Below are 55,202 nucleotides of genomic sequence, written 5' to 3' on the forward strand. Positions count from 1 at the left end.
CGACCTGGAAGTCCACCCGGGGCCGGGGCGGTGGCTCGGGTGCCGTCGGCGCGACGGGCGGCGGCGTCGGCGGATGCTGCCGCCCGTTGACCGGCGGCAGCGGGGGCGCGATCGAGGTGGCGCCGGGTGGTAACCGGCGGGGGTCCGACGAGACCGGCTCAAATCGCATCCGGCACCCCCTGGGGCACCGGCCACGCCAATCGGGCCCGTCGCCGCTCCAGCAGCGCGCCGACCGGCACCTCGAGGCCCCGGGCCGCGCGCAGCAGCGGCCGGGACGCCCGGACGGTGCCGCCCAGGCTGAGCACCTCGGCGGTACGCGGATCGTGCGGCAACCGGGCGATGACCGGTGTGTGCAACGCCTTGCTGACCTCGGTCTTGCCGTGGCCACCCCCGACCAGCAGCAGCCGGAGCGTGCCGGGCTGCACCCGGTGTTCGGCGAAGTCCCGTTCGATGGTCTGGAGCATCGCGCGGGTGCCGGAGAGGTCGGGCAGTTGTGCCCGGCTCACCACCAGCACCACCGACGCGGCACGCAGCAGCGGCCACGGGGTGCCGACCACGTGCAGCCGGCCACAGTCGACAAGCACGTCGTACGGCGGGTCGCCGTGCTCCAGCCCGCCGAAGTAGTCGGCGAACCGCTGCCAGAGCGGGATGACGCTGCCGGCCTGGGCCGGGTCGACGACGCCGGGCAGCAGCAGCCGCTCGCGTCGGGGTGCGTCCAGGTCGACGAGTTGCGACCAGAACGTCGACTCCAGGCTGCCGTCGCGCAGCTCACCGACGGCCAGTTCGCCGATGCCCCGGGGGCCGTCGAGCGCACCGCCGAGGTAGCCGGCGAGCACCGAGCCGCCGGCCGGGTCGCACTCGGCCAGCACCAGCCGTCGATGCCAGCTCAACGCGCAGGCCAACGCGGTGGTGGTCACCCCCGGCGAGCCCTTGGCCGAGACCAGCGCGATGATCGCCATGCTCAGGCCGCCTTGGTCAGCACGACCGCGATCCGATCCTGGGCGGCCAGCGCCACCACCGCCGGTACGTCCCGAACGGCGAGTGCCAGATAGACCACGACCTCGTCCCGGCCCTCGGTGCTGACCGCGTCGGTGACGGTGGCGGTGAACCGGGTGGCGCTCGACGACGAGCCGCCGCTGCTGTTGCCGTCGTTGTTCGGGGTGCTCACCAGCAGGACCTGATCGCCGGGGCGGAGCTTCGGCGCGGGGACCTGGGCCGCGCGCAGCCCGAGGGCGAGCTGCTGCTGCCCGGGGCCGAGCAGCGGGTCGTCGGTGAGCTGGGCCATGGTCAGCAGCGTCCCCGGGGCGAGCGAGACGGCGGCCCGCATCCCGATCACCTCGGCGAGCCGGCCGGACGGCACCGGGTCGAGCCCCTGTCCACCGGCCACCTGCACGGCCACCAGGTCGTCCGCGCCGATCACGCTGCCCACCTCGACGGTCTGCGCCACGGCCAGGTAACTGCCCGTGGCGCGGACCGAGGTGATCGCGAAGGCCGAACCCAGCCCGCCGAGGGCGATCAGCAGGACGGCCAGGCCGAGCAGGCCGGGGCGTACCCGGCGCTGCCGGACCACCCGGGGTGGGGCGACCGGCGCGTCCACCGAAGGGTTGCCGTTGCGGGTCGCCACGCTCATCGGGTCACCACCTGAAGCTCGTTGATCTGGATCTCGACCACACCGGTGGTGCGGGTGACGCCGGGGATGGTGCCGCTCCGGTCGCCGCCTTGCCACGTGACGTTCCAGTGCGTCGTCGCCTGCACCTCGTACGTGTCGGCTATCGGGTAGCCGCTGTGGTAGCCGCAGTCCGGGGACTTCTGGCCGGCGTGCCGACCATCCCGGTCGTACGCGGTGCCCGGGCCGTCGCAGGTGATCTTGACGTCGTTGCCCATGTCCCAGACGACCTCTTTGACCACGGCGCGGATACTGACCGTCAGGCCCCGGTCCGAGGCGGAGGCGGTCAGCGGGCCGAACTGGTTGGGCCCGCGTTCCGCCCACATCCAGACCGGCAGGCCGACCAGGCCGGGCCCGATGCTCTTCCGGGGGGCGACCCTGGCCCGGGGAGCGACGAGGCTGATCGAGGCGAACGCCCGGCGGGCCAACTCCTCCGGGTCCGGCGGGGCCCCGAAGCCGGGTGGCGCCTCCGGCAGTTGGACGGTCACCACCGAGCCGAGGTCACCGCCGTTGCAGGCGCGGGTGTACCACAGGTACCCCTCGTCGGCCTCCGGCTGCGGCTCCGCGAGCTTGTAGTAGCAACCGTCGTTGCTGTTGAACCAGCCCAGATCGTCGTCGTAGCAGGGGATGGTGCGTCCGTTCCACTGGCAGACGCCACTGCCACCGCCCCCGTTGTTACCGCCGTTGTTGCCGCCGCCGCCGTTGTTGCCACCGTTGCCGGGGGTGCCCCGGTCGTCGTCCCAGACGTTGCAGTTCGGCTGGGCGGGCGGGCACTCGGCACCGGGGTCGGCGTGCGCCGGCACCCCCGGCCCGGTGGTCAGCAGCAGGGCCAGGGCGCTGCCGAGCAGCGCGCGGCGGACCAGCCGACCAGGGGACTGCGTAAGCCCGACGGACTTCCGGGTTCGGCGGCTCCTGCCGACTCGCGCGGTCAGCACGGCTGGTCCCGGTGGGCGGCACCGGCGCTGATCAGCCAGCGACCGTCGGGGTAGCGCATCGCGGTGGCGGTGGCCAGGTGCCGGGAGCCCCGGGTCCCGGGCACCGTCTTCTTCCCGTCGGAGCGGTAGACCAGCCGGTAGCCGGTCGCGTCGAGGCAGTCCTGAATCTCCACGGTGGGTGGTGCGGCGTCCAGGTTGACCGAGATCACCGTGGGATCGGAGCGGATCGTGCCGACGCTGACCGCATCGTTGTCGCGGGCCTTGCGCAGACTCAGCCGGACCCGGGTCAGCAGCGGGTCACCGAGGAAACGGGTCAACTCCGGGTGCTGCGGGTCGCTGTGCCGGCTCGCCGTACGGGAGGCGGTGAGATAGCCGGTGTAGGCCGCCAGCGCAGCCTTCTCGGCGGCCTTCTCCTCGGCCACCCGTTGCGCGTCGGTCGGTGTCCCGCGTCGCTCGGACGCTGTCGCGGTGGTCGCTTCCTGAGCGCCACCGCAGGCGGTGGTCGTGCCGACTGCCGCCACCGCGACCAGACCGGCCGTCCAGCGACTGAGCTGCCGTGCTCGCACCTTCGTGCCCTCCTCGGTGCTGATCCGGCGACCGCCGTCGCCGGCGTTTCCCAGGCGTGCGGTAGTGCGACCGGAGGGGCGTTCCCCGGTCCTGCCCGAATCGCAGCCGCATTTACCTGTTTGGATCTCTAGAAATGCACTGCCTGGCTGGTGATGCCCCCGTGGACATGGGTTGCGCCGCGTCCAAGGGGCGAGCATAAGCTGATGCCGGCCGATGCGACAGAGGCAATTCAACCGAACACGCTGAGTCATGGATGGTGGTGGTGTCGGGTGGTTACCGGTAGGTTGCGGGCGTCGGTCGCGACGCGCGGAGCGTCGGCCGGGCGCGGGCGATCGGCCACGCCCTTCCGTCGTTCGTGGAGCGGTCGATCAGCCGTTCGTCATGTGGCGGGAAATGGCATGTGGTCCGATCTGTCCCCGGTCATATCGGACCCGGGTTCGCGCCAATTGCATTCCATGGGAATTGCATCAGTCTCTCCGGCGCGTTTCGGCCGACACTCCGCGAGAGGCGGAGGAGTCCCGGCCCGACATTCGTGCCACCACCCGATCCGAGTGGACACACTACGGTCCGTGGTGGGCTCGACCGGGCAGTCTGCCGCATGAGCCGGCACGACCCGAGCCCACCGGTCCGCGACCGGGCACCGGCCGACCACCGGCCACCGTCGGACGCCTCCACCACCCGCCGGCCGGGCCCGCGCCTCCTGGCCGCGCTGGCGATCACCCCACTGATGCGGTACGCGATCGCGCGCTTCGCCGTACCCGCCGAGGTCGGTAGCCGGGCCGGCTGCGACGCCTGCGGCGCCTCGATCAGCCTTGCCCGGCCGTGGCCTGCGCTCGGGCCGACCGCCCGCTGCGCCGGATGCCGCGTGCGGGTCGGCGCGCCACCGGGCACCGTCGAGCTGGCCGCCGTGGGCGTCCTCGCCCTGCTGCTGCTGACCCGCCCGCCGGTCGCCGAACTGGCTGCCGCCGCGTGGTGGCTCGCCTTCGCGATCCCCCTGGTCTTCGTCGACCTCGCGGTGCACCGGCTGCCGGACCGGCTCACCTGGCCGGCCGCCGCCGGCACCTGGCTGCTGCTCGGCGTCGCCGCGCTGACCGGTGCCGGGGTCGCGCCCTGGTGGCGTGCCACCGCCGCCGGGCTCGGGCTGGCCCTCTTCTTCGCGGCCACCACGCTGCTGCTCGGTGCACGCGGATTCGGCATCGGCGACGCCAAGCTGGCGCTCGGCGCGGGCGCGTTGCTCGGCTGGTACGGCTGGAGCCTGCTCGTGACGGGACTGCTGCTCGCGCTGGTCCTCTCCGGCCTGGTGGCCTTGGTCCTGCTGGTCAGCGGCCGGGCCCGCTGGTCGAGCCACCTGCCGTTCGGGCCGTACCTGGTGCTCGGCACCCTGGGGGCGCTGCTGCTGGTGTGGTGAGTGGGCCGGCTCCTGGTGTGGTGCGGGGGCCGGCGGGGAAATGACGGTCCGCAGGGCTCGTCGTCGCACCCCAGGAGGCGCTGTGCAGAGCACCCCCGACCGGCCGTCATCGGCACCGGACGGCCGGTGGCGGATCGTCCGTACCCAGGACGACCTCGACCGGCTCGGCGAGACCGAATCGATCTTCGCGTTGAGCAACGGCTGGGTCGGCTGGCGCGGGACCCTGGACGAGGGCGACCCCTGCGAGATGCCGGGCAGCTACCTCAACGGGTTCCACGAGCGGCGGGCGCTCGACTACCCCGAGGACGGGTACGCCTTTCCGCAGCTCAGCGACACGCTGGTCAGCGTGCCGAACGCCACTCTCGTCCGGCTCTGGGTCGGCGGTGAACCGCTGGACGTCCGCACCGGCACGCTGCGCTCCCACGAGCAGGTGCTCGACCTGCGGGCCGGGGTGGTGGAGCGGGTCACCGAGTGGACCTCGCCCGCCGGGCACGGGGTGCGGGTCCGCAGCACCCGGCTGGTGTCGCTGCCACGTCGCCGGGTGGCCGCCCTCGACTGGACGGTGGAACCTCTGGACGAGGCGGTCGAACTGCGGATCTGCGCGGACCTGCTGGCCAACGAGCGGGTTCCGGAACGCGACGACGACCCCCGGGCCGCGGCGACCATCCACGACCCGCTGGTCGCCGAGCATCACCACGCCGACGGCACCGACGGCGTCCTGGTGCACCGCACCGAGCACAGTGACCAGCGGATCGCCGTCGCCGTGGCACACCGGTTGTCAGCCCCCGACGAGATCGCCACCAGCACCGACGTCACCGAGGACCGGGTCCGGCTCACCCTCACCGGGACGGTCGCGCCCGGTCGGCGGGTACGCCTCACCAAGTACGCGGCGTACGAGTGGGTGCCGGTCGACGGCACCGACGCCGAGGAACTCGCCGACCAGGTGACCGCCGAGGCGGACGCCGCCCGTGCGGCGGGCTTCGACAGCCTGCTCGCCGACCAGCGGGCCGCCCTCGACACCGCGTGGCAGACCGCCGACGTGGTGCTCGACGGCGACGAGGAACTGCAACAGGCCATCCGGTTCGCCATGTTCCACCTGATCCAGGCGGGCCGGCCGGACGGTGCGTTGAGCATCCCGGCCAAGGGGCTGACCGGCAACGGATACGACGGACACGTGCTCTGGGACACCGAGCAGTACGTGCTGCCGGTGCTGACGTACGTCGCCCCCGGGGTGGCCCGCTCGGCCCTGCTCTGGCGGTACGCGCACCTGCCCCAGGCACGGGAACGCGCGGCGGAGCTGCGGCTGACCGGCGCCACCTTCCCGTGGCGGACCATCGGCGGTGAGGAGTGCTCCGGCTACTGGCCGGCCGGCACCGCCGGGCTGCACGTCAACGCCGACATCGCCGACGCGGTGCTGCGTCACGCCGCTGCCACCGGCGACGAGGAGTTCCGGGCCGGAGCCGGGCTGGAACTGCTGGTGGAGAGCGCCCGGCTGTGGCAGGGTTTCGGACACTTCACCGACGACGGCGGCTTCCACGTCTACGGCGTCACCGGCCCGGACGAGTACGCCGCACTCGTCGACGACAACGCCTTCACCAACCTGATGGCCCGGCGGAACATGCGCGGTGCGGCGGACGCCGTCGAGCGCTATCCGGAGGCGGCCGATCGGCTGGGGGTGGACCCGTCCGAGGTGGCTGCTTGGCGGGCGGCGGCCGACGCGATGGTGCTGCCGTACGACGCCAAGCGCGGGGTGCACCAGCAGGCCGCCGGCTTCACCACCCAACCGGAGTGGAACTTCGACGACACCGGCGACGACGACTATCCGCTGCTGCTGAGCTTCCCCTACCTGGAGCTGTACCGCCGCCAGGTGGTCAAGCAGGCCGACCTGGTGCTGGCGATGCTGCGCTGCCCCGGGGAGTTCACCGCCGAGGAGAAGGCGGCCAACTTCGCCTACTACGAGGCGCGTACGGTCCGGGACTCGTCGCTGTCCGCCGCGCCGCAGGCGGTGCTCGCCGCCGAACTGGGTCACCTCGACCTGGCGTACGACCTGTTCGCCGAGTCGGTGTTGCAGGACCTGTTGGACATCGGCGACAAGACGGGTGACGGATTGCACCTGGCGTCGCTGGGCGGCTCGTGGCTGGCCCTGGTGCAGGGCTTCGGCGGCATGCGCGACGACCGCGAGCTGCTCTCGTTCGACCCCCGGCTGCCGGACCGGATCGACCGGCTCGCGTTCAGCCTCTGCTGGCACGGGCACCGGCTGCTGGTCACCCTCACCGCCGACGAGGCCCGCTACGAGTTGCCCGACGCTCCCGCCGACGCCGCCGTCGAGCTGTGGCACCACGGCGAGCAGGTGCGGGTGGTCGCCGGTTCCCCGGCCCGCCGGCCGATGCCGACGGTGCCCGACTTCGGCGACGAGCCGACCGCACCTCCGGGCCGCCGACCCGCCCGCCGCGCCGCCGCCGACTGACGCGCACCGAGGTAAGGAGGGGTCCCCTGCTATGCACGAGGCGTTAGCAGGGGACCCCTCCTTACCTGCCGGTCATGCGCTGCCGTACGGCGGCCAGCTCGTCGAAGGCGTACGCCCAGTTGTGGCACTTGAAGCTGCGTAGTCCGTCGATCGGCGAGCGGCAGTCGGTGCAGCGGACGCCGGCGATGGCGGCGGGCAGGCCGGTGTTGACGTACCGGCGGTCGCCGAGGATCACGGTGGCGATCATCGCCGGATCGTGGACGCCCTTCAGCGCCGAGGCGACGATGTCGTACCAGGTGATCCGGCGACCGCAGGTGGGACAGTCCGGGTGGTCGCCGCTGACCCAGAGCGGTGCGCCGATGGTGCGCGGCGGCATACCGAGCAGCTTCTCGATCCGCCGGACGTCGGCTTCCGGGGTGGTCCACCGGTGCCGGCCGGGCAGCGACGCGGGTGAGTCGTAGACGGCCTGGAACAACGTGGGGTCGACCTCCACGGTCTCGCGTTCACTGGTCATCGGCGTCCCTTCCGGTCGTCGGCGCCCCCACCGTGGTGGCCGGCGGGCGGCGGGCACAACCGGATCAACGACACGGCGGCCCGGCCGGTCCGCGCATCGGCGCGCCGCCGGCCGGACGTCTGCGGACGATGCGTCGCCTGGCCGCCCGCGCGGTGATGCTGCGCCACCCGTGGGCGCCCGGCCTGCTCGGCTCCCGCCCGACCGTGCCGTCCGGGGTGTACGCCTACTACGACCAGATCATCGCGACGTTGCGCGACGGCGGATTCTCGTACCGCATCGCCCATGCACGCGTTCGGCAGTCTCGCGCGGTCAGAGCGGTAGCAGGCCCTCGGCCAGGCTCCGCTTCACCTGCCACTCGCCCTCCGACCCGGTGGGCCAGGGAAAGCCGCCGCTGCCGAAGACCTGGTTCAGGTAGGCGACGAACGAGGTGGTCGTCTCCCCGACGAACAACCCGTCCACGCACCCGTCGGGCAGTACGAAGCCGTACGGCCCGCCACCGCTGGTGTTCTCCTTGTGCAGCCGGTCCGGCGCGACCGGGAGCACGAACACCCCCGGGTCCTCGTCGGTCGCCTGCTCCTCCTGCCAGTCGGCCCATTCCTCGTCGTAGTAGTCGCGCAGGGACGGTCCGTCCGGGTGGCGGGATCCCTCCAGCTCGATCACCAGCGGGTCGGCCGACGCCGAGGTGGGCCACTCCGGATGCGTGCCGACCAGCCAGACGTCGCCCACCAGCCGCACCCAGGAGCAGAGCGTCATCGGCACCGCGCCGAACCGGTCCCGCAGCCAGCCGGCGTACGCGTCGGCCTGCGCGGTCGGCGGGGCGTACGGGCACGACACCGGCGTCTCCTCGTCGTCGTTCTCGTGGAACCGGTAGCCGTCGGCGGTCAGCCGCGCCACCACGACCTCGACGTTCTGCCGGGCCCGACGGGCCATCTCGTCACAGACCGACTGCGCCTCCTCGACCAGCTCGGGGTGGAGCCGGATCGCGCTGCCCCACTGGTGCAGCTCGTGCCAGACCTGTTCCCGTTGGCCCCTGCGGTAGCGGCTGAGCCACTGCGGCGACGAGTTCATGGCCGCAGCATGGCGTACGCCTGCGACAGTCCGTCGGCTCGGCGCGCCGTGTGGCGGAACTCGCCGTCCACAAGGGACGAAAAGCGGTGCGCCGCCGGGATCGTCGGGCATCCGGCTCCCCCTTTCGGTCAATCAATGTTCACCGTTCGACGAAGGCCGATCATCAATTTGATCGATCACTTCTCGGGTCGCACGCATCGGTTTCCGAATATCTGCCGACCGGTCGGTCCAAAACGGTCTTATCGTCGCTGAGTTCGGCGTTCGGGAATCCGCTTTCCGGCCAGCCGTCCGCAGTGGTTCGTCGCGGCGGGGTGGTCGACGGGCGCGCGGCATCGGTGACGGTGGGCCCGCATCTTGCTTGCTGTGACCCATCTCTCCTGTTAGAGTGATCGCCTCGGGAGCGCTCCCACGAAACACGCCGGTAATCGGATCCACCGCGGGGACACGTAACAGGAATATTTGTGGGCCTAATTAGTGGAATCGAATACAGGGAAGCACGTGGGTGATCAGAAAAGTACGCACGACGGGCTGGCCGACGAGATCTTTCGGGAGCATCACCGGCGTCTGGAGTCGGCCTCGATCGCGCTGACCCGTAATGCGCCGGTCCTCGGTCAGTTGCGGCGCAACGTCCACGCGATCGTCACCGACGTGGCGGAGCAATTCGACCTGCCGGCGTCGGCGTTCGACCCGTCCGCCGACGTCGACGGGATCGACGAAGTGGTCGACCACGCGCTGCTGCCCACCGAGATCGGCGTGGACCGGGCGCTGCGCAACATCCACCCGATCGAGTCGCTACGGGCCGCCGCGCTGCTCTTCGAGGTAGCGCTGCCGATCATCCTGCGCCGGTACGTCGTCACCGATCCGGCCCGGGTCGCGGCCATCGCCCTCGCCCTGCACGACGCCATCTCCCGGCGGGTGTCGCTCTCCTCGCTGGCCTACGTGAACTACCTGATCGAGAAGTTGCAGGCCTCGCGCCGCGAGGAGCGTCGCCGGATCGCCCGCGACCTGCACGACCGGCTCGGTCACTCGATCGGCCTCGCCCTGCAGAACCTCGACCTGTCCCGCCACTACGGCACCCACGACCGGCCCCGGGCCGACGCCAAGGTCGGCGCGGCGATGCACGAGATGAGGGAGGCCCTGCAGACCGTGCAGGAGCTGACCGCCGAACTGCGCCGCTCGTTCGGCGCGGACGGCATCGAGCCGGCCCTGCGCGGTTACCTCTCGGCCAGCGTGCCGGCCACCATCTCGACCGGGCTGACCGTCACCGGCGACGTCAAGGTCATGCCCCGCGAGGTCGGTGAGGAGCTGTACCTCATCCTGCGCGAGGCCGCCCGCAACGCGGTGCGGCACGGCGAGGCCACCGAGCTGCGCATCACGATCGTCGCCACGGAGGACGCGATCAACGCCGAGGTGATCGACGACGGTCGTGGCTTCGACCTGATCGACGCCCAGACCGCCGGTTTCGGGCTCCGGTCCATGGCCGAGCGCGCCGACCTGCTCAACGGCAGGTTCACCATCACCTCCGCACCCGGCAGCGGCACCGTTGTCGCGGTCGAGGTGCCGCTCTACGGCCCGGAAGGATGAACACCCCGGACACCATCCGCGTGGCGGTGGTGGACGACCACAACCTGTTCCGTGAGGGCCTCAAGGAGGTGCTCGGCACGGACCCGACCATCCGGATCGTCGGTGAGGGCGGCAGTGGCCCGGAGGCGGTCGAGCTGGTCGTCGCCCACCAGCCGGACGTGTTGCTGCTGGACGTGGAGATGCCCGGGGCGGGGGTCACGGAGACCATCCGGCAGGTGCTGCACCAGCGCCGGGAGGTGCAGATCATCGTGCTCACCATGCACGACGACGCCGAGTTGGTCCGTGAGGTGCTGGAGGCGGGCGCCAGCGCGTACATGTTGAAGACGATCCTGCGCGACGAGTTGCTGGCGGCGGTCCGGTCGGTGCGCCGCCCGTCGGCGAACGTCCTGCTGGCGGTCTCGCGCGGCACGGTCGAGCAACTGGACCGCCGCCCGCCCGGCTCGGGCGGACCGGGCACGGCGCTGACCCAGCGCGAGCGGGAGGTCCTGGTCCTCGCCGCGAGCGCGCTGAGCAACCAGCAGATCGCCTCCCGGCTGCGTATCACCGAGGCCACCGTGAAGCGGCACCTGACCAACGCGTACGCCAAGCTCAACGCCGTGTCCCGGGTGGACGCCATCCGCAAGGCGGTCGCCCGCCGGATCATCTCCGACGGGCAACGGCTCTCCCGCTGAACGGGCGGGACCGGCGACGGAACCGGCGGGCGGTCGCTCAGCTCGCGAGGCACTGGGCGATCACCGTCAGGTGCACGGCGTACTGGGTGACCATGAAGGCCCGGTAGGGGCGGCGTCGGCGGTTCCGGTCGCCGTGGCTGGTCCGGGTCAGCACGCAGACGCCCAGCACCACCGCACCGGCCAGCAACAGCCCGGCCGGCGGCACCAGGGTCGGCTCGGCGACGGCGACCGCAGCCAGTCCCGCCGCGACGAGCAGCGCGCCGGTCGCGAGCAGCCGGCGTGCGACGCGTTCGGGCAGCACGATCGGCAGGGTGTGTCGACCGGCCAGCCGGTCGCCGGCCACGTCCGGCAGGTCCTTCGTCATCCCCACCAGGCCCATCCAGAACGACAGGGCCACGGCCACCGCCACCGCCCGTGGGTCCGGTACGCCGCCACCGGCCGCGTACCAGCCGGCCAGGTAGGTGACCAGGCCGCCGGCCACCACCACGCCGACGAAGCCGGGCAGGTTGGACTTCTGCGGTCGGGGCGCCGCCGAGTAGAGCCAGCCGAGCGCCAACATGGCCGCCACCAGGACGGCGAAGCCGGGGGAGACCAGCAGGCCGAGGGCCATCGCGAGCAGGCTGAGGGCGGCCGCCGCCCCACCGGCGGAGGCGGCGGACAGCGCACCGGTGGCGAGCGGTCGGCCCGAGCCGTTGTGCCGGTCCTCGGTGCGGTCGCAGAGGCCGTTGAGCAGATACACCTGCCAGGTGGCGCAGAGCCAGGCCAGCGCGCCGATAGTCAGGTCCCGTACCGCGGTCGGATGAAATGGCGGTGCGGCCAGCAGCGCGCCCGTCAGGAAGCGGAGCTGGAAGACGGCCTGCACCACCGGCCGGCTCTCCGAGAATGAGAGGCCGACGACGCGGGACAGTGAACCGCCCGACAGCGGATCCGCAATCGACTGAACAGACATCGGCGCCCCTCGAATAGCGAAAAATTATCGATGCGTCTATTCTCGGTCAGTCGGGTGGTAATTCGGCTCCGCCAACGACGGCAGTTACGTCTACTACTTTGGTCGTAGGTCGTCTGCCCCCTTCGCGCGGTGCGTGCACCACCTCCGTAGCTACCACTACTGCGGCCCATCCCGAATGTTTATGGTGGCCCTGCGACGCTATTTCGACGAGCGGAAGCGAACGGGGGAAATGGTGCAGCAGATGATCTGGCCGGTTATGTCCGCCGAATACCGGCCGGCAGTGCCGGCCGACGCCCTGACGATCGCCGTGGTGGTCGACAACGAGGTGACCCGGCGCGGGGTGGCAGCCGTCGTGCAGCAGGTGCCGGAGGTGCGGTTACGGGCCGGTCCGGACGGGGCGGACGTGGTCATCGCCTCGCCCCGGGCGCTGAGTCGCGCCGACTCGCTGCTGGGGCACGACGACGGGCGGCAGCACAAGCTCCTCGTGCTGCTCGACGAGCCGGACCAGGTGGACATCGTGCGCTGGCTGACGCCGGACGGCTACCTCCTGGCCACGGACCTCACCCCGGAGTCCCTGCACCTGGCGTTGACGCAGGTGGCCGACGGCCAGTTGGTGGTGCCCACCGAGTTGAGCCGGCACCTGCTCAGGTTGGCGACCGGCCGGACGAGACGGGACCGCGTCCGGGCACCGGTGCTCACCGCTCGCGAGCGGGAGACGCTGGCGCTGCTCGCCGAAGGGCTGAGCAACCGGCAGATCGGCCGTCGGCTCGGTGTCTCCGAACACGGCGCCAAAAGGCTGGTGGGCAACATCATGACCAAACTGGACTCACCGAACCGCACGCTCGCGGTGGCGATCGCCCTGCGGGAACGGCTGATCCAGGCCGAACCGGCGTAACCCCGGCCAGGTCCGCACCACCACCCGGTAGTCGGCGGTCCCGGTCAACGCGACCGACGCCAGGTGCCCGTCGCCGAGCGTGAGATCCCGCACCACCCACGGACCGGGCAGACCCGTCCCACCCCGGCACCGCAGGCCGCGACCGTACGGTTGCGATCCGGCGACCCGTACCCGGAGTCCCTGCACCAGCCGCCCACCGCTGGCCTTCACGCAGGCCTCCTTGCGGGTCCAGTAGCGGAGGTACCACCAGTCCTGGGCCGGACCGCGAGCGCGGCCGACCCGGGACGCCTCGCCCGGCGGGTAGAACCGCGTCGCCAGCCGACCCACCGGTGACGGCGTGCCGTCCAGGTCCGGCCGGGCGAGACGCTCCACGTCGACCCCGACCTCCCGGCCGGTGGTGACCGCCAGCAGGGCCAGGTCGGCCGAGTGCGTCAGGTTGACCTTCGTCTCCGGCTGTCCGAGCAGCGCCGGCTTACCGTGCCGCCCCCGGTGCCAGACCACCCCCTCCGGAGGTACGCCGAGATACCCGCCGAGGATCAACCGGCTGGTGGCGTGGGCGTGGACGTAGCGGCGGCGCACCCGGGCGTCGCCGAGCCGGTCGGCCCGGCGACGCTCGTGCGGGTCCAGCAGGTCAGCCGGATCCGGATCACCGGCGAGTGGACGGCCCAGCGGAATCCGCCAGACGTGGACGACGCCGTCGAGCCGCATCACGGTGCTCCGGTGGCCGCCAGGACCCGTTCCTGCGCCGCCACCGTCACCAGCAACTCCTCGATCTCCCGCAGGATCCCGGCGGCGTCGTCGCGGCTGAGCCGGGCGGTGTCGGCCCGTACGGTCAGCTCCAGCCGGTCCGGCCCGTCCTCGATGACCTTGAGGAAGAAGGTCAGCTCGTCCACCTCGTACCCGGTGCCGAAGGTGAGTCGGCCGGTCGCCTGCGCGGCACGCAGCCGCTCGGCGGTCACCTCCTCGATCGGGCCCGTGTCCGGCCCGGCCTGTCGCAGGTCGTTGAAGTAGCAGGACGGGTCGGCGGTGGCGGCCAGCGTGCCGCGCAACGCGCTGATCGCCTGCCGGTCACTGATGCCGCTGCGGTACGCCTTCATGGCCGTACCCCAGCAGCTCTTGACCAGCACGGCGAAGTCCTCGGCGGAGACGTCGATCGTGGCCGGCACGTCCTGCACCAGGTTGCCGACGTAGCCCCGCAGCTCCGCCCGGTGCCGGTTGCCGGCGATCAGGGTCATCGGCACCCGGTCGTGGCCGGTACGCCGGCCGAGGACCTTCGCGGTGGCCGTGAGCAGCACGACGGAGCTGCCCGTGGCGTACCGGGTGGCGATGGCGTCCAGGGCCAGCTTGACCGCGCTGGTGCTGAGCGTCGCGACGGCGTACCGGGGGGACTCCGGCTCCCGAGGGGTGAAGATCGCCGGTGGGGCGGTCGCCAGTTGCTCCCGCCAGTGGGCCAACGATCGTTCCTGGACCCGGCGCCCCGGTTCGCTCTGCTCGAACTCGGCCAACTCGACCGGCTGCATCGCGGGCGGCGGCAGTTCCTCGCCGGCCAGCAGCCGGGCCAGTTCGGCACCGATCACCCGGGTGCCCAGGTAGTCGGTGGCCGCGTGGGACACACAGGTGATCACCACTCGGGGTGCGCCGTCCAGCACACCGACGGCGGGCCGGATCGGCCACTGGGTCGTGTGGTCGAACCGGTGCCCCCGGACCTGTGCCTCCAGGTCGTCGACGAGCGCCCGTGGATCGGGATCCTCGGCGGTGGCCTCGCAGATCTCCACCGGCAGTTCCCCGGCGGCCATCACCTGCTGCATCAGGTCCCCGGCCGGATCGCGGTGGAAGAGGGTGCGCAGCGCCTCGTGCCGGCGGACCAGGGCGCCCAGCGCGGCGAGCACGCCCGGCAGGTCCACCCCCTCGGGCACCGGGGTGAAGACCGTCGAGTTGTAGAAGGAGGTGTCCGGCATCTGCCGGTCGATGTCCACCCAGATGCTGCGCTGTCCCAGGGTGGCGGGGGCGAGTACGCCCCGCTCGCCGTCGATGCGTACCGCCTGCCGGGTCATTCGCGCCATGCCGCCGCCTCCTTCTCGTCCTGGTCGTGGTCGGTGGTCTCCGGGGTCGGGGTGCCCGCTCGTCGGCGGACGAAGAGGACGGTGGCGAACACGGCGGCGATGCCGAACAGGTTGGCGATCGCGATCGTCCAGTACAGCGGCTCCGGCCCACCGGCGGACCGGGCCAGGTAGCCGCCGACCGCCACGATGCCGCCGAAGTAGACGACGTTCAGGGCGATCGCGAGTGGCCCGCCGCCGACCTGCTCCAGCACGGTGAGCGCGGCGAGGACCAGGCCCATCAGCACGAAGGTGGGTGCGACGATGCCGAGGTAGCGGGACGCCTCGGCGGCCACCGCCGGGTCGGCCGCCGTCACCCGGGCCAGCCAGTCCCGGCCGGTCCACACCACCAGCGCGCAGACCACGTAGAACGCGGCGGTCACCTGGAGGCCGGCGCGCAGCACGCCCGGCATCCGGTGGCTCTCCCCGGCGCCCCGGTACTGGTTGGCGACGATCGCGGTGGCCGCGCCGATCGCCACACCGGCGACGATCACCACGCTCTGCACCACGTACGCCACCGCGAAGCCGGACACCACGGTCGCGCCGAAGGCGCTCACCACCCAGGTCAGCGCGAAGTTGCTGGCGAAGATCGCCACGTACGACGCGAAGACCGGCAGACCCACGCCGGCCAGCAGGCCGAACAGGTCGGGTCGCCAGGCCAGCGACGTGCCGGGCTGCCACACGCCGGTACGCCACAGCAGGTAGCCACCGAGCGCGCTGCCGACCACGCCGGACGCGGCGATGGCGATCGGCACCGACCAGAGGCCCAGGCCCAGACCGCCGGGCAGGCCGAGCGCGGCCACGCCGACGATCTCCACGGCGGCGGCGGCGAGGAGTACCGCCGCTCCCTCCCGGGGGCGTCCCGCGCCCCGCAGGGTGGCTCCGCAGAGCACCGACCCGAGCCCGAGCAGCGCGGCCAGGCAGACCCACCGGACGAACCACACGAAGTCGCTCTGCGCCCCCGGGTCGACCCCGAACAACTGACCCATCCCGGGTGCGGCGAGTCCGAGCAGCAGCAGCACCACGACCGACGCCACGGCGCCGATCCGGGCGAACCCGGCCAGCGCCCGGATGCGGCTCCCGGCGTCGTCGCCGCTGAGCGCCGACGCGACCTGGTTCGGTACGGCGAGCCCGGCGTGCAGGGCGATGATCACGAACATGATCGGGGTGAACAGCGAGCGGATGTAGAGCGAGTCGTCGCCCATCCGGCTCATCAGGGCGACCACCACGAGTGGGACCAGGACGCCCACCAGGTCGCCGAGAACCATCGGCGAGGCCTGGCGCAGCACCTGGCGGCGGTACTCAGTCATCGTCGAACCTGCCCTTGGTCAGTGCGTGACAGACGGTGAGCCGCTGCACGTTGCGGGTGCCCTCCATGAACTCGACCCCCCGGGCGTCGCGGGCCAGCTTGTCCAGCCAGGGATGCGCGAACCGGGACCCCGGGCCGAGGATCCGCAACGCCTGCTGGGTGGCCTCCTCGGCGAGCTGGGCGGCCTGCGCCTTCGCGGCCGAGGCGTAGTAGCCGTTGCGGGCGTCCCGGTCCACCTCGTGAGCGGCGCGCAGGATCAGTTGGCGTGTGGTGTGTACCCGATGACCCAGCCGGTCCAGCTCGTCGCGACCCCGTCCGGACTGCGATCGAGCATACTCGATGGCGGCCCGCGCGATCCCCAACGCGATGGCGGCCACCCCGGGGCGCAGCAGGTTGAACGTCCGCAACGCACTCCACATGCCGCGTGCCGAGGCCGGCAGATGGGCGCCGAGGATCCGGCCGGGCGCCACCGGTACGCCGTCGAGGCGGATCGCGCTGATCTGCGCGCCCCGCAGGCCGACGGTGTCCAGCGCCTGGGCGTGGTAGCCGGGAGCCGACGTCTCCACCAGCACCGCGACCACCCCGAGCGGCCCCGAGCCGGTACGCGCGAAGACCGTGCCCACCTCGGCACGGGTGGCGTTGCCGACGTACCGCTTCTCGCCGTGCAGGGTCGCCGACCCGTCCGGCGCCTTGCGGAGCTGCGTGCTCAGCGACATCGCGTCGGAGCCGCGTGCCGGCTCGGTCAGGGCGAAGAACGTCCAGGTGGGACGCGACCGCACCCGCCCGAAATACCACTCCTGCTGGGCCTCGTCGCCGAGCATCCCGACCAGCACGCCGGAGAGCGAGGCACCCGGTGAGGCCAGGAACATCCCCGCGTCGCCGAAGGCGATCTCCTCGGCGGCGACCACCCGCTCCACGGCGGTGCTGCCGTAGTACGTGTACCTGCCGATCCGCATCGGGTCCGGTTGCAGGTGCGCCGGGATCATCGTCTTCCCGACGTAGTCGATCGCGGGCAGGTCCAGGTGCCGATAGACGGTGTCCGGGTCGCGCTCCAGGTCGAAGGCGTACGGCCGCAGCTCCGCCGCCCACTCCCGGGCGTGCTCGCGCAGTACCCGCAGCCGGTCATCCGGCTCGATGATCGCCATGGTCAACTCCGTCGAGGTACGCGTCGGCGAGCAGTTCGGACAGGTGCGCGATCCCGCCCGGCCCGTCGGTCAGGAAGCCGCCGGCACCGAGCAGCCGCAACGACGCGCGGTCGGCGTCGGTGAGCTGGCGGTGCAGGTAGGCGGCGAGGGAGGGGTCCGGGTCGTGCTCCAGTGCGTCGAGGACCGCGGCGACGCCCTGCTGCTCGGTGACGATCTCGGCGAGGCTGCCCTGGACCAGTTGCTGCTGGATCAGCGGCACCCCACCGGTCGTCCGGCCGGTCAGGTACTCCCTGGCCTGGTCGAGCAGCCACTGCGAGACGCCGAGCCGCATCCAGGTCAGGCCGAGCACCCACCCGGCGGGCCGGTCGTCCGTCCCACCGGAGAGGTGCTGCCACCCCGGCGGGCGCAGCCCGTGTCCGCGCGGCCCGTGCACCGTCTCCGGTGCGCCGGTCGCGGTCAGCAACGCCGTCCAGCCCGCCACCAGGCCGTCCCGGCGGGCCACCGTCCGACAGTGGGCCAGCGTGACCACCGCCTGCGCGGTCACCACGTCGGGTCCCAGGCGAGCACGGTGAGGTAGCGCAGCACCGGGTCGTACTCGGCCAGCACGGTCCGGCCGGTGAGCTGCCGGGCGGTGGTCCAGATCCCGGTGCAGAGCGTGCCCCGCCCCACCCGGTGCACCCGCTCGGCCCGCAGCGCGACCTCGGCGGTGACCGGCACGTCGTAGCCGGCCACCAGCGCGAACGGCCGACCGTCGCGGGCCGAGATCTCGTCCAGGACGTCGACCAGCAGCGCCGCTGCCGCCGCCGGGTCGACCTCGGTGCGCTGACCGAGCAGCACGCCGGTCTCGCCGGGCGCGGTCGGTCGGAAGGCGTACGCCACCGCGACGTCCTCGGCCGGCACCCGCTCGGTCGCGTCCACCTCCCAGGGCAGGTTGCGCTGGTCGAGGACGACAAGGGCGGTACGCGCGTCGGCTGCCGCGTCGCGCAGGTGGTCGGCGGCCAGCCGCAGCGCGGTGAACGGCGCGGTGACGCCCTGGTCGCTGACGCAGAACACGGTCGGGCGACCGGGTGCCGCCTCGACCAGGTAGCACCCGGCCGAGGCCCGGGAGTCGATGTCCGGGGTGGCGAACGCGAGGACGATCCGGCGCAGCGTGTCCACGCCCGGGGTCAGCTCGGCCACCACCGTCGACGCCATCGTCGTGTACGAGGTGACCTGGGCCTTGGCGAGGAACTCCGGGTCGTAGGAGCGGCCGTAGGCGCCCACCATGTCGGCGAGGTAGCGGTCCAGGCCGTCGTCCTCGATCGGCCCGTTGCCGCGGAAGGTGCGGGCGGCGGACGCCGCCGGCCGGACCGGCAGCTCCCGAAGGAGGCCGGTCCGGTCGGCGGCGAGCCGTGGTGCGACTGTGGTGAACACGGTCAGCGGCTCACGTGCTCGTTGACGTACTCGGAGAGGGTGGTGACGGTCTCGAAGTGCCGCTGCTCCAGGTCGTCCGGGTCGAACTCGGCACCGAGCTCGTTCTCCAGTTCGAGCAGCAACTCCAGCACGCTGGTCGAGTCGAGCCCGAGGTCGTCGAAGAGCCGGGTGTCCGGGGTGATGGTGGCGACGTCCCGCTTGAGGACGGCGGCGAGTGCGGTGCGGACGCTGGCCACCACGGCCTCGTCCACCACCGGCGCCGGGGGCTGACCCTGCACAATCGTCTCGGTCATGACACGCGAATCCTTTCGTTCGAGGGGTGTCCGTTGCTGGTGACGGTCGACACGAGTCGGGCCGGTGCGGCCAGCTCGTCGTGCGTCGGCTGTCGGCTGAGCAGGTCCTCCGGGTCGTCCCGGTGCCGGACCAGGTAGGCGTGTCCCTCGTGGACCAGCACCTCGGCCGGGTAGCCGTGGCTGAGGAAGTGCACGGGGGAGGCGGTCGGCCCGTACGCCCCGGAGCGCAGCACCCCGATGAGGTCGCCGGGACGGACCGTCGGCAGCGGCACGTTCTTGCCGATGGTGTCGTTGGGCGTACAGAGCGGGCCGGTGACCTGCCACTCCGCCACGGCCGGCTCGGCCGGACGGTTGAGCAGGACCATCGGGTAGTTGCGCTTGACGAAGGAGCCGGTCCCGACGGCCGCCATGTGGTGGTTGGTGCCACCGTCGGCGACGGCGAAGCGCTGGCCCATCGACTCCTTGACGTAGCGGACGCCCACCACGTACACACCGGAGGGCGCGGTCAGGTACCGACCCAGCTCCATGATCACGCGGGTGTCCGGGTGCCGGTCGCGGAACGCCTCCACCACCGGGTTCACCCGCTCGGCCACCAGGGCCGGGTCGAGGTCGGTCTCGCCCTCGAAGTACGCCACGCCCAGCCCGCCGCCGATGTCGACCATCTCCAGCGGGAAGCCGTGCCGCAGCGCCAGCCGCTCGGCGAGCTCCAGGATCCGCGCGGTGTTCTCGGCGATGACCTCTTCGCTGAGGATGCGGGTGCCCAGGTAGGCGTGCACGCCCATCACCCGGATGTGGGGGTACGCGCCCAGGTCGGGCGCGGCGAGGAGCTGCGCCTCGTCGATGCCGAACTGGCGCGGCTTGCCGCCCATGGTCAGCCCGCCGCCCTTGACCGCGAACTCCGGGTTGACCCGGAGCGCGACCGGCGCGACGACGTCGTGCTCGGCGGCCACCTCGTTGAGCAGTTCCAGCTCGCCGAAGGACTCGACGACCACCGCGTACACCTGCTCGCGCAGGCAGGCGGCCAACTCGTCGCGGCTCTTGCCGGGTCCGAGGAAGATGATGTCCCGGGGTGCCACCCCGGCCCGCCGCGCGGTGATCAGCTCGGTCAGCGACGACACCTCCGCGCAGGCGCCGTAGCCGTGCAGCACCGCGCAGACCGACAGGTTGGGATTGGCCTTCAGCGAGAAGAACATGTCCACGGCGGGGTGCAGGCGCTCCCGCAGGCCCTGGTACTGCCGCCGCAGCTGCTCGCCGTCGTAGACGAACATCGGCGTGCCGAATCGCTCGGCCAACTCGGTGATGCCGATGCCCTGCACCTCGTGCTCGGCGGTCATGATCCGGTCCTTTCGGTCAGGCCGGCGACCACGCCGGCCACGTGTTCGTCGAGCTGGCGCACCCGCTCCTCGGTCGGCGCGACGACCAGCGCGTAGAGCCGGCCGTCGAAGTCGCCGTCGCCACCGGCGGCGGCGTTGACCGTGGCGAAGTTGTTCACCAGGACGCCCTCCTCACCGGCCCGGGTGAGCAGGACGTCGCCGAGCGCCCCGTGCAGCCGCTTGAACGGCAGCGGCTCGGGCAGTCGCAGCGGGTACTGCCGGGCCAGCGCCACCCAGCCGGCGGGGACGAAGCGCTCCTGCAACGGGAGCTGGTAGGTGGACATGTTGTTGCGGGCGTTGATCTCGGTGACCGGGAAGAGGCGCTCGTCGTCGCCGACCATCGCGTCGACGCCGACCACTCCGACGTATCCGTCGGCGTGCAGCCGCTCGCCGAGCAGTCGGGCCGCGTCCCGGATCTCCGCCTCCTGGCGGTCGTCGAGCCGGGCCGGGATGCGGTGTCCCTTGTGCACGCCGGACTCGGTGATCGCCTCCTTGACGAAGTCGAACCGGACGTCGCCGTCGCGCCCCACGGTCATCTGGTAGTTGAGGTCGGCCCGCTTGGCCACGAACTCCTCCACCACCAGGGCGACCCGGTCGGAGCCGGTGGTGCGGGCCTTGCGGCTCACCATCCGGTCCATCTGGTCCAGCCGGCGCGGGTCGTCGACCACGACGATCCCCTTGCCGGAGACCCCGTACGCGTCCTTCACCACCACCCGGCGGCCGTCCGAGAGGATCTCCTTGGCCCAGGCGACCGCCGCCGACCACTCGGCGATCGTGACGCAACCCCGACCGGCCGGCTGCCGCAGGCCCACCTCGTCGGCGACCTGCCGGCTGTAGACCTTGCTGTTGACGGCCTTGCAGGTCTGTGCGGAGCTGCCGGCGATCCGGATGCCGGTGCGGGCGGCGATCTCCTCCTCCAGCACCGAGACGCCGTGCACCGACAGGTGCGCGCCCTGCTCCGCCCACTGGGCCATCCGGCGCAGCAGCTCGGAGTCGGCGAGTACGTCCTGGCTGACGGTGTGCTGCGGGTTCTGCGCCGACACGGTGTGGATCTCCGGCAGCTCGACGCCCAGGCCGGTCAGGAAGGCCAGGTAGTCGGGGTCGGGGGCGGCCTTGAGCAGCACCCGGTCACCCGCCCCGGCCAACAGCAGCGCGAACTCGTCCATCCGGTTCACCACCGCGCTGCCGGAGCCGAACGCCATCCGGGGCAGGCCCGGCTCGTCCTCGCCCCACACGTCCTCCACCTCGAAGTTGCCGAGGAAGACGAAACGCGCCTCCGGGTCGCCGGTCACCGCGGTCTTGAGCCGGGGTATGAACGGTGCGGTCATCATGCCTCCTAGTGCTCGAAGACCATGGCGGAGAAGGTCGCGCCGAGCCCGACGGCGACCATCAGGTAGCGGTCGCCCGGCGCGAGCCGCTCCAGTTCCAGGGCCGTCTGGTAGTTGATGAAGGAGTCGGCGCAGAAGCAGTGGCCGGTCGACGCGACGTTGTCCAGCAGCACCCGGTCCACCGGGTAACCGAGCTGCTTGCACAGCCGCACCCAGGAGAGCCGGTTCACGTTGTGCGGCAGGATCAGGTCCACGTCGGAGAGCGCGACACCGGCCTGCGCCACCGCCGCCATGACCACCTCGGCCAGACCGTCCTGATAGATCGCCTCGAACTCGGCGGCCCGCGCGGCGTCCATTCGCAGACCGGCGTTGAACTGCCCGTACGTCCGGGTGGCGTAGCCCAGCAGCCGGTCGTGGTCGCCGCTGAGCCCGACCAGGACGGCGGCCGAGCCCTCGCCCATGAAGGTGGTGTTCGGGATGAGCTGCGCGGTGGGGGTGAACGCCTTCTCCCCGGCGAAGACCAGGGCCAACGCGTCCGGGTCCCCGTCGGCGGCCAGCAGCTCACCGGCGAGGTGCACGGCGAGCAGCCCCGACGCGCAGGCGTGCTGGGTGACCGCGAACGAGACCGCGTGCTCCAGGCCGAGCGCGGTGCGGACCTGGTGCAGCGGGTTCTCCGGGTACGGCGCCACGGTCTGCAACGTGCGGGCCTGGAGCACGTACCGGACCTGGCTCTCGCGTCCGGTCAGCGCGGTCAGCTTGCCGGCCGCGTTGATCATCATCTGGGTCAGGTCGCCGTCCGGGTCGTAGCGCACCTCGGACAGGCCGTAGAAGCGGCGGAACGTCGCCACCTGCTTCGGGTCCATCGCCAGTCGGGCACCGATCTCCTCGATCGGTACGACCGCCGACGGAAGATAGGCGGAGACCGCCTCGATGGACGTCACCGGGCACCCGCGGGTTGTTGTCCGGCGATCAGTTCGGTCAGGTGCGCGGTCAGCTCGTCGATGGTCGGGTGGTCCCAGACCAGGGTCTCGCTGAGCCGCATGTCCAGGTGCGTCTCGATGTCGCCGCAGAGAGCGAGCGCATAGACCGAGTCCAGGCCGTACTCGGCGAGGCGGACGGTGGGGTCGATCTCGTCCTCGGGCCGGCGCAGGTACTCCGCGACGCAGCGGGTCAACCAGGAACGCAGGTCGCCCGCGCCCTCGGCGGTGGATGCCATGTGGGTTTCCTTCCTCGGATGGTTGGCGGTGCGGACTGGCCTCCGGGTCATCCCGGCAGCGGTCGGCGGGACAGGTCGAAGCTGCGTCGCTCCGCGTGCCGGGCGGCCAGTTCCTGATAGAGCGGCTCGCGGTGGTCGCCGGCGCGGTCGTCGCCCGGACGGCCGAGGCTGCGGGCCAGCCGGTCCAGTGCCCCGGTGACCCAGGCCGGGTCGTCGTCCCGGGCCAGCCAGACGTTCAGGCAGGCCGAGGCGGCGAGCACGGTGGCGTACCGGGCGGGCAGGTCGAGCACCTCGACGCGGGCGTCCACGCCCAGGTCGGAGGGGTGCAGCGCGGCCCCCGCCTCGGCGAGGTCGCCGAGTTCGGCCGTGAACTGCCCGGCCAGCCGGCGGAGTCGCTGCTGCTCCGGCTCGTCGCCGGTGAGCCGGTCCACGGCCGCGCCCAGCGATCCGGCCAGGCCGTCCAGCCCGCCGGCGGAGACCCTTAGCCGCGCGAACGGCAGCTCGGGCAGTTCCTCGCCGATCCGGAACAGCGCCGGGTCGGCCGGCTCCGGATGCACCCAGCCGCGCCGCGCCAGCAGCGGCACCTGGGGAAGCATGGTGCCCAGGCAGGCGACACGGGCGGCGTGCCCGAACCCGGCCGGGGCCAGGTCGCGCAGCAGCTTCTGGAAGATCGCGTACCGGCCCTCGCGCAGGTAGAAGTGCGCCCCGAGCACCAGGGAGAGCTGGTGCATCGCGTCCATCAGCCGCTTGCCCACCAGGTACTTCACGGCGGAGGCGTACATGCTGGTCTGGCCGGGCAGCAGGTGCAGCGCGCGGGCCGCGACCAGGCCGAGGCTGTCGCAGATCAGCAGATCCAGGTACGCGTCGACGAGCAGCCGCCGGACCTCGGGCTGGTCGGCGACGCGGTGGCCGTAGAGACGCCGGTCGGCGGCGAAGTCCATGGTCGACCGCAGACCCGAGTCGAGGACACCGGCGAGCATGCTGGGGATCGCGGTGCGGGTGAGCTGGAACGAGCGCAGCGCGGTCTCGATGCCCTGACCGGGCCGACCCACCACCGCCTCGTCGTCCACCGGGCAGTCGGTGAACTCGATGCCGCCCAACTGCACGCCGCGCATGCCCACGCTCGGGTAGCGGGCCAGGTCACGCATCACGCCGTCCGGCAGCGTCTGCTTGTCGACCAGGATCTGCGAGTGGCTGCGGCTGCCCGGCCGCTCGTCGGTGCGGGCCAGCAGCACCAGCCCCCGTGCCCGCGTGACGTTGGTGACCACCTCCTTGCGTCCGGTCAGCCGCCACCCGCCGGTCGTGCCCGGCCGGGCCGCGAACTCGGCGCGGGAGAAGTCGTTGCCGTGCGCCAGTTCGTGGTAGGCCGAGGCGATCTTCTGGTTGGAGAGCAGCGTGTCGGCCACCCATCGGGTCTGCGTCGGTGAGCCGGCGGCCCAGACGTTGACCGACGAGATGAACGAGCTGACGCCGTAGCCGAGCCCCAGCGACGGGTCCCGCCGGAACACCGTCCGCAGCACCTGGATCAGGTCGTCGGCCCCGGCCAGCCGCCCGCCGTGGCGGCGTGGCACGAACTCGGCGTTGAGGCAGTACGCGTCGAGGGCGCGCTCGGCGGCGCCGAACACCTCGTCCTTCTCGTCGGCCACCAGCGCGGCCGTGCCGCCGAGCGGGTTGCCGTCGTCGGACGGGTCGCCGAGCAGGTGTTCCAGCTCGTCCAGCCGGGCGGGGGCCGTCATGACAGCTCCTTGAGGTCGTCGGTGAGCCGGTCGAAGGCGGCGGGGTCGGGCCGGTGACCGCCGATCCGGTCGACGATCAGGGCCAGCGTGGCGGCCAGTTCCGGCCGGGCCGGCTCGGCGGACCACCGGTGCAGCACGGCGGCGGCGGCCAGGCACCACTCGTACCGTCGGGCCAGGTCGAACGCCTCGACGCCGGCCGTCACGCCCTGCGGCGGCAGGGCGGCCATCTCGTCGTGCAGCCGCTCGGCGGAGTCCAGGACGTACGCGGCGAGCCGCACCACGCTCTCCGGCGCCGTCGTGCGGACCTGCTCCACCAGGAAGGGCAGGCTCTGCACCAGGCTGCATCCGGTGCGGGAGAACAGCTCCAGGCGACCCGGGTCGGTGGGTGCGCCGACCTCGACGCCGTGCAGCCCTGCGCCGACCTCGACGCCCCGCAGCCCGGCGACGTCCCGGACCCGTTGCCGCCAGCCGGCCACCAGACGCGGGAACTGGGTGATCAGCGAGTGCCGGTTGACGAAGGTGTTGCCGTCGAAGATGCCCACGATGCGGTGGTCCCGCTCCAGCTTCTGGAACGCGCCGTCGGCGTACACGGTGGTCAGGAACGCGCGGGCGCCGAGCAGCTCGCCGCACCGCGCGATCGCCTCGTCGACCAGGGTCGGCGCCAGCGCCTTCGCCACCGCCGAGTAGACGCTCATCTCGCCGGTCAGCGCGCCGGCCGCCCGCCCGGCGAACAGCACCACCGACTCCGCCACCAGCGCGGCGGCGGAGATCTCCCCGAAGCTGCGCCGCACGTGCGGCAACTCGATCAGCCGACGACCGTAGAGCTCCCGCTCCCGCACGAACCGCAGGGTCAGCTCCCGGGCGTGGTCGACGGCGCCGAGCGAGAGCCCGGCCGCCATCACCCGGGTCAACTGGAGCGCCTTGAGCACGATCTCCAGGCCCGCACCGGGCCGCCCGACCAGCGCCTCGGGCGGCACCACCGCACCGTCGAAGGCGAGGCCGCTGATGTCCGCGCCCCGGATGCCGTGCGTACGCGCCTTCGGCAACGTCCGGTAGCTGCCCGGGGCGAGCCGGTCCTTGTCGACCAGGAACAGGCTGTGGCCGCGTGCCCCGGCGTCGGCCGAGGTGCGGGCGAGCACGCAGACCGTCCCGGCCCGGGTGGCGTTGTTGATCGGCCACTTCTCGCCGTCCAGGCGGTACCCGTCCGGGCACTCGGTGGCGGTCAGCTCGCCGGCCACCAGGTCGCTGCCGTGCCCGCGCTCGGTCAGCGCCCAGGAGACCACCGCACCGGCCCGGATCCGCGCCCCGAGCCGCTCGGCCCGTTCCGGGTCACCGGCCACCCAGACGCAGACCGCGCCCAGGTAGGTCTTGGCGTGCGCGATCGCGGCGGTCAGGTCGTGCCGGGCGATCGTCCGGACCACCTCGACGAGCTGCGTGTGATCGGTCGACGCGCCGCCGAAGCGCGCCGGCACGTACCAGTCGGGAACCCCCAGCTCGTCCAGCAGACGTACGGCGTCGGTGGGGAACGTCTCGGTCCGGTCCAGCTCGGCGACCCGGTCCGGGCGGAACGGCTCGGCCGTGGCCAGGGCGGCGTCCAGCAGGCCCGGCGAGATGGTGGTGACGGCGCTCATCGGGCCACCCCGGCCAGCTCACGATCCCGGTCGGTGGCGTCCAGGTGGGAGCGGACCTCCGGGGTGAGGTCGGCGTACGTGCCGGTGAGCGAGCCCTCCTGGAAGGCGCGACGGACCGCGACCCGCTGGATCTTGCCGCTGGTGGTCCGGGACACCCCGCCCGGGCGGACCAGCAGCACGCTCGCCTCCACGCCGAACTCGCGGGACAACCGGTGCCGCACCGCCGCCGAGATCCGGGCCAGCTCCTCCGGCGTCGCCCGGCCGGCCCGTACCTCGTGCACCAGGACCACCTGCTCCTCGGGCACCGGCACGCTGAACGCGGCTCCGACACCGAGCGCCAGCGCGGGATGCACGGTGCGCGCCTCGGCCTCCAGGTCCTGCGGATACAGGTTGCGGCCCCGGATGATCAGCAGCTCCTTGATCCGCCCGGAGATGTACAGCTCGTCGTCGAGGCGTACCCCGAGGTCGCCGGTGCGCAGGAAACCGCGCTCGCCACAGGCGGTCTCCGCGTCGAAGACGGCGGCCGTGGCCTCGGGGTTCTCCCAGTACCCGCGCGCGACGCTCGGTCCGCGCAGCCAGATCTCGCCCACCTCACCGTCGGGGAGCAGCACGTGGCGCTCCGGGTCGACGATGCGGATGTCCATCTCGGACGTCGCGCCGCAGCCGACCAGGTCACGGGTGGCCTCGTCGGTGTCCGGCCCGACCGGTCGGGCCTGCCCCCGGCTTAGGTGCGCGGCGTCGACCCGGGTGATGCGGGGAAGCCGGTACTGCCCGACGCAGGAGACCGCAAGCGTCGCCTCGGCCAGCCCATAGCCGGGGCCGACCGCCTCCGGCCGCAGGCCGTAGGGCGCGAACCGGTCGCGGAAGCGGGCCAGCGTGCTCGCCTGGACCGGCTCGGCGCCGTTGACCGCGACCCGCCAACGGGACAGGTCCAGGCCGGCGAGCCTCTCCTCGGCGATCCGGTTCAGGCACATCTCGTAGGCGAAGTTGGGTGCCGGGGAGATCTGCACGTCGAAGCGGTCCACCAGGAACAACCAGCTCTGCGGGTGCCGCAGGAACACCGAGGCGGGCATGTGCACGGTGGTGCTGCCGACGTACAGCGGGGAGAGGAAGAGCCCGATCAGGCCGAAGTCGTGGTGCATCGGCAGCCAGCCGCCGTGCCGGGCGTCCGACGGCGCGCCGAGGATGCGCTGGTAGACCCCGGCGTTGTCGGCCAGGTTGCCGTGCGTCACCACGACGCCCCGGGGCTGGCTGGTGGACCCGGAGGTGTACTGGAGGAAGGCGATCCGGTCCGGGTCGTCGGGCAGGGCACGGAACTGTCCGACGTCGGGCAGCGCGGTCGCGTCGGTCACCAGACGCGGCAGGTCGCCCACCCCGGCCGCCTCCGCCCAGGTGGCCACGTCACCGGCCACCCGCTCCTCGGTGAGCAGGGCGGCGGCCCGCGCGTTGCGGACGATCGCGGTGAGCCGCTGGCTGCGGTGCTGCTGCCCGTCCGGCACCGGCACCACGATCGGGATCACGCCGGAGTACAGGCAGCCGAGGACGGCGAGGGCCAACTGCGGGCCCGGCGGATAGAGCAGCATCGCCCGGTCGCCGGCGGCCAGCCGGTCCTGGAACAGCGCGCCGACCCGGCGGGCCGCGTCGTGGATCTGGGCGTACGAGTAGCTGATCGGGGCGTCGTCACGCATCGGGTCGGCCACGTAGGTGAACGCGGTCCGCTCGCCGAACTGCGCGACGTTGACCTCCATCCGGGCACTGAAGCTGGTCACCGTTCACGCTCCTGCTGAGTCGTCTGAATCGAGATCGCTCGGTTGGGGCACAGGTGTGCGGCCTCCCGCACGGCCGGGACCCGGTCCGGCTCCGGCTCGGCCACCAGCAGCACGACCGTCCCGTGGTCGTCCTCGTCGAACACCTCCGGCGCGAGCCGGACGCAGTGCCCGGCGCCGAGACAGCGCTCCGCCGCGACGGTGAGCAGGACCGTCATCGGGTCACCACCGCACCGGCAGCCGGCCGAGCCCGAACACCACGCCCTGCTTGACCGGGACCTGCTCGACCGGTACGGCCAGGTGCAGCCCCGGGATCCGGGTGAACAGCGCCCGCAGCGCGATCAGCAGCTCCAGCCGTCCCAGGTGCTGGCCGACGCACTGGTGGATGCCGAAGCCGAAGGTCAGGTGACCGCGTGCCGCCCGCCGTACGTCCAGCACGTCGGGGTCCGCGAACCGTTCCGCATCCCGGTTGGCCCCGGGGAGCAGCAGCACGATGCCCTCCCCGGCCCGGATCAGCTCGCCGTCCACCTCCAGGTCGGCGGTGGCGACGCGGACCGTGGCACCGGTGAGCGACAGGTACCGCAGCAGCTCCTCGACCGCGTCCGGCCACCGCTCCGGCTCGGCCCGCAACAGGTCGAGCTGGGTACGCTCGGTGAGCAGAGTGAGCACGCTCATGCCCAGCGTGTTGACGGTGATGTCCTGTCCGGCGAGCACGATGGCGATGCCGAGGCCGGTCGCCTCCTCGACGGTCAGCTCGCCCTCGTCGATCCGCTCGACCAGATCCCGCAACTGGCCGTCCCGCAGCGTGTCCCGACCCTCGGTGAGCAGGTGGGTCAGGTAGCCGGTCATCGACCGGACCGGATTGAACCGCTTGTAGGTCACCGTCTGGAAGTGCGCGACGTCCGCCTCCGGCACCCCGAGCAGCCGACCCAGGACCTCCGCGACCAGCGGCTTGGCGAACACGTCGAGCAGGTCCACCGGCGGCGACTCGGCCAGCATCCGGTCCAGGTAGGCGTCGGTGTACCGGACGATCTCCGGTTCCCAGGCGCTGATCCGCTTGTAGGTCAGGCTGGGCAGCACCGCCCGCCGCTGCCGCGAGTGCGCCGGCGGATCGGTCCGCAGCAACGCCTCGATGGTCGCCGAACCGCTCTGCCGCAGCCCCGCCATGCCGGGCACCGGCACCGGCATGGCCGGCTGCCGGACGTCCACACTGGTGTCCGGGCTGGCCAGGATCGCCCGGGTCGCCGCGTACCCGGTGACGACCCAGACCGGACGGCCGTCGAACAGCCGCGCCCGGGTGACCGTCCCGCGCTCCCGCAGCTCCCGGTATTCCTCCGGCGGCTGGTACGGGCACTGACGCTTCAGGGGCAGCTCGGGTAGCTGCGTGATGTCTTCCGTGGCCACGGCTCTGCTCACCGATACCGCCCCTCTCTCCCCCGCTTGTCTCATCGAAGACGAGTCTGCGGAGGTGAGAGAGTTTCGATAAGACACCGCCGGGCGGCGGAAAGAGCGCCCGGCCGGGCATACCCGATCGGGTATGCCCGGCCGGTCAGGGTGGGTCGGCTCGGCCGACCCCGCTACCTAGGGCGCGGGAGCCACTGGTTCAGCGGCGTACGGTCACCGCCTTGCTGGTCGACCTGCCGTCCACGTACCCCGCCTTGCGGGCGATCACCACGACGGTCAGCTTCTTGTTGCGCATCGAGGACTTGAGCTTCAGCGTCTTCCCCGTCGCGCCCTTGATCACTTTGCCGTTGAGCCGCCACTCGTAACGGTAGGAGTCGACCTTCGGCGACCAGGTGCCGACCAGTGCCTTCACCGTCCGGCCCACCTTCGGGGTACCGCTGACCGACGGCTTCTTCGTCGCCTTCGACGCCTTACCCTTGGCGACCACGGCCGATGCGGGTGAGGTGGCCACACCGGACGGATGGCCGGTACGCCTCGCGGTCACCGTGACGGTGAGCCGCTTGCCCACCACCGACGGCGTGACCTTCAGGGACGCACCGGTCGCGCTCTTGATCGCGGTGCCGTTGGCCGACCACTGATAGGCGTACGAGGTGGGGGCCGGGCTCCACGTGCCGGGTGCCGCCTTCACCGTCGAGCCGACCGCGAGGGTGCCCGAGATCGACGGCTTCTTCGTCGCCGTCGGCGGTGCGGGAGCCGGAGGCGGCGGGGGCGGCGGCGGGGCGAGTCGTGGGCCGGCGACGGTCAGGGCGGGACCCACGCCGTCAGCGGGCTGGGCGGTCAACGTCCACGCGAAGGCACCGTCGGCCAGCGGCCTACCGGCGGAGTCCCGGCCGTCCCAGGCCACCCGCAGCAGGCCCCGGACCGACGAGCCGGACAGCGTACGCAGGGCGGTGCCCGCCGCGTCACGGACGACGAACTGCCAGGAGGCGGCGGGCTTCGACAGCCACCACTGACCGGACCAGGCATCGGTCTCGTCGGACACGGTCGAGTCGATCACGCTCAACGCCGATGCCGGGATGCCGGTCGGCACGATGTGGACCTGCTGCCGCCGGTCGGCGTACGCGACCGCGCCGCCGAACCGGTCCACGGTCCAGGCGGTACGCGGTGCGGCACCCGGACCGAGGTCGTCCGCGTCCACCAGCGTCCGGGCCGGGCGCTGGCCGTTCAGGTCGACCAGCCGGAGCCCGCCGTTCACCTGCTCGACCAGGTAGCCGTCGCCGAGCAGCACGTCACGTGCCGGGGCGGGCAGGTGGCGCTTGGCCACCCGGTCCCAGACACCCGAGCCCCGCTCGCTGTACGTGTAGTCCACGCACGCCCAGTACACCCAGCGCCCCACGGCCTGCAGCCGGGTGGCCGAGCATCCGTTGCTGGTGGTGAAACTCTCCAGGACGGTGCCGGTGGGAAGCTGGGTGGCGGTCACCACACCGGAGGCGGCCGAGCCGCTCCACAGCGTCGAACCCCAGACGGCGGCCCCGACGAATGACCGGTTCTGGAGCACGACACCCGCCGCCCCGGGCCGGAACTCGCCGATGTACTGGGTGCTGTACGTGCCACCGTCGATCACCGCGTACCGACCGGAGAGGTCGATGAGCCTCGGGGCGAAGTGCTTCGTCTCGATGCTCGGGCCCGACGCGGCGGACCCGTTCGCGTACAACATCGTCACGTCGCGGTAGGTCGCATTGGCGCGACCGTGATGGCCGGTGCCGTCGGCGAACATCGTGATGCAGCGGGGGTTGTCGGACGTGCCGCAGGAGCCGTCGCGGCCACCGACCAGCGCGTCCCGGGTGGCGCGCTCGACGGCCGGTACGCCCCCGCCGGTCGGCGTGGTCAACCAGGTGCTGCGGTAGGTGCCGAGGAAGTCGCTGGGACTGTAGATGGTGCTGTTGTCGGCCGTGCTGAGGATGCCGCTGCCGAGCGCGAGCCCGTGGATCTGCGCCGGCACCGGCTGCACCGACGTGATCCGGTGCCGGGTGACCGAGCCGTCCGGGGTCGGCGAGATCCGCCAGATCCCCCAGTCCAGGTCGCCCTCCTCGACGTACTCCCGCGCACCCGCCACCAGGGCGGACCCGTCCGGTGCCTGGACGATCTGGTGCGCGGCCGGGTTCATGACCGTGGCCGGGCGTCGCGTTCCGTCGACGCGCTCGGCCCAGAGCCGCTGCCCACGATAGATGTTGTTGCCCGTGGCGATCGGATCGACCGAGAGCAGGCTCGCACCGACCAGCCCGTGCGCGGCCTGGTAGTTGAGGTGGCCCGTGGTGACCGTGTGGGTCGGTGCCGAGAAGTCCTCCCGGTCCAGGACGTCCAGTAGGGAACGCCCGCTGCGCAGCCTCAGGATCGACTCGGTGGCGAGCCGGAAGCCGCTCACCTCCCAAGCGTCGAACGGGTCGAGCCGGTCCGGAAGCCGGGTGAAGACACCGCTGGCGACGTCGATCAGGCCCCACTTGCGCCACTCGTCGACCGGATCGGCGAGCCGGTAGCGAACGATGACGGAACGGGCGTCGGCGTCCTCGACCGCAGCCTCCGTCACACCATCGGGAAAGCCGGAGACCGGCCTCTCGACGCCGTCCCGGAGCAGGTGGTACGCCAGGTCGTCGGTGCGGGTCAGAATGGTGTCACCGAAGGTGCCCTGGTAGGACCGTCCCTCGGGCAACGTCACCGTGCGGCCGTTCGAGGCACCCCGCAGCAGCGTCACCCGTGGCGACGGCTCGGCCGAATAGACGGCCACCGTGTCCGAACCCGCCCCGTACCAACCAGGGTGGAACGAGGGGGCCGACGGCCACCAGCCTCGGAAGTCGTACTGCACCGGTGCGGGCAGCCGCTGGTCGAGCGCGGTGGTCGTGCCGTTTGCGTACACCGTCCACAACAGACGGTCGTCACCCTCCTGTGCCCACAGGAATCCGGTGTCGCCGGCGTTGAGGATCCGGGTGGCGCGCGGGATGGCCCGCGCCTCGGCGGGCAGCACCAACTCCGCAGTCGGCTCGGGGGAGGCGGCGATCGCCGTGCCGGGCACTGCGGCGAGCGTGCCGACGAGGCACATCGTCAAGGTCAGAACAGTCGAGATCCGCGCCGTACGCACGGCCGGCAGTTGCCCGGTCAGGGCCACCGTCTCCTCCTCGGAAACCACAAGAAAAGTGGTGCGGAGAAAGGACACCATCGGATCGGCAGACGTGCTGCCCGGTGTCCCCACGCATCTGAGGGCGGCAGCATAGCAAGAAGCCGATCTTGGTGGTGCCCCGTTGCCGCTGGTTAGCCGGCTCTCCGCGTGGCGCGGGACGGCACGGACGGGCCGAGAGGATGTCGGTCGTCGTGGTTAGGGTGCTGCCGTGGAAGAGAGCCGTCGTAGCCTGCCCGCAGCGCTGGCCGAAGCGCACGCGGGGGAATTCGACTACCGCGACGGAGCCGGCGTCGACTTCGAGCCGTACCCGCAGTTCCTGGACCCGGACGAGACCGCCGACTGGTGGCGCTCCTGGACCGGCAACCCCGAGCTGGACGGGGCCGAGTACCGCGTCTTCGGGCAGGACGGCACCGGTGGCTACGCCGCGTTCTGGCTGGTCCGCGCCGGTGAGCCGATCGAACGACAGCCGGTGGTGTTCCTCGGATCGGAGGGCGAGACCGGGGTCGTGGCGCCGGACCTGGGGAGCTACCTGTGGCTGCTGGCGGACGGATTCGGTCCGTGGGAGGCGGCGCAGTACCCGGAGCACGAGCACGAGCCGCAGCCGGACGCGCGCCTCACCGAGATAGCACAGCGCTTCGCGCCGGATCGCCGTCGATCGGCGGACGAGGTGGTCGCGGCGGCGCGGGCGGAGTTCCCCGACTTCGACACGCAGATCGACGCCCTCTGCCGTTAGCGCGTGTGAACAGGCCATAGTGTCGCTTGACTATGGGAGTAGCGCGGCGTAACGGTCGGTCAACTCTCGCTCGGTCGTGTCGCCCTGCTCAAGGTCCGCGAACGTTTGGCGAAGCGCTGTATCAGGTGATCACCAATCGTCGTGAGCATGGCAGCCTCCCACGAGAACCGACTAAGCCCGAACCAGCCGACCGTCCGACGAGCCACCGCTCCGGACGGTACCCGCATCGAGCCGAGGACGAGGACGCCAAAGCTCTGGCAGGTGCCCCAGCCGGGTCTGTCTCCGCTGTTAGCACCGAGAAACTCTGCGTACCCCAGGAGGGTTGCCCGGTGTCAGTTTGTGGGAACCTCCGCCGACGAGTAGGTGCTTGCCAGGCCCCGGTATCGGGGCTGGTCCTGCATCGCGGCCTGAAACCTCCTACAAAAACTCTGCACCGCTCGGGCACCTGCACTGTCTGACCGCCTCGTTTGCCGTCTCGTCTCCCAGCGGGACCCACCAAGAGGTCGCAACCTACGGCAAATCGTGGTACCACACGTAAGCCGTGAGCAGTCGTATGATTACGTCTGGTCGAACTGGTGATCGAAAGATCACAGATGAGTGTCACACCTGAGGACTGCGGCCAGGGTGCCGATAGGCTGCAGTAGTGATGGGCGAGGAGGGAAGCATGGAGAGCGCGCCCATCCGGGCAGCGGAGTTCTTTGCCGGGATCGGTCTCGTCCGAACCGCCCTTGAGCGGGTGAAAGGCGCTCAGGTGCAAGTGGTGTGGGCAAACGACATTAAGCAGGCCAAGCGCGATGCCTATGCCGCCAACTTTCCAGATGCCGAAGAGCACTTCGTCGTTCGTGATATACGCGAGGTTGAGGCTTCGGACCTGCCAGCGGGGATCGAACTGGCAACGAGCAGCTTCCCGTGCATTGACCTCTCGCTGGCTGGCAATAGGCGTGGCCTGTCTGGTGAGCAGTCGGGGATGTTCTGGGAGTTTACAAAGGTCATGAAGGGTTTGTCGCCCCGGCCGCCGGTGATTCTCCTTGAAAATGTCTATGGGTTTGCTACCAGTCGTGGCGGCGCGGACCTCGCGGCCGCATTGGAAAGCTTATCGAAGCTCGACTATTCACTGGACGTGATTGCGATCGACGCCCGGCACTTCGTGCCGCAGTCTCGACCGAGGATGTTTATTGTCGGCATTCAGAAAAACATGCTGCCGAGTCGAGTAAGGAAAGGACTTCCGGCGGTCACCGACTCGCGTCCCGCCTGGGTACAGGCCATTCACGGCAAGCACCGTCAGGCGTTAGATATGCACTACATGGACCTCCCGCCCTTGCCCGAGGGGCCGCAGGACCTGGATGGCTTCGTTGAGGTGGATGTCGCAGCGAGCCTTTGGTGGGGTGAGGATCGAGTGGACGCTTTCGTCAGGTCTCTTAGCGACGTTCAGAGAGCCCGATTCGAGACTCTTCTCGCGGGGGATGCGACCAGTTATCGAACTGCCTACCGCCGCACTAGGCGGGGGGTGGCGATGTGGGAACTGCGTAAGGACGGCATCGCGGGGTGCCTCCGGACCACCGGAGGTGGATCAAGCAAGCAGGCGCTAGTCCAACTGGGCAAAGGTCAAATATCGATTCGGTGGATGACTCCACGGGAGTACGCCAATCTCATGGGTGCCCATGAGTATAAACTCCTTGCCGGAACGCCGAATCAGCAACTCTTCGGTTTTGGTGACGCTGTCGTGGTTGACGTTATTGAGTGGATTGGCAACAATTACCTTCTGCCGATCCTGCGTCCGACCTGTGTGGAGTGACGCTAGCTCACTTAAAAGAAAAACGATGACAATGCCTCCCACGCCACCACCGTCATCAGCTTCGCGCGCTATGAGGTCAAATAGGAGCGCTAATACAAAGCCTGAGCTAGCCCTCCGGCAAGAACTCTTCCGCCGAGGGCTTCGTTACCGAGTCGGCTATCGAATCTCACTTCTAGAACGCGCGGTCCGGCCAGATATCGTCTTCACGCGACGCAAAGTGGCAGTTTTTGTAGACGGTTGCTTCTGGCACGGATGCCCGATCCATTGCCGGATGCCGTCCGATCCGAGTGGATATTGGCACCAGAAGATTGATCGCAACCGAAAGCGTGACTTGGCAGTTGATGAGATGCTGCGCGCTGCGGGCTGGACCATATTCCGGGTCTGGGAACACGAGCCCGCGAACGAAGCGGCGGGAGCCATCCATGCTGCACTAAATCAAGAGGTAAGCACGTAGGCGTCATCGATCACCTTTGCCAGCGGTGCCCGATGGCGAATCTGTGCGAGGCACACGAGGCGTTAGGCCAGGTCGGATTGCCGACACTCGGCTACGGCCCATAGCTCCTACCTGGGCTTCCGCTGCCAAGATGCGGCTCCGCAGGCTCGCCGTACCGTGCCCGACCCTCACTATCAGCAAGCCTAGCCTTTAGACTCCTGCTCCCGATCATGGTGACAGAAGAGGTAGAGGGGTGCCCAGTGGCTAGTCGTGGCGTCGCGTCATACAACGAGCCGGATCACAACCCGCCGTCGAAGGCCTCGCTGCCGACTGAGTTCGTCCAGGGCTTCAGACGGTTACTGAAGGACGCGATGGGGTCTGTGGACACCGCGAGCGGCAAGGCGCTCGGCAACTGCATCGGCGTCTACGCCTTCTACGATTACGATGCCGAGCCGATCTACGTCGGGCAGACGTGGTTGAAGTTCAGAGATCGCATCGGCCGGCACTTGACCGGCCAGCGAAGCGATACGCTGGCGTATCGGATTCTCGACCCCTTCGAGGTCGCAGAGTTGGAGTTCTGGCCAACCGAGCACTTGGGCAACGACCCCGACAAGCAGGCGAAGCTGAACGCGATCGAGTACTCGGTATATCGCCGAGCGATCGACCAGTCGAAGTACCGGGCAATCTTGAACGAAAAGATCCCCCCGACCTCCGAACTCGTCGAGCTACCGCCCTCGTATCGCTTCAACTTGATCCCCGAAGACCTTCGAGAAGACCGCGAGCACCCGGACGTCCGCATCGCTCGTCGTGCCGAGACCTTGGCTAGGGTGTCGGCCGTTGCTCACGAGCGTGGCGAGGTCTCGCCTGGTCTGCGGCGCGTCATCGTAATCCAAGCCGTCCGTCTCGCTGACCTGGCAGCCGCGCGGCTGGCCTTCGCAGAAGGTCGATCCCGGCCAGCTCCTAACTCAATCGACGTGCACGCGCTAGTCGGGAACGTCCTTCGGGAGTCCACTGCGGGCGACGTCTCCGACGAGTAGCGCCTGTCAGCGCTCCGCTGCCCGATCGATACCGGCGACCAAGCCGCAACAAGCCACGTGAAATCCGCCCGAACCCGGCAGGCGCGACGTGAACTAACAGTGCCAGTTCGGCTTCGTCATGGAAGATCTACACGGTGGTGTCCTCGGCGGCCACCTGCGACGCGCTCAAGCGGCTCGGCAGCGCACTGACCGATGAGGCGGCTACTGCGGCGGGAAGTTTCCACCGACCAAGATCGGAGCTGAGTTGTGCCCTCGTTGTGCCCGATGATCTTTGCTTGACGTTACCGCAGTTCATGGGGGGTGTGTGGTGGGCCGCCAGGGACTCGAACCCTGAACCTATGGATTAAAAGTCCACAGCTCTGCCATTGAGCTAGCGGCCCGCGCGCTCAGGTTACCGGACACTGCGCGGATCGGGCTCGCGGCTGTCGAGCAGCCGTCGATGACTGCCCGGTGGCCGGGTGGTGCCGGGTTGGCAGGATCGGCTCGGGCATCGGTTCGACAGGGGGAGGCGAGCGTGCCGGAAGGCGTACGGGTCGTGGTGCTGGCCGGGGGTGTGGCGGCCACGGGGCTGGTGGCGGGGTTGTTCTTCGCGTACGCCTGCTCGGTCATGCCGGGGTTGGCGGCGACCGACGATCGGACGCTGGTCGGCACCATGCAGTCGATCAACCGGAAGATCGTCAACGGCTGGTTCATCTCGGTGTTCCTGGGTGGGCCGGTGCTGGTGGCGGTGGCGGTCGTCGGGTACTTCGGTGACGGCGGTGCGGTGCTGTGGTGGCTGGTCGCCGCGCTGGTCCTGCATCTGGTGACGCTCGGTGTAACGGCGCGGTGCAACGTGCCGCTCAATGATCAGTTGGACGCCGCCGGGTCGGTCGACGGGATCACCGACCTGGCGGCGATCCGGCGTCGGTTCGAGGTGCCGTGGGTGCGCTGGAACCTGGTTCGGACGGGCAGTTCGGTCGGGGCCTTCGCCAGCATGATCGGCGCGCTGCTGGCCCGGTAGCGGACCCCGCGCACGCGGGACGTCGGCCGGGTGGGGCCGCGACCGCCGGGGCCGCGCACGGGAGCGCCGCCGGTCGGGAGCCAGGTGGACGCGTGGAAAGCGACTGACCGGGTACGGACCGGACATGCGGATCGTGGTGGTGGGCGCGAGCGGCAACATGGGTACGGCACTGCTGCGCCGGTTGTGGCGTGAGCGCGGTGTGGAGATCGTCGGGGTGGCGCGGCGGCTGCCGCACGCGGGGGCCGGTGAGCCGTACGCGGGGGTGCGGTGGCACTCGTGCGACATCGGGCGGGCCGGTGCCGTTGACGAGTTGACCGAGGTGTTCTCCGGGGCGGACGCGGTGGTGCACCTGGCCTGGCAGATCCAGCCCAGCCACGACCAGCAGGTGTTGCGGCGTACCAATGTGGGTGGCAGCCGGAATATCGTGGACGCGGTGCTGCGGGCGGGCGTACCGGCGCTGGTGTACGCGTCGTCGGTGGGGGCGTACGCGCCGGGGCCGAAGAACCTGCCGATCAGCGAGCGGTGGCCGGCGACCGGGGTGGCCGAGTCGTCGTACAGCCGGGACAAGGCGGTGGTGGAGGAGATGCTCGACGGGGTCGAGCGGACCCGTCCGGAGCTTCGGGTGGTACGCCTGCGGCCGGGGTTGATCTTCCAGCGGGAGGCGGGTACGGAGATCAGCCGTTACTTCCTGGGGCCACTGGTGCCGGTGCGGCTGCTCCGGTTCGGGCGGCTGCCGTTGGTGCCGGCCAACCGCCGGCTGCGGATGCAGGCGGTGCACGCCGACGACGTGGCCGACGCGTACGCCCGGGCGATTCTGGGTGACGCGCGCGGCGCCTTCAACGTCGCCGCGGACCCGGTGTTGACGCCGGAGCTGGTGGCCCGGCACTTCCACGGCTGGACGGTGCCGGTGGCCGCCCCGGTGCTGCGGACGGCTGCCGCGCTGACCTGGCGGGCCCGGCTGCAACCGGTCGACGCGGGGTGGGTCGAGCTGGCGTTGAGCGCGCCACTGATGTCCAGCGAGCGCGCCGAGACCGAGCTGGGCTGGCGGCCACGCGTGGACGCGGTCACCGCGCTCAAGGAGTTGGTGGCGGGCATGGCGGAGCGCGCCCACACGGCCAGTCCGCCGCTCTCCGCCGCCCCCGACCTGCCCGGCCGTCCCGCCGCCCTCCTCAAGGCCCGCCCCGCCGGCCAGGGCAACCCCTACTGACTCAGCGGATGGTGGAGGCGGTGATGGTGGGGCCGGAGCCGGCGCCCTGGTAGAAGATGCCGGGGTGGGTCTGGAAGCCGTGGCTGGGGTTGCGGCGCAGGGTCGACTTCTCGATGCGCAACGTGCCGGTGCGGTTGTTGCTGACGAAGAAGATCGCCCCGCCGCCCTCCTTGGCGTCGTTCCCCTCGATCAGGGTGCCGGCGACGCGGACCGAGAATTCGTTTCCGTCGGCGTAGATCGCGCCGCCGCTGCCGCCGCCGGGAGTGCCGGAGCGGGCCGGGTTGGCGCCGGTGCCGACGGCCGCGTTGTCCCGCAGCACGCTGTTCAGGATGACCCAGGAGACGCCGATGCTGCTCAGTGCGCCGCCGTTGGCGCAGGTGCCGCCGGTGAAGGTGCTGTCGACCACGTACACCGGTTGGCCGTCGTGCTGGTCGAGCACCCGGATGGCGGCGCCGCCCACGTCGGGGCCGGTGCGGTCGCAGCGGTTGCCGACGAAGTGCGAGTCGACCACCTTGAGCCGCCCGCCGCGCACGAAGATCGCGCCACCGCCGCCACCGTCGACGCGCTGGCCGGTGGCGTCGCCGTCGGCGAAGGTCAGGTTCTGCACGGTGAGCTGCGGGTGGTCCTGGTTCTGGCAGCGCGCGGTGGTCCAGCCCTGGAGCGGGTCGCAGGTGTTCATGTAGAGGATGCGGCGCTTGCCCTGCCCGCTGAGCGTGATCTTGCCGCCGCCGTCCAGCACCACCTTCGGGCCGTTGGCGTTGCGGACCTTCGCGGTCGCCGCCATCGTGATGGTCACCGGGTCGGGGCCGCAGTCGAAGGTGATGATCCCGCCGGCCGCGACCGCCCGCACCACCGCTGCCGAGGTGCAACTGGCCGGGGTGCCGTCACCGATGGTGCGGGTCGGGTTCGAGGTGTCGACGGCCTGGGCCACGGCGGGCACGGGGGCCGCGTCGGCCGGGGGCGCGCTGTCGCGTACGCCCGGGTTGTCGGCCGACCGGGTCGGGTCGGCACCGGCGGCGGGGGTGCCGAGCGCGGCGTTGCCGGACGGGCTGGTCTCGGCGCTCTGGTGCTGTCCGGGCGGTGCCTCGGAGGTCGGCTCGGCGGGATCGCCGCCGGCCGGCTGCTGGACGCTGCGCGGGTCGACGCGGGGTACGGACGGGCCGCCGCAGCCGGTCAGACCGACGGCGACACCGAGCGCGACCACGGGAGCGAGGGATCTGAGACGCACCAGGTGATGCTAGAGCCTGCGCGGGGGTCCGCGACCGGTCGCGGACCCCGTGGTGACTCTCAGGTGATGGGTACGTGGTGCAGGTGCCGGCGGCGGCGCAGCCGGACACTGAACACCCCTGCCACGGTCACGGTCAGCAGCAGCGTCACCGCCAGCCCGTGCAGGACGCCCCGGGCCAGGTAGCCGTCGTCGGCGTGGTCCACCGCCCAGGTGGCGATCTCCCGGCTGGACCAGAACGGGGTGAGCTTCGCGCCCTGACTGGCCGGGTCGAGCAGCATCTGCATCGCCACCACGGTGAGCAACAGCAGGGTGCCCTCCAGTTCGCGGGGCAGCAGCGCGCCGATCAACATGCCGAACGGCGCGGCCACCATCACGCAGCAGAGCATCGCCACGGCGATCCCGGCGTACCGCAGGTTGGTCGTGTCGAGCACGGTGAGCAGGAAGAACGGCACCGCGACGGTCAGTCCGAGCGCCCACAGGCCGAGCATCCGGCCGAGGTACAGATGGTGCGGCCGGTAACCGGCGAGCCGGAGCCGGGGTTCCAGCTCGCGGGCGGCGCTGGTGGCGAAGAGCGCGGCGGTGCTGACCGCCCAACTGATGCCGAGGAACAGCGCCCGGATCGACTGCCCGACGTGCGAGTCCCGCCGGATCATCCAGAAGACCAACGGCATCAACAACAGGAGCAGGAGTACGCCCCGACGACGCGCCAGTTCCCGCAACGTCATCTCGGCGACGGTGAACAGCCGCTTCACGCCCGACCTCCCTGCTCGGCGGAGGTCAGGTCGAGCACGATGTCGACCCGGTCGAGTTGGTTGAGCAGGTGCGTCACCACCACGATGGCCTTCCCCTCGTCGCGCAGCCGGGTCAACTGGTCCCAGAGGTTGACGTAACTGCCCTGGTCGAAGCCCTGGTACGGCTCGTCGAGCAGCAGCACGTCCGGTTGGGCGAGGGTGGACATGGTCAGGTTCAGCTTCTGGCGCGTACCGCCGGAGAGGTGCCGGGCGAGCACGGTGCCCTCGGCGTCCCAGCCGAGGTTCCGGGCCGCCGCCCGACCGGCCTGCCGGGCCGGACCACGGGCCACACCCTGACCGGCGCCGACCAGCACGAAGTGCTCGTCGGGGAGCAGGAAGTCGGCGGTGCCGCCCTGCTGGGGGCAGTAGCCGAGCCGGCCGGAGACGGTCACCTCACCGCTGTCCGGTGAGATCAACCCGGCGCAGATCCGCAGGAAGGTGCTCTTGCCGCAGCCGTTCGCGCCGACCACGGCGGCGATCTGCCCGGCGCGTACGGTCAGCGAGGCGTCCCGCAGCACCGGATGCCGCCCGTACCGCTTGGTGATGCCCTTGGCGGACAAGCGCACCGGCCCGGGACGCGGGCCGGGCGCGGTGCCGATGCTCTCCACGATCGCGGCGGCGTACGTCTGCGGCGGGCCGAAGACCTGCCACGGGTCACCGCCGCCCTCGCGCAGGTGTGTGGCGGCCTCGGCGACCACGTGCCGGGCGGCGTCGGTCGCCACCCGCCGCCTGTGCAACTCGGCCGCGAACCCCCGCAGCCAGTCGTCGACGTTCACCCCTCGACCCCCTTCGAGACGATGTCGGTCACCGGCGCCACGAACGTCAGCCAGGCGTTACCGCCATTGTGCAGCGCCGCCCGCCCGTCGTCGGTGAGCTGGTAGTACTTGCGGGCCGGACCCGACCCGCCCTCCCGCCACTGCGCGGTGACCAGACCGGTGCGCTGCAATCGCAGCAGCACCGGATAGAGCGTGCCGCCCTGGATCGGTCCGACGCCCGCGGCGTCGAGCGACTGGGCGAGCTGGTAGCCGTAGGACTCGCCCTCGCGCAGCAGGGCCAGCACGCAGAGGTCGAGCACACCTCGCAGCCACTGCCCACGACGATCGGGATCCACCCGCCGAACCCTAGTGGCGCTACCTAGATGGCACAACTACCTAGTTGCGCACAGCGGCACCTCGGGACCACGGTGGTGCCTCGGTCCTGGCGGTGCCTCGGGACCACGGAGGTCCCGAGGCGGTGGCGGGTCAGCTCGGCACGACGTCGGAGATCACCACGGTGACGTTGTCCGGCGCGCCGGCCTGGTGGGCGAGCTTCACCAACTGCTCACCGCACTGGTGGCGGTCGGTGTGCAGGCTCAGGGCGGCGGCGATCGCGTCGTCGGTCACATAGTCCGAGAGCCCGTCACTGCAGAGCAGCAGCCGGTCGCCGGCCGCCACGTTCACCGAGCCCATCGTCGGCGGCGCGTCCGCGCCCTGCACCGCACGGGTCACCAGCGACCGCTGCGGATGGTGCCGGGCCTGCTCCCGGGTCAACGTGCCCTGGTCGACGAGCGCCTGCACGAACGTGTCGTCCCGGGTCAACTGCCGCAGCCGGCCCTCCCGCAGCAGATAGCAGCGCGAGTCGCCGACCTGCGCCAACACCAGCGTGTCCCCGGCGAGCAGGGCCGCCGTGAGCGTCGTGCCCATGCCGTCCCGGGCGGGCTCGGCGGCGATCGCCGCGTGAATACGTTGGTTGGCGGTGCTCACCACGGCCCGTAGCGAGTCGGTGGCGGCGTCCGGTGCGGTGGGCGGGATCAACTCGTCCAGGATCCGGATGACGATCTCGCTGGCGACCTCACCGGCGGGCAGCCCACCCATGCCGTCGGCCACCGCGACGAGGCGCTCACCAGCGAGCGCGGAGTCCTCGTTGTTGGTGCGGACCAGGCCGATGTCGTTGAGGATGGCCGAGCGGAGGATCAGCGTCATGGGTCAAGCTTGCCAAGAACACCCTTCCCGCGTCTCTACGCACTACTGCGTAGGGTTGAGGAATGTTGCCGATGTCCATGGTCGGGCGCGCCGACGAGCTGGCTGAGCTGGGCCGAGTGTGGTCCACCGTGGCTGGTCGGAGGCGTCGAACACCGGCCGTCGTGGTCGTCACCGGCGGCGCGGGCGTCGGCAAGAGCCTGTTGGTCGCCGCCGCGCTGGACGAACTCACCCCACGACCGGCGATGGTGCTCAGCGGCGCCGCCCGGGTGCACAGTCCGGCACCGTACGACTGGCTGGCCGCCGTGCTCAGCGGACGCGACCCCGACCGGCTCGACCTGCCGGCCGACACCGTGCCGCCGGACGCGCTGGCCTGGCTCGCCCAACAACCCACCGCGCCACGCGAGCGCTACGCCCCCGGCACGCTGCTGCGCCTCGCCGTACGTGCCGTCCGGGCGCTGGTCGGCACCGGCCCGGCCGTCCTCGTGGTCGAGGATCTGCACGCGCTCGACCCGGCCAGCCTCAACCTGATCGGCGAACTCGCCACCGCCCCCGGACTGCCCGCCCTGCTGGTGGTGGCGACCCGACCCGCCGCGCACGCGGTCGCCCCGGAACTCGCCGGCCGCACCCTGGCCCGGCTCTGCGGCGTACCCGGGGCGGTGCGCCAGCACCTCGGGCCGCTGCGCCCGGTCGAGGTGGCCGAGGTGCTGACCCAGGTGTACGCCGGCCACCCGCTGCCCGGTCGACTGGTACGCGGCGTCTGGCGGAGCACCGGCGGCAACCCGTACGCGCTCACCGAGCTGCTCGCCGCGTACGCCGGACAGCCACCCGAGGCGCTGCTCGCCCCGGTCGACGTCCCGCCCGCGTTCGACGGACGGCCTCGGCCTGCCCGTCGAGGTGTGCCGCCGTTCGACGCCGACGGTGGGCGGGCGGCGTCGGGGCTGTCGCGTATGCCGGAGTCGTCGGGGGCGTCGGCGGGCGGCACCGGACTGTCGGCCGAGTTGACCGGGCGGGAGGTGGAGGTGCTCGACTGCCTGGTCGCCGGGATGTCCAACAAGCAGGTGGCGAGCGCCCTGGGCATCTCGGTGCGGACGGTCACCGTGCACGTGTCCAACCTGCTGCGCAAGACCGGCTCGGCCTCGCGTACCGAGGTGGCGCTCTGGGCGGTACGCCAACGGCTCGCCGAACCCACCCCCGCCGAGATGTAAGGAAGGGACCCTTCCTATACACGAGGCGTTAGCAGGGGGCCCTTCCTTACATCCGGGGGTAGCGCAGGAGCAGGCTTGCGGCCACCTCCTCGTCGCCCACGGCGGCGTAGAGGTGCGGCACGTCGGACGTCCAGCGCAGGTGGCCACCGGCGGCGACGGTCAGCGGCGCGTCGACCGGGCCGGCGCGCAGCACCCCGGCGAAGACGGTCACGTGCTCGGTCACCCCGGGTTGGTGCGCGGGGGAGAGCTGGCCGGGGCCGGGCGCCACCCGCATCCGGTACAGCTCGTACGTCGCGTCCGAGTCGTCGAAGACCTCCAGCAGCGTCGCGCTGACCGCCGCGCCGCGTACGGTCGGCCCGGCCGACGGCCCGGAGAGCACGGCGGTCAGCGGTACGCCGAGCTGCGCGGTGATCGCGTACAACGTCTCCAGGGTGGGGTTGCGGACGCCGTTCTCCAGTCCGGAGAGCGTCGCCTTGCCCACTCCCGCCAGCCGGGACAGCGCGGAGAGCGAGATGCCGCGCGCCTCGCGGAGGGCGCGGACCCGCTGGCCGATCGCGGCGGTGTCCGAATCTGGTGGTGGCTGCGACATCCCGATATGGTGCTACACGCCGCTGTTCCGTAAACGGAACGGTCGGGAAGGGGTGGGGTCATGGCGGGACGGACACAGCCGATCCTCGCGGGGGTGGTGACCGCGCTGGTCGGGTTCGCCAGCTCGTTCACGGTGGTGCTTGCCGGGCTGCGCGCGGCCGGCGCGAGCGAGGCGCAGGCCGCCTCCGGGCTGCTCGTCCTCTGCGTCGCCTCCGGGCTCTGCGCCGTCTGGCTCGGCCTGCGGCACCGGATGCCGCTGAGCATCGCCTGGTCCACGCCCGGCGCGGCGCTGCTCATCGCGACCGGCCCGGTGCCCGGCGGGTGGCCGGTCGCCGTCGGCGCGTTCCTCGTCTCGGGCCTGCTCATCGTCGCCGCCGGCCTGTTCCCGGCCCTCGGCCGCGCCGTCGCCGCGATACCCAAACCCATCGCCGGGGCGATGCTCGCCGGGGTGTTGCTGCCGCTCTGCACCGCACCGGTACGCGCCCTCGTCGACGTGCCGCACCTCGCCGCGCCGGTGCTGGTCTCCTGGTTGGTGCTGCACCGCTTCGCCCGGCGTTGGGCGGTCCCCGGGGCACTGGTGGTCGCCGCCGTCGCGATCGCGCTGACCACGTCGGGCGGTGGCACCGGTGGACTGCGGCCGGTGTTCACGCTGACCATGCCGGCGTGGAGCCTGTCGGCGCTGATCGGTGTGGCACTGCCGCTGTTCCTGGTGACCATGGCCGCGCAGAACGTGCCCGGCACCGCCGTCCTGGTCGGCTACGGTTACCGGCCCCCGCTCGGCTCGGCGCTGCGGACCACGGGACTGGCCAGCATGGCCGTGGCGCCCGCCGGTGGTCACGCGGTCAACCTGGCGGCGATCACCGCCGCGCTGGCTGCCGGACCGGACGCGCACCCCGACCCGGACCGCCGCTGGATCGCCTCGGTGACCGCCGGCATCGGGCTGGCGATGCTCGGATTGGGTGCCGGTGCGGTCACCACGCTCGTCGGTTGGGCGCCACCCGTACTGATCGAGGCGGTCGCCGGACTGGCTCTGCTCGGCGCGCTGGCCACCGCCCTGACCGCGGCGCTGGCCGATCCCACGGCCCGGGAGGCCGCCGTGGTGACCCTGGTGGTCACCGCCTCCGGGGTGTCGCTGATCGGCATCGGCGGCGCCTTCTGGGGCCTGGTGGCCGGCTGCCTGATGTTCCTGATCTTCCGTCCCCGCCGCCCCACGCCGACGCTGTCGACCCCGGTCACCGAACCCGACCGGCCTGCTGCCGCGCCCGCCCCGACCGCCGGGTCCGTCCCGACTCAGACGTCGTGAGCGGGCCGAGGCGGGGTCAGTCCTCCGGAGGGAGGTCGGCGGCGAGGACGTCGAGCCGAACCTCTCCGTCGACGACGGTGTTGATCTGGTCGGCCAGTACGTAGACGGCACCGGTGGGGACCAGTTCGGTGGAGACCTTCAGGTAACCGGTGCGCAGCAGGCGGGCGGCCAGGTCCGCAGGAACGTCGGGTTCCTCCGTGGCGGCGGACTCGATCAACTCGTCCAGGCTGCTGCCAGGGTCGGCGGTGGGCGCCTGCACGGTCACGGCGTTCGGGTCACCGCGCTGGACCAGGTCCACCGTGCCGACGTCGAGGCCGGCGGCGTCCACCACCCGCATGCCGGTGGTGACCCGCGAGACGGTGGTCTGTTGATCGATGCCCTGCTGCTCCATACTCCGCGCGGTTCCCGCCCCCCACTGCTCCTAAACCACCCACCCCGTCCGGTACGCCCCACCCCTCCGCCTTGTCGATCAAGAAGTTCGGGTCGCGTTCGCGGCGGTGGCGAGACGAAAACTTCTTGATCAACCCGGGCTGGGGGTGGAGGGTGGGGGGGAGGGCCAGGGGGATGGGGGGCGGGGGGATAGTTCGCGCCAGGTGTCGGGGCCCTGGAGCAGTGCGCGTACCGTCTCCTCGGCGTCGTCGACGGTGTCGTACTCGTAGAACCGGGATGCGCCCTCGGCCCCGCCGGCACGCTGTTCCACGTACCAGCGATCGGCGTCCGCCCGGAGGAAGACGTCCCGTCGGGCCAGCCGCCCCCATTTCCCGTTCCACCAGTGCTTTCGCTGCTCCATGGCGGGACTCTATCGAACATGTGTTCGACATGGAGCGGCCCCTGCGGGATTCCCACAGGGGCCGATGTGCGGGTGCCGGGTTCAGCGCCCGGTGGGCGGTTCCTCCCGGCGGCCGAGCACGTCGTCCAGGGCGCCGCGCTGCTGGGCCGGGGTGGTCCGGCCGGAGGCGACCAGGGCGTCCCGGATCTCGGTGAGCAGCTTGACCTCCTCGCTCGGTGCCGAGGGCGGCGGCTCCTCGCCCCGCTTGCGGCGCTCGGCCAGCTTGTTCATCGGGAAGACGACCAGGAAGTACAGCGCCGCCGCGGTGAGCAGGAACGTGATCAGCGCGTTGACGAAGGCGACCCAGTCGAACGGGATGCCCTCGATCGTCGGTGCGGTGCCCTCTAGGCCCTTGTCGCTTCCGGTGATCAGCACCACGAAGACGCGGATCAGCGGTTCCAGGAACGACTTGGTGAGCTGCGTGACCACGCCGGTGAACGCGGCGCCGATGACGACGCCGACCGCGAGGTCGACGACGTTGCCGCGCATGATGAAGTCTTTGAAGCCCTTGAGCATCCGTACTCCTGAGGTGTCCGGTTTTTCGTCGAGGACAACCTATGCCTTGGGTGCGGACTCCAGGAAAGCACCGGCCTCCCGGGCCGCCAGCTCCGGGTCGCCGGCCCGGATGGCGGCCACCAGGCGGGCGTGGTCGACGTGCCGGTCCGGTGTCAGGGCGTCACCCATGGCCTGCGCGACGGTGCTGCGCAGGGCGGTCGCGACCGAGGCGTAGAGCTCGGCGAGCATGCCGTTGTGCGCCGCCGCGACGACGGCGGTGTGCAGCGCGACGTCGGCCTCCACGAACTCGGCGACCTCGCCGCCGCGCCAGGCCGCCTCGCGGGCCGCCAGCGCGGCGTCGAGGGCGGCCAGGTCCTCGGCGGTACGTCGGCGCGCGGCGAGCCGGGCGGCCTCCACCTCGAAGGCACGGCGTACCTCGATCACCTCGGTCATCCGGTCGTCGGTGAGGCGGCGGGCCACCACGGGTGCCAGTTCGTCGGTGGAGAGCACGTACGTCCCGGAGCCCTGCCGGCACTCCAGCACTCCGGCGTGGGCCAGGGCCCGGACCGCCTCGCGGACCGTGTTGCGCCCCACGCCGAGATCCTCGACGAGTTGCGGCTCGGTCGGGATGCGGCTGCCCACCGGCCATTCGCCGGCCATGATCCGTCGCCGCAGTCGAGTGATGGTCTCGTTCGTCCGTCGGCCCCGGGGCGGGACGGCGGAATCAATCGCTGGTGGCACTGGTTACAGCCACTCGCCGAAATTCATCCCATGATTGTAGGTTCGAGGTCATGACTCCGCCAGCCGCCGGCACCCCCGCCACCACTGCACCGACCGCCGGCGCCGCACCCGCTGCGACCGGGACCGCTGACGCCGGAAACCCGGTGGGCGGGGCGGATCGGGCGCGTGCCGGGTGGCTGCTGCTGGTCGGGATGCTGCTGGTGGCGCTGAACCTGCGGGCCGCGATGACCAGCCTCGGCGCACTGCTCGACGAGGTACGCGTCGGGTTGGCGCTCTCCGGCGCGATGGCGGGCGCCGTCACGACCCTGCCGGCCGTGGCGTTCGCCGGGTTGGGTGCGACCACGCCGTGGCTGGTCCGGCGGCTCTCCGCCCCGCGACTGCTGGTGCTGGCGATGATCGCGCTCACCGTCGGGCAGGTGCTGCGGGTGGTGACCGGGTCCGCCGTGGTGTTCCTGGCCACCAGCGCGCTCGCGCTGGCCGGGATCGCGGTGGCGAACATCCTGCTGCCGATGCTGGTCAAGCAACACTTCCCGCACCGGACCGGCCTGGTCACCGGGGTGTACATGATGACGTTGACGGTGGGGGCGACGGCGGCTGCCGCCGCTGCGGTGCCGGTGGCGCACGCCTTCGGCTCGTGGCGGGCCGGACTGGGTGTCTGGGCGGCGCTCGCGGCGGTGGCCGTACTCCCGTGGTTGCCGGCGGCGCTGCGGACCGGTGGGGCCGCGCGGCGGTCGGGTCGGCACGGCGGGCGGGCGCGTCTGCGGATCAGTCCCGCGCGCACCCGGCTCGGCTGGGCGATGGCGCTCTATTTCGGCGCGCAGTCGCTGAGCGCGTACGCGATCATGGGCTGGCTGGCCGTGCTGTTCCGGGACGCCGGTTTCCGGCCGCAGGACGCCGGCCTGCTGCTGGCCGGGGTGACCGCGCTCGGGGTGCCGATCGCGCTGCTGATGCCGACGCTGGCCGGTCGGCTGAGCGACCTGCGGCTGCTGGTGCTGGCGTTGACCGCCGCCTCCAGCGTGGCCTATCTGGGGCTGGCGTTCGCGCCGCGTGGCGGGGCGGTGCTCTGGGTGGTGCTGCTGGCGTTGGGGCAGGGTGCCTTCCCGCTCATCCTGGCCACCATCGGGCTGCGGGCGCGTACGGCCGACGGGACGGTCGCGTTGTCGGCCTTCACGCAGAGCGTCGGGTACCTCATCGCGGCGCTCGGGCCGCTGCTGGTCGGGATCCTGCACGAGTCCACCGGTGGGTGGACGGCACCCCTGGGCTTCCTGCTGGTCGCACTCGCCGTGCAGACCGGGGCAGGAATCGTCATCGCTCGCCCTCGGTACATCGAGGACGAGCGAGGCCCGGCCGTGGCCGGTGGGTAGCGCGGTGGGGTCAGGAGGAGGTGGTGGGTTCCCCCGCGACCGCCTCGTCGACCGTCGGATAGGTGTGCAGGACCTCCACGAGGCCACTCACCTCGAGGATGCGCAGCACGCCGCGTTGTGGCGCGGCCAACCGGACCACCCCGCCGGCCTCGTCGGAGCTGTTCTTCGCGCGGACGAACACCGACAGACCGGTGGAATCGCAGAACGAGACATCCGACAGGTCGAACACGAGGCGGCTGCGCCCCTTGTCGAGCAGGTCGGTGATCTGGTCCTGCAGTTGCGGTGCGGTGGCCATGTCCAGTTCACCTGCGACCGACACCACGACCACGTCGCCGCGTTGCTCCGTGTGCACCGTCAGGGACATATGCCAGACCTCCTGTTTATCGGAGGAACGGTATCCCACGCCGGGCCCGGTACGCAGAACGGGAGCACGATGAGGTGGCCCCCGTCATTCCCTTGCTTCGTGACAAGTAGTTTGTGGGTCCGCGGTGATAGAGTCCGGCCGGTCCAGGTCTAGGGGGGTAGTGCGATGGCGTTGAGCGCTGACGAGAGTGGCCGCTTGGCGGACCTGCTCACCGGTCAGGCCGGACAGGTCGTCCAGCGGTGGACCGAGGTCCTCGCCGCCCAGTTGCGGGGCCGACTCAGCCAGGCCGAACTGGTCCGGCAGGTGCAGGAGATGCACCGGGTGCTGGTGGACGCGCTCGGCAAGGGCGTGGGCGACCTCGCCGCCGAGGAGGCCACCGAGCTGCGGGCCGTGCTCGCCGAGGTCTCCCGTGGGCAGGCCCGGCAGGGCTTCACCGCCAGCGAGACCGCCAGCAGCGTGTTCGCCCTCAAGGAGGCCCTGCTGACGGTCATGGAGACCGATCAGGGCACCGGAACGCTGCGCGACTTCGTCGCCTTCTCGGCGCTGGTCGACCAGATGGGCCTCTTCACCTTCGAGACCTACGTCCGCACCCGCGAGAGCCTGATCGCCGACCAGGCGGAGCAACTGCTGGAGCTCTCCACCCCGGTGGTCAAGCTCTGGGAGGGCGTGGTGGCGGTGCCGCTGGTCGGCACGCTCGACTCGGCCCGCGCCCAGGTGGTGATGGAGCGGCTGCTACAGACCCTGGTCGACACCGGCTCGCCGTACGCGATCATCGACATCACCGGCGTACCGGCGGTCGACACCCAGGTCGCCCAGCACATCCTGAAGACCGTGGTGGCGGCCCGCCTGATGGGCGCCGACTGCATCATCTCCGGCATCCGGCCGCAGATCGCCCAGACCATCGTCGCGCTCGGCATCGAGTTCGGCGACATCGCCACCAAGGCGAGCCTCGCCGACGCGCTGCGGCACGTGCTGCGGCTCACCGGCGTCGAGGCGAACCGGCGACAGACCCGCCGGGAGGTCTGATGGAGCGGGTGCCGATTCTCAAGATCGGCGACATCCTGCTGGTCTCCATCCAGCTCGACATGTCCGACCAGACGGCCGTGGCCCTCCAGGAGGACCTGGCCGAGCGGATCGTCGCCACCGGCTGTCACGGCGTGATCATCGACATCACCGCCCTGGACATCGTCGACTCCTTCGTCGGCCGGATGCTCTCCACCATCGCCTCCATCTCCCGGGTGCTCGATGCCGAGACGGTGGTGGTCGGGATGCGTCCGGCGGTCGCCATCACCCTGGTCGAGCTGGGCCTGTCGCTCAACGGCATCCGGACCGCCCTGAACGTCGAGCGCGGGATGGAACTCATCGCGGCCGACCGCGCCGACGACCTCCACGACGACGACTTCCACGACGGGGCGGATCCCGAGCCGACGGCGTCGTCATGACCAGCGGTGTCGACCTGGGGCGTCCCCAGGCGCAGACGGTCGGCAGCGACGAGGACGTGGTCCGCGTCCGGCAACTGGTGCGTACCGTGGCGGTGGCGGTCAAGCTGTCGCTGGTCGACCAGACCAAGGTGGTCACCGCGGCCAGCGAGCTGGCCCGGAACACACTGGTGTACGGCGGTGGCGGCACGGTCGAGGTCTCCAAAGTCGACAACGGCCGCAGGTCCGGCATCACGATCGTCTTCGCGGACGACGGTCCGGGCATCGTCGACCTGGACCTCGCCCTGACCGACGGCTACACCACCGGCGGCGGCCTCGGTCTCGGCCTGAGCGGTGCCCGCCGGCTGGTGGACGAGTTCGACATCCAGACCGCGCCCGGGCAGGGCACCCGGATCACGATCACCAAGTGGTCCCGGTGACCGCCGCGCCGGTCTCCGACCGGGGCACCTGGTACCGCGTGGAGAACGGCAGCACCGGCAGTGCGGTGCGGCGGGCGGCCGAGCGCCTGGGGAATGAACTGGCGCTGCCCGAGGGCCGGATCGCCGACCTGGCCATCGTCGCCGCCGAGCTGACCAGCAATCTGATCAAGCACGCCGACGACGGTATGCTGCTGCTCCGGCCGGTACGCCGCGAGATGGACGCCGGGGTCGAGCTGATCGCCCTGGACTCCGGTCCGGGCATGGCCGACCTGGCGCAGTCCGCGCGGGACGGGCACTCCACCACCGGCACCCTCGGCATCGGTCTGGGCGCGATCGTGCGCCAGGCGAGCTGGTTCGACGCGTACTCCTGGCCCGGCCGGGGCACCGTTATCGCGGTACGCGTGTTCGGGGGCGCGGACACCGACCTGCCCTGGGTCGGCGGGCTGACCCGGCCGCTGGCCGGCGAGACGGTCTGTGGGGACGGTTACGCCTGGCGGGTCGTGGGCGATCGCCGTCAGGTGCTGGTCACCGACGGTCTCGGGCACGGCCCGCTGGCCGGGGCGGCCACCGACGCCGCGCTCGCCGCGTTCCGTGGTGCCCCGGCCGCCGCCCCGGCCGAGGTCGTCGCCCACCTGCACCGCTCGCTGTCGCACACCCGTGGTGCCGCGCTCGCGGTGGCCGAGCCGGACCCGGCGGGGGCGCTGTTGCGGTACGCCGGGTTGGGCAACATCAGCGGCGTGGTCATCGACGCGGATGGCCGGCGGCGTGGCCTGGTCTCGCTGCCCGGAATCGCCGGGCACCAGCGGCCCACGATCCGGCAGTACGACTACCCGTTCGGCCCGGACAGCCTGCTGGTGATGCACTCCGACGGGGTGGTGGACCGCTGGCGGATCGAGGACTATCCCGGCCTCGTCGGGCGGTCGCCGCTGGTGACGGCCGCCACGTTGCTGCGCGACGCCGGGACCCGACGCGACGACGCCGGAGTACTGGTGGCAAGGTCCTGGTCATGACCACCGCCTCGCTGATGCAGATGGCGCTCCGGGTCGAACAGGACATCTTCGTGGTCCGCCAGCGTGGCCGCGAGGTGGCCGGCGTACTCGGCCTGGAGCACCAGGACCAGGTCCGGATCGCCACCGCGATCAGCGAGGTCGCCCGGGACCTGTTGCGGGCCGTCGGCGGGGCGGACGTGGTCTTCGCCGTCGCCGACACCGTGGACGGCCGTCACCACCTGCGCGTCGACCTCGTTCCGGTGGCGCCGCTGCCGGACGGGCGCTACCAGCCCGAGTCCGGCGCGGTGGCGCGTCTGGTGGACACACTCGGCGTGGTTGCCGAGGAGCAAGTTACGGTCGTCAGGATGTCGCGACGGATCCCGGCCACCGCTGCGGCGCTCACCCCCGAGCGCCTCGCCCAGTTGCGCGCCCGACTCGCCGAGAGCGCGCCGGGCACGGCGGAGGAGGAGCTCGCCACCCAGAACACCCAGCTCATCGCCGCCCTCGACGAGGTACGCACCCAGCGCGACGAGCTGGCCCGGCTCAACGAGGAACTGGAACAGACCAACCAAGGTGTGATGGCGCTGTACCACCAGCTCACCGACGAGCTGGAGGCGACGAACACGGGCGTCGTGGCGCTCTACGCCGAGTTGGACGAGAAGTCGGCGCAGTTGCGTGCCGCGAGCGAGTCCAAGACGCGGTTCCTGGCGAACGTCAGCCACGAGCTGCGGGCCCCGGTCACCGCGATCATCGGGCTGGCCCGGCTGTTGGGCGACTCCGCCTCCGACCCGCTCACCAGCGAGCAGGAGCGCCAGGTCGGCCTGATCCGTGGCTCCGCCTCGGATCTGCTGTCCCTGGTCAACGAGTTGCTCGACCTGGCCAAGGCGGAGTCCGGCCGGATCGAGCCGGCCATGGCGGACGTCGACCTCAAGGCCCTTTTCGGACAGTTGCGGGGCACCCTGCGGGCGCTGCCCACCGCCGGTGACGTGGCGCTGGTGGTGGAGGAGCCGCCGGCACCTGCCACGCTGCGGACCGACGAGGTGCTGCTCGCCCAGGTGCTGCGCAACCTGCTGCACAACGGGTTGAAGTTCACCGCCGAGGGTGAGGTGCGGCTGCGCGCCGAGCAGCACGACGGTGGCTGGCGACTCTCCGTGTCGGACACCGGGGCGGGCATCCCTGCCGAGCTGCACGAGCGGGTGTTCGAGGAGTTCTACCAGGCACCCGGCCCGACGCGGACCGGCGGCACCGGCCTCGGCCTGCCGTACGCCCGGCGGCTGGTGACCCTGCTCGGCGGCACCCTCGACCTGGCCAGCGAAACCGGCCGGGGCAGCACCTTCACGGTCTCGCTGCCGGCGGACGGAGTCTGACGTGGACGGCGCCGCGACAGTTCTCGTGGTCGACGACAGCCGGACCAAGCGCTACCTGTTGGTGAGCTGGTTGACCCGGGCCGGTTTCACCGTGCTCGAAGCCGAGACGGGCGGCGAGGCGTTGCGTCGCGTCGGGGTCGACCCGGTCGACCTGGTGGTGCTCGACGTCCGGCTGTCGGACATGAGTGGCTTCGAGGTCTGCGAGCAGATCAAGGCGGCGCACCCGGCGCTACCGGTGATCCACGTCTCCGCGCACGCGATCGACACCGCCGACCGCACCCAGGGGCTGACCCGGGGGGCGGACGCCTACCTGGCGGAGCCGATCGAGCCGGAGGAACTGATCGCCACCGCCCACGCGGTGCTGCGCTACTACCAGGCGCGACAACGGGCCGAACTGCTCGCCGAACGCCTCACCGGGTTGGCCGACACCACCCTGGCGGTGCACTCCGCGCCGAACTTCGCCCGGCTGCTGGAATCGGCGGCGGCGGGAGCCGCCGAGATCTTCAAGAGCCCGGCCGCAGTGGTCGCCGAGACCTTCGACGGTGACTGCCTGGCCGGGGTCTCCACCGGTCCCGGTGCCGGGGGCCGCATCGTGCCCTGGGTGGTCGACGACACCGGCGTACCGACCGGCACCGTCGTCTCCGTACAGGATCCCGCCGACTGGGCGCTCGCCGACTGGCCGACCGACGACACGGTCACGGTGGCCGCCGCCCGGCTGCGCGAGGACCGCGCGCCGATCTACATCGTGGTCCCCACCGGCACCCAGACCGCCCGTACGCCGGTGCTGGTCCAGCTCGCGCAGGCGGTGGCGTCGGCGGCGGAGGCACAGCGCTCCTTCGACGAGGAGCACCGGATCGCGGTGACCCTGCAACGCAGCCTCCTGCCACGGCGCATCCCCGAGATCGCCGGGCTCGACCTGGCCGTCCGGTACGAGCCGGCCAGCGCCCGGACCGAGGTGGGCGGCGACTTCTACGAGCTGGTGATGCTCGACGGCCACCTGCTGCTGGCCATCGGCGACGTGGCGGGCCACTCGCTGCACGCGGCGACGGTGATGGCCGAGCTGCGGCACGCGGTGCGGGCGTACGCGGTGGAGGGACACCAGCCGGGCGAGATCCTGCACCGGGTCAACGAGTTGATGCGGACGTTGCTGCCCGACGAGCTGGCGACCATCTGTGTGCTGCTGCTGGACCCGTCCACCGGACACGTCCGGCTGGCCAGTGCCGGGCACCTGCCGCCGCTGATCAATCAGGACGGCAAGGTCGAGTACGTGCAGCACTCCGCGCCGCTGCTCGGCGTACGCGC

At 71.5% G+C, this 55,202-nt stretch carries 56 protein-coding genes and 1 tRNA gene (2 of these 57 cut by a window edge); 20 read left to right on the plus strand and 37 right to left on the minus strand.

Annotated features, from left to right (window positions below; translation table 11 throughout):
• From HUT12_RS01845 to HUT12_RS01865, 5 genes are all read right to left on the minus strand, one after another.
• Positions 1-169, minus strand: partial view of a CpaF family protein gene (locus HUT12_RS01845; RefSeq protein WP_176092277.1) — the start only. Its footprint begins 1,361 nt before the window's first position; the window shows 169 of its 1,530 coding nt (coding positions 1-169); its start codon is at positions 167-169; the stop codon falls past the left edge of the window.
• Complete coding sequence (locus HUT12_RS01850) at positions 159-959, minus strand: ParA family protein (protein ID WP_131056961.1); 801 nt, start codon at positions 957-959, stop codon at positions 159-161. Before HUT12_RS01850 ends, HUT12_RS01845 begins: the two co-directional genes overlap by 11 nt.
• Before the next feature lie 2 nt (positions 960-961).
• Entirely contained in the window at positions 962-1,630 is a 669-nt protein-coding gene (locus tag HUT12_RS01855; RefSeq protein ID WP_131056960.1) for an SAF domain-containing protein, read from the minus strand.
• A complete protein-coding gene (locus tag HUT12_RS01860; protein WP_254877016.1) occupies positions 1,627-2,499 on the minus strand; it encodes a hypothetical protein in 873 nt (290 codons plus the stop codon). Before HUT12_RS01860 ends, HUT12_RS01855 begins: the two co-directional genes overlap by 4 nt.
• Positions 2,500-2,594: 95 nt before the next feature.
• The gene (locus HUT12_RS01865) at positions 2,595-3,167 is read right to left on the minus strand and encodes a hypothetical protein (RefSeq protein WP_176092278.1); all 573 of its coding nucleotides are present in this window, start codon (positions 3,165-3,167) and stop codon (positions 2,595-2,597) included.
• A 728-nt stretch (positions 3,168-3,895) separates the two neighbouring features.
• Here HUT12_RS01865 and HUT12_RS01870 point away from each other — a divergent pair.
• Both HUT12_RS01870 and HUT12_RS01875 read left to right on the plus strand, forming a co-directional pair.
• Entirely contained in the window at positions 3,896-4,576 is a 681-nt protein-coding gene (locus tag HUT12_RS01870) for an A24 family peptidase (RefSeq protein WP_254877017.1), read from the plus strand.
• 82 nt (positions 4,577-4,658) lie between these two features.
• The gene (locus HUT12_RS01875; protein WP_254876692.1) at positions 4,659-7,043 is read left to right on the plus strand and encodes a glycoside hydrolase family 65 protein; all 2,385 of its coding nucleotides are present in this window, start codon (positions 4,659-4,661) and stop codon (positions 7,041-7,043) included.
• A gap of 61 nt (positions 7,044-7,104) precedes the next feature.
• Here the strand turns inward: HUT12_RS01875 and HUT12_RS01880 are convergent, their stop codons facing one another.
• Together HUT12_RS01880 and HUT12_RS01885 are read right to left on the minus strand one after the other, a co-directional pair.
• Positions 7,105-7,557 (minus strand): hypothetical protein, encoded by a 453-nt coding sequence (locus HUT12_RS01880; RefSeq protein ID WP_176092281.1) that lies wholly within the window; start codon positions 7,555-7,557, stop codon positions 7,105-7,107.
• A 309-nt stretch (positions 7,558-7,866) separates the two neighbouring features.
• Positions 7,867-8,625 carry a hypothetical protein gene (locus HUT12_RS01885; RefSeq protein ID WP_176092282.1) on the minus strand — a complete coding sequence of 253 codons (759 nt, stop codon included), beginning with the start codon at positions 8,623-8,625 and terminating at the stop codon, positions 7,867-7,869.
• A 498-nt stretch (positions 8,626-9,123) separates the two neighbouring features.
• Here HUT12_RS01885 and HUT12_RS01890 point away from each other — a divergent pair, with 498 nt between their 5' ends.
• Together HUT12_RS01890 and HUT12_RS01895 are read left to right on the plus strand one after the other, a co-directional pair.
• Positions 9,124-10,209, plus strand: coding sequence for a sensor histidine kinase (locus tag HUT12_RS01890; RefSeq protein ID WP_176092283.1), 1,086 nt, complete (start codon positions 9,124-9,126; stop codon positions 10,207-10,209).
• Positions 10,206-10,880 carry a response regulator transcription factor gene (locus HUT12_RS01895; protein ID WP_176092284.1) on the plus strand — a complete coding sequence of 225 codons (675 nt, stop codon included), beginning with the start codon at positions 10,206-10,208 and terminating at the stop codon, positions 10,878-10,880. The genes HUT12_RS01890 and HUT12_RS01895 overlap by 4 nt, the downstream gene beginning before the upstream one ends.
• A gap of 37 nt (positions 10,881-10,917) precedes the next feature.
• Here HUT12_RS01895 and HUT12_RS01900 read toward each other — a convergent pair whose 3' ends face one another.
• Entirely contained in the window at positions 10,918-11,829 is a 912-nt protein-coding gene (locus HUT12_RS01900; protein ID WP_176092285.1) for a UbiA family prenyltransferase, read from the minus strand.
• A 241-nt stretch (positions 11,830-12,070) separates the two neighbouring features.
• On the opposite strand from HUT12_RS01900, the gene HUT12_RS01905 reads away from it, so the two are divergent.
• The gene (locus HUT12_RS01905) at positions 12,071-12,724 is read left to right on the plus strand and encodes a response regulator transcription factor (protein WP_217705936.1); all 654 of its coding nucleotides are present in this window, start codon (positions 12,071-12,073) and stop codon (positions 12,722-12,724) included.
• Here the strand turns inward: HUT12_RS01905 and HUT12_RS01910 are convergent.
• From HUT12_RS01910 to HUT12_RS01990, 17 genes are all read right to left on the minus strand, one after another.
• Entirely contained in the window at positions 12,656-13,432 is a 777-nt protein-coding gene (locus HUT12_RS01910; protein ID WP_176092287.1) for a 4'-phosphopantetheinyl transferase superfamily protein, read from the minus strand. The two genes, HUT12_RS01905 and HUT12_RS01910, sit on opposite strands and share 69 nt — an antisense overlap.
• A complete protein-coding gene (locus HUT12_RS01915) occupies positions 13,432-14,787 on the minus strand; it encodes a condensation domain-containing protein (protein WP_131051902.1) in 1,356 nt (451 codons plus the stop codon). The genes HUT12_RS01910 and HUT12_RS01915 overlap by 1 nt, the downstream gene beginning before the upstream one ends.
• The gene (locus tag HUT12_RS01920; RefSeq protein WP_131051901.1) at positions 14,775-16,133 is read right to left on the minus strand and encodes an MATE family efflux transporter; all 1,359 of its coding nucleotides are present in this window, start codon (positions 16,131-16,133) and stop codon (positions 14,775-14,777) included. The genes HUT12_RS01915 and HUT12_RS01920 overlap by 13 nt, the downstream gene beginning before the upstream one ends.
• The gene (locus HUT12_RS01925; protein ID WP_254876693.1) at positions 16,126-17,277 is read right to left on the minus strand and encodes an acyl-CoA dehydrogenase family protein; all 1,152 of its coding nucleotides are present in this window, start codon (positions 17,275-17,277) and stop codon (positions 16,126-16,128) included. Before HUT12_RS01925 ends, HUT12_RS01920 begins: the two co-directional genes overlap by 8 nt.
• Positions 17,255-17,824, minus strand: a complete 570-nt coding sequence (locus HUT12_RS32630; RefSeq protein ID WP_254876694.1) for an acyl-CoA dehydrogenase family protein — start codon at positions 17,822-17,824, stop codon at positions 17,255-17,257. Before HUT12_RS32630 ends, HUT12_RS01925 begins: the two co-directional genes overlap by 23 nt.
• The gene (locus HUT12_RS01935) at positions 17,818-18,690 is read right to left on the minus strand and encodes a hypothetical protein (protein WP_131051899.1); all 873 of its coding nucleotides are present in this window, start codon (positions 18,688-18,690) and stop codon (positions 17,818-17,820) included. The genes HUT12_RS32630 and HUT12_RS01935 overlap by 7 nt, the downstream gene beginning before the upstream one ends.
• A 2-nt stretch (positions 18,691-18,692) precedes the next feature.
• Positions 18,693-18,983: an acyl carrier protein gene (locus HUT12_RS01940; protein WP_131051898.1), complete on the minus strand. Its 291-nt coding sequence runs from the start codon at positions 18,981-18,983 to the stop codon at positions 18,693-18,695.
• Entirely contained in the window at positions 18,980-20,317 is a 1,338-nt protein-coding gene (locus HUT12_RS01945) for a type III PLP-dependent enzyme (RefSeq protein WP_131051897.1), read from the minus strand. The genes HUT12_RS01940 and HUT12_RS01945 overlap by 4 nt, the downstream gene beginning before the upstream one ends.
• Positions 20,314-21,684: an ATP-grasp domain-containing protein gene (locus HUT12_RS01950; protein WP_217705937.1), complete on the minus strand. Its 1,371-nt coding sequence runs from the start codon at positions 21,682-21,684 to the stop codon at positions 20,314-20,316. Before HUT12_RS01950 ends, HUT12_RS01945 begins: the two co-directional genes overlap by 4 nt.
• 8 nt (positions 21,685-21,692) lie before the next feature.
• Positions 21,693-22,625 carry a ketoacyl-ACP synthase III family protein gene (locus HUT12_RS01955; protein ID WP_176092289.1) on the minus strand — a complete coding sequence of 311 codons (933 nt, stop codon included), beginning with the start codon at positions 22,623-22,625 and terminating at the stop codon, positions 21,693-21,695.
• A complete protein-coding gene (locus HUT12_RS01960; RefSeq protein WP_131051894.1) occupies positions 22,622-22,900 on the minus strand; it encodes an acyl carrier protein in 279 nt (92 codons plus the stop codon). Before HUT12_RS01960 ends, HUT12_RS01955 begins: the two co-directional genes overlap by 4 nt.
• 47 nt (positions 22,901-22,947) lie before the next feature.
• Positions 22,948-24,636, minus strand: coding sequence for an acyl-CoA dehydrogenase (locus HUT12_RS01965; RefSeq protein ID WP_176092290.1), 1,689 nt, complete (start codon positions 24,634-24,636; stop codon positions 22,948-22,950).
• The gene (locus tag HUT12_RS01970) at positions 24,633-26,267 is read right to left on the minus strand and encodes an acyl-CoA dehydrogenase family protein (RefSeq protein ID WP_176092291.1); all 1,635 of its coding nucleotides are present in this window, start codon (positions 26,265-26,267) and stop codon (positions 24,633-24,635) included. The genes HUT12_RS01965 and HUT12_RS01970 overlap by 4 nt, the downstream gene beginning before the upstream one ends.
• A complete protein-coding gene (locus tag HUT12_RS01975; protein ID WP_176092292.1) occupies positions 26,264-28,036 on the minus strand; it encodes a fatty acyl-AMP ligase in 1,773 nt (590 codons plus the stop codon). The genes HUT12_RS01970 and HUT12_RS01975 overlap by 4 nt, the downstream gene beginning before the upstream one ends.
• Positions 28,033-28,251 (minus strand): ferredoxin, encoded by a 219-nt coding sequence (locus HUT12_RS01980; RefSeq protein ID WP_176092293.1) that lies wholly within the window; start codon positions 28,249-28,251, stop codon positions 28,033-28,035. Before HUT12_RS01980 ends, HUT12_RS01975 begins: the two co-directional genes overlap by 4 nt.
• Before the next feature lie 4 nt (positions 28,252-28,255).
• The gene (locus HUT12_RS01985) at positions 28,256-29,449 is read right to left on the minus strand and encodes a cytochrome P450 (RefSeq protein ID WP_176092294.1); all 1,194 of its coding nucleotides are present in this window, start codon (positions 29,447-29,449) and stop codon (positions 28,256-28,258) included.
• A gap of 187 nt (positions 29,450-29,636) precedes the next feature.
• Positions 29,637-32,651, minus strand: coding sequence for a FlgD immunoglobulin-like domain containing protein (locus tag HUT12_RS01990; protein WP_176092295.1), 3,015 nt, complete (start codon positions 32,649-32,651; stop codon positions 29,637-29,639).
• A gap of 169 nt (positions 32,652-32,820) precedes the next feature.
• Between HUT12_RS01990 and HUT12_RS01995 the strand changes: the two genes are divergently transcribed.
• The 4 genes from HUT12_RS01995 to HUT12_RS02010 all read left to right on the plus strand — a co-directional run bounded on the left by HUT12_RS01995 (position 32,821) and on the right by HUT12_RS02010 (position 36,610).
• Complete coding sequence (locus tag HUT12_RS01995; protein ID WP_176092296.1) at positions 32,821-33,345, plus strand: SMI1/KNR4 family protein; 525 nt, start codon at positions 32,821-32,823, stop codon at positions 33,343-33,345.
• A 664-nt stretch (positions 33,346-34,009) separates the two neighbouring features.
• Entirely contained in the window at positions 34,010-35,140 is a 1,131-nt protein-coding gene (locus HUT12_RS02000; RefSeq protein WP_254876695.1) for a DNA (cytosine-5-)-methyltransferase, read from the plus strand.
• A 31-nt stretch (positions 35,141-35,171) separates the two neighbouring features.
• Entirely contained in the window at positions 35,172-35,594 is a 423-nt protein-coding gene (locus HUT12_RS02005) for a very short patch repair endonuclease (protein ID WP_176095613.1), read from the plus strand.
• Positions 35,595-35,803: 209 nt separating this feature from the next.
• On the plus strand, positions 35,804-36,610 hold the full coding sequence (locus HUT12_RS02010; protein WP_176092297.1) for a GIY-YIG nuclease family protein: 807 nt from the start codon (positions 35,804-35,806) through the stop codon (positions 36,608-36,610).
• 305 nt (positions 36,611-36,915) lie between these two features.
• Here the strand turns inward: HUT12_RS02010 and HUT12_RS02015 are convergent.
• Positions 36,916-36,990: transfer RNA gene (locus HUT12_RS02015), tRNA-Lys, on the minus strand.
• 134 nt (positions 36,991-37,124) lie between these two features.
• Here HUT12_RS02015 and HUT12_RS02020 point away from each other — a divergent pair.
• Together HUT12_RS02020 and HUT12_RS02025 are read left to right on the plus strand one after the other, a co-directional pair.
• Positions 37,125-37,610, plus strand: coding sequence for a DUF1772 domain-containing protein (locus HUT12_RS02020; protein ID WP_131051884.1), 486 nt, complete (start codon positions 37,125-37,127; stop codon positions 37,608-37,610).
• Between the two features lie 124 nt (positions 37,611-37,734).
• Positions 37,735-38,817 (plus strand): NAD-dependent epimerase/dehydratase family protein, encoded by a 1,083-nt coding sequence (locus tag HUT12_RS02025; RefSeq protein WP_176092298.1) that lies wholly within the window; start codon positions 37,735-37,737, stop codon positions 38,815-38,817.
• 1 nt (position 38,818) lies between these two features.
• On the opposite strand, the gene HUT12_RS02030 is transcribed toward HUT12_RS02025, so the two are convergent.
• From HUT12_RS02030 to HUT12_RS02050, 5 genes are all read right to left on the minus strand, one after another.
• Positions 38,819-40,045 (minus strand): hypothetical protein, encoded by a 1,227-nt coding sequence (locus HUT12_RS02030; RefSeq protein WP_254876697.1) that lies wholly within the window; start codon positions 40,043-40,045, stop codon positions 38,819-38,821.
• 59 nt (positions 40,046-40,104) lie between these two features.
• Complete coding sequence (locus tag HUT12_RS02035) at positions 40,105-40,797, minus strand: ABC transporter permease (RefSeq protein WP_131056972.1); 693 nt, start codon at positions 40,795-40,797, stop codon at positions 40,105-40,107.
• Entirely contained in the window at positions 40,794-41,612 is an 819-nt protein-coding gene (locus HUT12_RS02040) for an ATP-binding cassette domain-containing protein (protein ID WP_131056970.1), read from the minus strand. Before HUT12_RS02040 ends, HUT12_RS02035 begins: the two co-directional genes overlap by 4 nt.
• On the minus strand, positions 41,609-41,947 hold the full coding sequence (locus tag HUT12_RS02045; protein WP_131056968.1) for a PadR family transcriptional regulator: 339 nt from the start codon (positions 41,945-41,947) through the stop codon (positions 41,609-41,611). Before HUT12_RS02045 ends, HUT12_RS02040 begins: the two co-directional genes overlap by 4 nt.
• A 130-nt stretch (positions 41,948-42,077) precedes the next feature.
• The gene (locus HUT12_RS02050; protein WP_131056967.1) at positions 42,078-42,797 is read right to left on the minus strand and encodes a PP2C family serine/threonine-protein phosphatase; all 720 of its coding nucleotides are present in this window, start codon (positions 42,795-42,797) and stop codon (positions 42,078-42,080) included.
• A 62-nt stretch (positions 42,798-42,859) separates the two neighbouring features.
• Here HUT12_RS02050 and HUT12_RS02055 point away from each other — a divergent pair, with 62 nt between their 5' ends.
• Positions 42,860-44,002, plus strand: a complete 1,143-nt coding sequence (locus HUT12_RS02055) for a response regulator transcription factor (protein ID WP_176092299.1) — start codon at positions 42,860-42,862, stop codon at positions 44,000-44,002.
• A gap of 46 nt (positions 44,003-44,048) precedes the next feature.
• On the opposite strand, the gene HUT12_RS02060 is transcribed toward HUT12_RS02055, so the two are convergent.
• On the minus strand, positions 44,049-44,591 hold the full coding sequence (locus HUT12_RS02060; protein WP_176092300.1) for a helix-turn-helix domain-containing protein: 543 nt from the start codon (positions 44,589-44,591) through the stop codon (positions 44,049-44,051).
• 60 nt (positions 44,592-44,651) lie between these two features.
• Between HUT12_RS02060 and HUT12_RS02065 the strand changes: the two genes are divergently transcribed.
• Entirely contained in the window at positions 44,652-45,893 is a 1,242-nt protein-coding gene (locus HUT12_RS02065; protein ID WP_176092301.1) for a benzoate/H(+) symporter BenE family transporter, read from the plus strand.
• A 16-nt stretch (positions 45,894-45,909) separates the two neighbouring features.
• Here HUT12_RS02065 and HUT12_RS02070 read toward each other — a convergent pair whose 3' ends face one another.
• The 4 genes from HUT12_RS02070 to HUT12_RS02085 form a co-directional block, all read right to left on the minus strand.
• Positions 45,910-46,269, minus strand: a complete 360-nt coding sequence (locus HUT12_RS02070) for a hypothetical protein (RefSeq protein ID WP_162854399.1) — start codon at positions 46,267-46,269, stop codon at positions 45,910-45,912.
• Positions 46,270-46,413: 144 nt separating this feature from the next.
• Entirely contained in the window at positions 46,414-46,683 is a 270-nt protein-coding gene (locus HUT12_RS02075; protein WP_176092302.1) for a hypothetical protein, read from the minus strand.
• An 81-nt stretch (positions 46,684-46,764) separates the two neighbouring features.
• Positions 46,765-47,238, minus strand: a complete 474-nt coding sequence (gene mscL, locus HUT12_RS02080; RefSeq protein ID WP_176092303.1) for a large conductance mechanosensitive channel protein MscL — start codon at positions 47,236-47,238, stop codon at positions 46,765-46,767.
• Between the two features lie 39 nt (positions 47,239-47,277).
• A complete protein-coding gene (locus HUT12_RS02085; protein ID WP_176092304.1) occupies positions 47,278-47,958 on the minus strand; it encodes a FadR/GntR family transcriptional regulator in 681 nt (226 codons plus the stop codon).
• Positions 47,959-48,008: 50 nt separating this feature from the next.
• Here HUT12_RS02085 and HUT12_RS02090 point away from each other — a divergent pair, with 50 nt between their 5' ends.
• Positions 48,009-49,322 (plus strand): MFS transporter, encoded by a 1,314-nt coding sequence (locus tag HUT12_RS02090; protein ID WP_176092305.1) that lies wholly within the window; start codon positions 48,009-48,011, stop codon positions 49,320-49,322.
• Between the two features lie 10 nt (positions 49,323-49,332).
• On the opposite strand, the gene HUT12_RS02095 is transcribed toward HUT12_RS02090, so the two are convergent.
• The gene (locus tag HUT12_RS02095) at positions 49,333-49,686 is read right to left on the minus strand and encodes an STAS domain-containing protein (RefSeq protein WP_131056589.1); all 354 of its coding nucleotides are present in this window, start codon (positions 49,684-49,686) and stop codon (positions 49,333-49,335) included.
• A gap of 165 nt (positions 49,687-49,851) precedes the next feature.
• Between HUT12_RS02095 and HUT12_RS02100 the strand changes: the two genes are divergently transcribed.
• The 6 genes in view from HUT12_RS02100 to HUT12_RS02125 are tightly spaced (at most 1 nt apart) and all read left to right on the plus strand, a layout consistent with a single transcriptional unit that may run on beyond the window.
• Positions 49,852-50,712: an STAS domain-containing protein gene (locus tag HUT12_RS02100; RefSeq protein WP_131056587.1), complete on the plus strand. Its 861-nt coding sequence runs from the start codon at positions 49,852-49,854 to the stop codon at positions 50,710-50,712.
• Positions 50,712-51,128 carry an STAS domain-containing protein gene (locus tag HUT12_RS02105; protein ID WP_176092306.1) on the plus strand — a complete coding sequence of 139 codons (417 nt, stop codon included), beginning with the start codon at positions 50,712-50,714 and terminating at the stop codon, positions 51,126-51,128. Before HUT12_RS02100 ends, HUT12_RS02105 begins: the two co-directional genes overlap by 1 nt.
• Complete coding sequence (locus HUT12_RS02110; RefSeq protein WP_131056583.1) at positions 51,125-51,544, plus strand: ATP-binding protein; 420 nt, start codon at positions 51,125-51,127, stop codon at positions 51,542-51,544. The genes HUT12_RS02105 and HUT12_RS02110 overlap by 4 nt, the downstream gene beginning before the upstream one ends.
• Positions 51,532-52,554: an ATP-binding SpoIIE family protein phosphatase gene (locus HUT12_RS02115; protein ID WP_176092307.1), complete on the plus strand. Its 1,023-nt coding sequence runs from the start codon at positions 51,532-51,534 to the stop codon at positions 52,552-52,554. The genes HUT12_RS02110 and HUT12_RS02115 overlap by 13 nt, the downstream gene beginning before the upstream one ends.
• On the plus strand, positions 52,551-53,900 hold the full coding sequence (locus HUT12_RS02120; RefSeq protein WP_176092308.1) for a sensor histidine kinase: 1,350 nt from the start codon (positions 52,551-52,553) through the stop codon (positions 53,898-53,900). Before HUT12_RS02115 ends, HUT12_RS02120 begins: the two co-directional genes overlap by 4 nt.
• Before the next feature lies 1 nt (position 53,901).
• Positions 53,902-55,202, plus strand: partial view of a SpoIIE family protein phosphatase gene (locus HUT12_RS02125; RefSeq protein ID WP_176092309.1) — the 5' portion only. Its footprint extends 235 nt past the window's final position; only the first 1,301 of its 1,536 coding nucleotides appear in the window; the start codon lies at positions 53,902-53,904; its stop codon lies off the right edge, out of view.

This window comes from Verrucosispora sp. NA02020, from assembly GCF_013364215.1.
In the GTDB taxonomy this organism is placed as follows: Bacteria; Actinomycetota; Actinomycetes; order Mycobacteriales; family Micromonosporaceae; genus Micromonospora.

Coding starts and splice junctions, on each gene's coding strand:
- HUT12_RS02055 (WP_176092299.1), top strand. CDS start 42,860: ATGTTGCCGATGTCCATGGTCGGGCGCGCCGACGAGCTGGCTGAGCTG.
- HUT12_RS01915 (WP_131051902.1), bottom strand. CDS start 14,787: ATGGCGCGAATGACCCGGCAGGCGGTACGCATCGACGGCGAGCGGGGC.
- HUT12_RS01850 (WP_131056961.1), bottom strand. CDS start 959: ATGGCGATCATCGCGCTGGTCTCGGCCAAGGGCTCGCCGGGGGTGACC.
- HUT12_RS01950 (WP_217705937.1), bottom strand. CDS start 21,684: ATGACCGCACCGTTCATACCCCGGCTCAAGACCGCGGTGACCGGCGAC.
- HUT12_RS02025 (WP_176092298.1), top strand. CDS start 37,735: ATGCGGATCGTGGTGGTGGGCGCGAGCGGCAACATGGGTACGGCACTG.
- HUT12_RS01895 (WP_176092284.1), top strand. CDS start 10,206: ATGAACACCCCGGACACCATCCGCGTGGCGGTGGTGGACGACCACAAC.
- HUT12_RS01920 (WP_131051901.1), bottom strand. CDS start 16,133: ATGACTGAGTACCGCCGCCAGGTGCTGCGCCAGGCCTCGCCGATGGTT.
- HUT12_RS01940 (WP_131051898.1), bottom strand. CDS start 18,983: ATGACCGAGACGATTGTGCAGGGTCAGCCCCCGGCGCCGGTGGTGGAC.
- HUT12_RS01880 (WP_176092281.1), bottom strand. CDS start 7,557: ATGACCAGTGAACGCGAGACCGTGGAGGTCGACCCCACGTTGTTCCAG.
- HUT12_RS01925 (WP_254876693.1), bottom strand. CDS start 17,277: ATGGCGATCATCGAGCCGGATGACCGGCTGCGGGTACTGCGCGAGCAC.
- HUT12_RS02120 (WP_176092308.1), top strand. CDS start 52,551: ATGACCACCGCCTCGCTGATGCAGATGGCGCTCCGGGTCGAACAGGAC.
- HUT12_RS01990 (WP_176092295.1), bottom strand. CDS start 32,651: ATGGTGTCCTTTCTCCGCACCACTTTTCTTGTGGTTTCCGAGGAGGAG.
- HUT12_RS02000 (WP_254876695.1), top strand. CDS start 34,010: ATGGAGAGCGCGCCCATCCGGGCAGCGGAGTTCTTTGCCGGGATCGGT.
- HUT12_RS02075 (WP_176092302.1), bottom strand. CDS start 46,683: ATGGAGCAGCGAAAGCACTGGTGGAACGGGAAATGGGGGCGGCTGGCC.
- HUT12_RS02050 (WP_131056967.1), bottom strand. CDS start 42,797: ATGACGCTGATCCTCCGCTCGGCCATCCTCAACGACATCGGCCTGGTC.
- HUT12_RS01970 (WP_176092291.1), bottom strand. CDS start 26,267: ATGAGCGCCGTCACCACCATCTCGCCGGGCCTGCTGGACGCCGCCCTG.
- HUT12_RS01960 (WP_131051894.1), bottom strand. CDS start 22,900: ATGGCATCCACCGCCGAGGGCGCGGGCGACCTGCGTTCCTGGTTGACC.
- HUT12_RS02090 (WP_176092305.1), top strand. CDS start 48,009: ATGACTCCGCCAGCCGCCGGCACCCCCGCCACCACTGCACCGACCGCC.
- HUT12_RS02060 (WP_176092300.1), bottom strand. CDS start 44,591: ATGTCGCAGCCACCACCAGATTCGGACACCGCCGCGATCGGCCAGCGG.
- HUT12_RS01870 (WP_254877017.1), top strand. CDS start 3,896: ATGCGGTACGCGATCGCGCGCTTCGCCGTACCCGCCGAGGTCGGTAGC.
- mscL (WP_176092303.1), bottom strand. CDS start 47,238: ATGCTCAAGGGCTTCAAAGACTTCATCATGCGCGGCAACGTCGTCGAC.
- HUT12_RS02110 (WP_131056583.1), top strand. CDS start 51,125: ATGACCAGCGGTGTCGACCTGGGGCGTCCCCAGGCGCAGACGGTCGGC.
- HUT12_RS02005 (WP_176095613.1), top strand. CDS start 35,172: ATGCCTCCCACGCCACCACCGTCATCAGCTTCGCGCGCTATGAGGTCA.
- HUT12_RS02065 (WP_176092301.1), top strand. CDS start 44,652: ATGGCGGGACGGACACAGCCGATCCTCGCGGGGGTGGTGACCGCGCTG.
- HUT12_RS01900 (WP_176092285.1), bottom strand. CDS start 11,829: ATGTCTGTTCAGTCGATTGCGGATCCGCTGTCGGGCGGTTCACTGTCC.
- HUT12_RS02105 (WP_176092306.1), top strand. CDS start 50,712: ATGGAGCGGGTGCCGATTCTCAAGATCGGCGACATCCTGCTGGTCTCC.
- HUT12_RS02100 (WP_131056587.1), top strand. CDS start 49,852: ATGGCGTTGAGCGCTGACGAGAGTGGCCGCTTGGCGGACCTGCTCACC.
- HUT12_RS01945 (WP_131051897.1), bottom strand. CDS start 20,317: ATGACCGCCGAGCACGAGGTGCAGGGCATCGGCATCACCGAGTTGGCC.
- HUT12_RS01905 (WP_217705936.1), top strand. CDS start 12,071: ATGATCTGGCCGGTTATGTCCGCCGAATACCGGCCGGCAGTGCCGGCC.
- HUT12_RS02095 (WP_131056589.1), bottom strand. CDS start 49,686: ATGTCCCTGACGGTGCACACGGAGCAACGCGGCGACGTGGTCGTGGTG.
- HUT12_RS01980 (WP_176092293.1), bottom strand. CDS start 28,251: ATGACGGTCCTGCTCACCGTCGCGGCGGAGCGCTGTCTCGGCGCCGGG.
- HUT12_RS01855 (WP_131056960.1), bottom strand. CDS start 1,630: ATGAGCGTGGCGACCCGCAACGGCAACCCTTCGGTGGACGCGCCGGTC.
- HUT12_RS01885 (WP_176092282.1), bottom strand. CDS start 8,625: ATGAACTCGTCGCCGCAGTGGCTCAGCCGCTACCGCAGGGGCCAACGG.
- HUT12_RS02010 (WP_176092297.1), top strand. CDS start 35,804: ATGGTGACAGAAGAGGTAGAGGGGTGCCCAGTGGCTAGTCGTGGCGTC.
- HUT12_RS01910 (WP_176092287.1), bottom strand. CDS start 13,432: ATGCGGCTCGACGGCGTCGTCCACGTCTGGCGGATTCCGCTGGGCCGT.
- HUT12_RS01965 (WP_176092290.1), bottom strand. CDS start 24,636: ATGACGGCCCCCGCCCGGCTGGACGAGCTGGAACACCTGCTCGGCGAC.